This is a genomic window from Burkholderia cepacia complex sp. TUM26381 (assembly GCF_057439935.1).
Genome location: NZ_CM172006.1, coordinates 2,658,044 through 2,712,960 on the forward strand (window position 1 = coordinate 2,658,044; position 54,917 = coordinate 2,712,960).

The following is a 54,917-nucleotide window of genomic DNA, read 5'->3' on the forward strand; positions in this document are numbered from 1 at the left end:
GACCTGAACAAGGTCACGCGCATCGTGAAGCTGATGAGCCTCGTCAATTCGACGCTCGACTTCACCGAACAGCACGTCGTGACGAACGGCGCGTCGGAGCTGATCGCGGAAGTGTTCGGCGATGCAGGCAAGCACGCTCGCTCGGCCTTCGGCGTCGCACAGATCCCGCTCGGCGCGTGCGTCGAGATCGAACTGATCGCCGAAGTTGCCTGACACGCGCAGCGCGATGCCTGGCCGTCTCGTCCGCTTCAAGCAGGTCGACGTGTTCTCGTCGGTGCCGTTCAAGGGTAATCCGCTTGCCGTGGTGTTCGACGCCGATTCGCTCGGCGACGACGCCATGCTCGAGATCGCCCGCTGGACGAACCTGTCGGAAACGACCTTCCTTTGCACGCCGACCGATCCGGAAGCCGACTACCGCGTCCGGATCTTCACGACGGGCGGCGAACTGCCGTTCGCCGGCCACCCGACGCTCGGCACCGCGCATGCGTTCCTCGAAAGCGGCGCGCGGCCGCGCACGCCGGGCCGGCTGATCCAGCAGTGCGGGGTCGGCCGGGTCGCGCTGCGCGAGCAGGCCGACGGCTGGGCATTCGCCGCGCCGCCGGCACGCGTCACGCCGCTCGACCGCTCGGACTACGCGGCGCTGGCCGCCGCGCTGCGCAGCGACGCGCTCGACCTCGAGGCCGAGCCGTGCGCGGTCGACAACGGCGCACCGTGGCTGGTCGTGCGGCTGAAGTCGGCCGAAGCGTGCATCGGCCTGTCGCCCGATCCGGTCGCGCTGGAGGCGCTGACCCGGCGCTACGGCGTGGACGGCCTCGCCGCCTACGCGCCGCACGCCGAAGGCGGCCCCGCGACGTTCGAGATCCGCTGCCTGATGACGGGCGGCAAGTTCGGCACCCCGGGCGAGGATCCCGTCACCGGCAGCGCAAACGCCGCGCTGGCCGGGCTGCTGACGCGGCAGGAGCGCCGCCCCGGCCCGTCGTATACGGCCCGCCAGGGCACGGCGATCGGCCGCGACGGCCGCATCTTCGTCAGCTACGACGAAGACGGCACGACCTGGATCGGCGGCCATGTCGTGACGGTCGTCGACGGCACGTTCCGGTCACCTGATTGACATTCCGCGATGTGCGATGGCGCCGGCTCGTCCGGCGCCCCTACGCTTCGCCCAACTATCGCAAAAACGCTCCAGCCAGTAATATCGGGCCTAATCCGTTGTTTCGGACGTCTGTCCATGGTTGCGCATCCTGCGAACGAACAGACGCCGGGATAACCCCAACCCAAGCCCGCCATCCAGACGGATGGCGCACGCGAGCAGGACGCCACCCGCTTCGATGAGCTCTGCCCGGTCCAACCACACGCCGCCGACCCGGCCGCTACGCGCGCCGCGCAAATCGCGCCGGCGTGCGCTATTTGCGATCCCGTTGCTCGGGATGCTGGCGCTCGCGCTGCTGTGGGCCGTGATCATCGCGCGGCTGTCGGTGGAAAAGGACAGCGCCTACAAGGAAGCGGCGGCTTCCGCGGCCATCCTCTCTTCGGCGCTCGAGCAGCATACGGTCAAGGCGATCCACCAGGTCGACCAGATCACCCGCTTCGTCAAGTTCGAGTTCGAGAAGTCGCCCGGGCGCTTCAATCTCGCGAGCGCCGTCGAAAAAGGCGTCGTGCCGAGCGACACGCTGATCCAGGTGTCGCTGGTCAACGCGAAGGGCATCCTGTTCGCGAACACGGCCGAGCTTCATCCGCAGCCGATCAACCTGTCCGACCGCGAGCACTTCAAGGTCCACCTCGCGCACAACGACGACCGCCTCTTCATCAGCAAACCCGTGCTCGGCCGCGTGTCGAGCCACTGGACGCTGCAGATGACGCGGCGCCTGAACAACCCGGACGGCAGTTTCGCGGGCATCGTCGTGGTGTCGGAAGACCCGAGCTACTTCACGAACGACTTCTACAACAACGCGGCGATCGGCAAGGAAGGCGTGATCGCGGTGGTATCCGATACGGGCACGGTGCTCGCGCGGCGCACGGGCTCGCTGAACAACGCGCCGGGCGCGTTTTCGGCATCGGGCGTCTACCCGATCGCCGAGCGCGTGACGGGCACGATCATCGACCCGATCGACGGCGTGACGCGCATCGTGTCGTACCGCCACCTCGACGGCTACCCGCTCGCGGTGATGGTCGGGCTGTCGCAGACGGAAGAGTTCGCGGACTACTACCACACCCGCAACGTCTACCTGCTGATGACGAGCTTCATCACGCTCGCGATGCTCGCGTTCTTCGGCGTCGCGACGGGCCTGATCGGCAAGCTGCTCGGCCGCGAGCGCGAGATGACGCAGCTCGCCGAATACGACCTGCTCACCGGCCTCGCGAACCGCTATGCGACGCTGCGCGGGCTGCGCAACGACGTGTCGATGCCGACGAGCCTGTCGCGGCTCGGGCTGCTGTTCATCGACCTCGACAACTTCAAGACCGTCAACGACACCCTCGGCCACAATGCCGGCGACATCGTGCTGCAAATGACCGCGTCGCGTCTGGCCGATGCAGTCGGCGACGAAGGCTCGCTCGCGCGCATCGGCGGCGACGAGTTCGTCGTCGTGATGAAGGGCGACGACGTCGAGCGGCGCGCGGTGCGGCTCGCGGAAGCGATCATCCGGATGTTCGCCGAGCCGTTCGACGTGCGCGGCAGTTCGTTCGTGCTGCATGCGAGCATCGGCATCGCACTGCACACCGTCGCGAACGAAAGCGAGATCGACCTGCTGAAGAAGGCCGACCTCGCGATGTACAGCGCGAAGGACGCCGGCAAGAACTGCTACCAGTTCTATGCGCCGCACCTGTCGCACCGTGCCGATCACCTGATGCGCTGGGAACAGCAATTGCGCGTCGCGCTCGCCGAGGGGCAGCTGTTCCTCGCGTACCAGCCGAAGATCGACCTCACCCACCGTTACATCACCGGCTTCGAGGCGCTCGCACGCTGGGATCATCCCGAGCACGGGATCATCTCCGCGAACGAATTCATTTCGATTGCCGAATCGACCGGCCTGATCGTGCCGATCGGCGACTTCGTGATCCGCACCGCGTGCGAGCAGATCGCGCGCTGGCGCGACGAGGGCCACGACACGCTGACGCTCGCGGTCAACATCTCGCCCGTGCAGTTCTGGCGCGGCGACCTGATCGAGACGATCTCGCGCACGCTGCAGGAAACCGGCATCGACGCGAACCGGCTCGAACTCGAGATCACCGAGACCGCGATGATGGAATATCCGGAGCTCGTGTCCGAGAAAATCGTCGCGTTGAAGAAACTCGGCATCCGCATCGCGCTCGACGATTTCGGCACCGGCTACTCGTCGCTGTCGTACCTGCACCGCTTCTCCGTCGACACGCTGAAGGTCGACCGCTCGTTCGTGCAGGCCATCCCGAACGATCGCAGCGTGTGCGTGATGGTGTCGTCGATCGTGCATCTCGCACGCTCGCTCGGCCTGACCGTCGTCGTCGAAGGCACGGAAACCGAGGAGCAGATCACGTGGCTGTCCGCGCTCGGCGAGATCGAGGCGCAGGGCTTCCTGTTCTCGCGCCCGGTGCCGGCCGATGCGATCCCCGCGCTGATCGCGCGCTTCGGCGTGCGCAGCGACCATCCGAACGTCATCGCGCATCGCGCGACCGGCAGCACGGGCGCCTGAGCGGCGCTACCGCTGCAACTGCGGCGCACGTTGCGCACCGCCGCAATTGTTGCGTTTTCCGATCCGATCGTTTAGTTCATTAACTAGCGTTTTCGCGCATGGCAGTGTCATGATGCGCGGCGGACAATCGGGAGGGCCTACGTGTCGGCGGGCCGCCGGCATGGCCCTACGCGAGAGATCCGGCCCTGCGCCAACAACACAATCATGACCACCGTCGAAGTCGAAGCGACCGCCCGTGTCGAAGAGGCACAGGCATCCCTGTGGGCCTTGTTCAAGGTCATTGCCGGCATTTCTGCGGTCTCATGGGGCGGGCTTTCGATGATGGCGCAGCTCGAACGCCACTACGTGGAGCGGCTGCAACGCATCGAGCCGCACGTCTTCGGCGATCTCGTCGCGCTCGCCTGGCTCGTGCCGGGCCCGGTCGGCTGCAATGTTGCCGTGCAGGTCGGCCAGACGCTGCATGGCCGCGCCGGCGCGTGGGTTGCCGGCATCGCGAGCGTGCTGCCGTTCTCGATCCTGATGACGCTGTTCGCGGTCTTCTATCAGACACCGCTCGTGCGCTCGCTTGCCGCGCCGATGCTGATCAATCACTTCGGGATGGTGCTCGCCGCGCTGATCGGCGTCACGTGGGTCAAACAGTTGCGCTCGCTCGCACGGACGCGGCTTGAACAGACGATCGCCGCGCTGTCGACGATTCTGCTCGCTTTCGCACATAGTCCGGCCGCTTTCGTCGGGATTCTGTTCGCTGCGTTTGCAGCGGGCTGGCTGACGGGGCCGTCGCAACGCGATGCAGTCGATTTCACGCTGTCGAAGCGCGACCGCAACCTGCTCGTGTTGCTCGGCGTGCTCGTCGTGCTGTTCGCGGTGCCGCTGCCCGGCGATTACCAGGCGCAGTTGCTGTGGCCGCGCCTCGCGGGCGCCGGGATGACGCTGTTCGGCGGCGGCTTTTCCGCGCTGCCGGTGCTCAAGACGCTGTTCGTCTCGCCGGCGACGGGCATCTCCGATCACGACTTCACGCTGGCGTTCGCGCTGTCGCCCGTGGCACCGGGGCCGCTGCTGAACGTCGTGCCGTTTCTCGGTTACCTGACCGACGGCTGGGTCGGCGCCCTGCTCGCCACGGCCGCGCTGTTCATTCCGTCGGGATGTCTCGTCGTGTTTGCGCAGAACCACCTGTTCCGGCTCAAGCGCCATGCGCGCTTCGAGCACGGGATGCGCCTGCTGCGCGCGGCGACGACGGGCTTTCTCGTCGTCGCCGTCGTGAAGATCCTGCATCGCGAGCCGGCCGACCCCGTTTACTGGCTGACGGGCGCCTTCGCGACGCTGTGCTTCACGCGCTTCAAGGTGCCCGTCTATGCCGTCTACGGTGCGGTCGCCGTCGGGTGCAGCGTGTGGCTGTGGGCCGCCGCGCGCTGACGGGCGACGGCCTCGTCGCCCTGCCCGGCTCAACCCGCCCCGACCGCCCTCAACCGGCCTGCACCGCGACCCGGCGCGCCATCCAGCGGGCACGCAGCGCGTCGTAGGCGAGGTTGAAGCCGAACGTGTAAGGCAGGAAGAACAGCACGATGCCGAGGTCGAGCAGCAGCGCCTCGACGAGGCTCACGTTCAGCCACCACGCGGCAACCGGCACCACCATCGCGACGAGGCCAAGCTCGAACATCACTGCGTGCGCGATCCGCATGCCGAGCGTGCGCTTCAGTCCCGCCCGCCGCTCGAAGCGGTCGAACAGCGTGTTGAACGCCATGTTCCACGCCATCGCGATCAGCGACACCATCACCGTCAGCACGCCGACGTGCGACACCGGCATGTCGAGCAGCCACGCGCCGATCGGTGCGCACAGCGCGATTGCGACCAGCTCGAACGTCAGCGCATGCAGCAGCCGTTCCGTCACCGTTTTGTTCATCTGTTTCATGATGCTCTCCCATCCGTTGCTTGATTCATGTCGGCCATTTTGATCGGCGATACCGTATGAATCCAGTTTGTTATCATCGGTTTTACCGATATAACAGAATCTGGAGCGCCGCATGCACCACGCCCCCGAAGCCCTGCTCGCTTTCGCCGAAGCCGCGCTGCTCGGCTCGTTCACGGCTGCCGCACGCAAGCTCGGCAAGCGCCAGTCGACCGTGTCGGAGGCGATTGCGAACCTCGAAATCGATCTCGGTGTGCAGTTGTTCGATCGCGCCACGCGCACGCCGACGCTGACCGACGCCGGGCGCGCGCTGCTGCCGCAGGTGCAGCGCGCCCTCGAGGCCAGTGCGGCGATCGACCGCACCGCCGCGCGGCTCGCGCACGGCGAGGAAGCGCGACTGACGCTCGTCGTGTCCGATACGTACCAGTCAAAGCGTTACGAGGAGACGCTGATGGCGCTCGAAAGGCGCTTTCCGGCGCTCGAGCTCGAATGCCAGATCGCCGAGCACGAGGACGTGCTCGACCTGATCCAGCAAGGCCGCGCGCAGCTCGGGCTGATGGCCGCGCGAACGGCCTACCCGGCCGATATCGGCGCGGCGACGGTGGCGGAGGAGTCGGAGATCGGGCTGTTCGTCGGCCGCACCCACGCGCTCGCCGAATACGGCGACACCGAGGTGCCGCACGCGGCGCTGCGCGACGTGCGCGAACTGCGCCTCAATACCTATGTGAAAACGGAAGGTCGCGGCACCGACGACCGGATCGTCGTCGGCACGCAGCACTGGCTGGCGCCGAGCTACCTGATGTTGCTGGAAATGGCCGTGCTGGGGTTCGGCTGGGCGGAACTGCCGCGCTGGATGGTCGAGCACTTCGCACGCGACCGCCTGTGCGAGCTGCGCTCACGCGGCTGGCCCCGCCGCGTGCGGGTGGATGCGGTGTGGTCGCGCAACCGGCCGCTCGGCCCGGCCGGCGCGTGGCTGCTCGATGCAATGCTCGCCGCGTAGCGGCGCAGGCCGCCGGGCCGGCGGCCGATGCCGAACGATCAGAAACCGCGCGACAGCACGGCCGCCCCGACCGTGACGACGCCGAGCACCAGGTTCACGACGACGAGCAGGCGCACCGCGTTCACTGCGCGCGCGCCGTCCGGCCAGTTCTGCGCCTGCACCGCCCGACGGATGCGCGGAAACAGCGCGAAGCGGATATGCCCGAAGATCAGCATCATCACGACACCGAGCCCGGCCATCGCATGCAGCGACCACGTCGCGTGCGCGCCGCCGAATTCCATGAGCAGGAAGCCGCCGGACAGCAGGATCACGATGACGGCGCCCGCCACCCAGTTGAAGAAGCGACCGAACACGCCTTCGATCAGCGGCAGCCGGAGCTGCGGCGACAGGTCGGACAGCGCCGGGCGCAGGCAGAAGTTCGCGAAGACCATCCCGCCCACCCACACGGCAACGGCCAGCAGATGAAGAAACAGCGCGACGGCAACAGCGTGGGACATGGCGACAATCCTGTGATGAGTGGGGTGCGGCGAACGGCCGCGTCACACGCGGCATCAAGCGACGTTCGACCGGCCGGTCGCCTCTCGGTTCAGACCCTCGGCGCGATTTCACAATATTTTGCAAGTTTCGCGTGACAGCGCCACGCTTGCTTACCCCAACCCCCGCCCTCAAAGAAAAAGCCGCACACCCGCCGAAGCGGACGTGCGGCCTTCGATCGCGGCCGAACCGGACGATCCGGGCGATCCGCGCGCGGCGTCAGCCGAGCAGCGGACGCAGCTCGTTGACGACCTTGAGCTTCGTCTCCGGTGCGCGGCCCTTGCGTGCGCGCTTGCCGATGTGCGGCGCGAGCCCCGCATACGACAGCGTCTCGTCCTGCGCCTTGCCGCCGCGGCCCGTGCCGATCAGCACGACGCCGGCCGGATCGATCGCGAGCGCCTGCACGAGCGTTTCCTTGTCGTCGAGCGCCATCAGGATCACGCCGCGCCCGCCGCCGGACAGCGTCTTCATCTCGTCCATCCCGAACACGAGCAGGCGGCCGCCGCTCGACAGGCACGCGACCTGCGTCGCGTTCGGCAGCACCGGCATCGGTGCGAGCGGCGCCGCGCCCGCGTCGATCGTCATGAATGCCTTGCCGGCCTTCACGCGGCTCACCATGTCGCCGACCTTCGCGAGGAAGCCGAAGCCGTTGCTCGACGCGAGCAGCAGTTGCTGGTCGGCCGGCGCCGCGTAGTAGTGCATCAGGTGCGAGCCCGACTCGAGCTCGATCAGCGACGTGACGGGCACGCCGTCACCGCGCCCGCCCGGCAGCACCGACACGTCGACCGAATACACGCGGCCGCTGCTGCCCCACGCAATCAGCCGGTCCGGCGTGCGGCACTGGAACGCCGCGTACAGGCTGTCGCCGGCCTTGAACGAGAACGCGGCCGGGTCGAGCCCGTGGCCCTTCAGCGCACGCACCCAGCCCTTCTGCGACACGACGACCGTCACCGGCTCGTCGACCACCTTCGCCTCGAACGTCGCGCGCTTTTCCTGCTGGATCAGCGTGCGGCGATCGTCGCCGTACTGCTTCGCGTCGGCCTCGATCTCCTTGATCATCAGCCGCTTCATCGCGCTTTCGTTCGCGAGCAGTTCCTCGAGCTTCGCCTTCTCGTCGCGCAGCGTTTCGAGCTCCTTCTCGATCTTGATCTTCTCGAGCCGCGCGAGCTGGCGCAGGCGGATTTCGAGAATGTCTTCGGCCTGACGGTCGCTGAGGCCGAACGCGCTCATCAGCGCGGCCTTCGGCTCGTCCGACTCGCGGATGATGCGGATCACCTCGTCGATGTTCAGGAAGACGATCATCCGCCCTTCGAGGATGTGGATGCGGTCGTCGACCTTCGCGAGACGATGGCGGCAACGGCGCGTCATCGTCAGCTGGCGGAACTTCACCCACTCGTCGAGGATCGTCAGCAGGCCCTTCTGACCCGGGCGGCCGTCGGCGCCGATCATCACGAGGTTCAGCGTCGCGTTCGATTCGAGGCTCGTGTACGCGAGCAGCGTATTCACGAATTCCGTCTGGTCGATCGTGCGCGACTTCGGCTCGAACACGAGCCGCACCGCCGCTTCCTTGCCCGACTCGTCGCGCACCGCATCGAGCAGGTCGAGCATCGCCTTCTTCGTGTTGAGCTGCTCGGGCGTCAGCGTCTTCTTGCCGAGCTTGAGCTTCGGGTTGGTCAGTTCCTCGATTTCCTCGAGTACCTTCTGGCCCGACGTGCTCGGCGGCAGTTCGGTCACGACGAGTTGCCACTGGCCGCGCGCGAGATCCTCGATCTTCCAGCGCGCGCGCACCTTCAGGCTGCCGCGGCCGGTTTCATACGCCGCCGCGATCTCGGTGTCGCTCGAGATGATCTGGCCGCCGCCCGGGAAGTCCGGGCCGGGGATCAGGTTCATCAGCTCCGCGTGCGTGAGCTTCGGATTGCGGATCAAGGTGACCGCCGCCGCCGCGACTTCGCGCAGGTTGTGCGACGGGATTTCGGTGGCAAGACCGACCGCGATGCCCGACGCGCCGTTCAGCAGCACGAACGGCATGCGGCTCGGCAGCGTTTTCGGCTCCTCGAACGAGCCGTCGTAGTTCGGCATGAAGTCGACCGTGCCCTGGTCGATCTCGTCGAGCAGCAGCTTCGCGATCGGCGTGAGCCGCGCTTCGGTGTATCGCATCGCCGCCGCGCCGTCGCCGTCGCGCGAACCGAAGTTGCCCTGCCCGTCGATCAGCGGGTAGCGCAGCGAGAAATCCTGCGCGAGACGCACGAGCGCGTCATACGCCGACTGGTCGCCGTGCGGGTGGTATTTACCGAGCACGTCGCCGACCACGCGCGCCGACTTCACCGGCTTCGCGTCCGGGCCGAGGCCCATTTCGTTCATCGCGAACAGGATCCGGCGCTGCACCGGCTTCTGGCCGTCGCACACGTCGGGCAGCGCGCGGCTCTTCACGACGCTGACCGCGTAGCTGAGATACGCCTGCTCCGCGTAGTTGCCGAGCGTCAGCGCGTCACTCTCGGGCGCGTCGGGGCTGGCAAAGAGATCGGAAGTATTGTCGTCCATCTGAATTCCGTATTCGTAAGTAGCGAGAGGCCGGGCCGGGCGTCGTGCCCGGCCGTGCGGATTCCCTGCTTAGATATCCGCTTCGACGTCGTTGCCCTTTTCCTCGAGCCAGCCGCGCCGCGCGGCTGCCTCGCCCTTGCCCATCAGCATCGTCATGCGCGCGACGGTCGCCTCGTAGTCGAGCTCGCCGAGCTTCACGGGCATCAGGCGGCGCGTATCGGGGTTCATCGTCGTGTCCCACAGCTGCTCGGCGCTCATTTCGCCGAGGCCCTTGAAGCGGCTGATGCTCCACTGGGTCTCGCGCACGCCGTCCTTGCGAAGCTTGTCGAGAATCGCTTCGAGTTCGCCGTCGTCGAGCGCATAGAGCTTCTGCGCGGCCTTCTTGCCGCGCGCGGGCGCGTCGACGCGGAACAGCGGCGGCCGCGCGACGCACACGTGGCCGCGCTCGATCAGTTGCGGGAAATGCTTGAAGAACAGCGTGAGCAGCAGCACCTGGATGTGCGAGCCGTCGACGTCCGCATCCGACAGGATGCAGATCTTGCCGTAGCGCAGGTTCGACAGGTCGACGGTGTCGTCGGGGCTGTGCGGATCGACGCCGATCGCGACCGAGATGTCGTGCACCTCGTTGTTCGCGAACAGGCGGTCACGCTCGGTTTCCCACGTGTTCAGCACCTTGCCGCGCAGCGGCAGGATCGCCTGGTATTCCTTGTCGCGGCCCATCTTCGCGGAGCCGCCCGCCGAGTCGCCTTCGACGAGGAACAGTTCGTTGCGCGCAATATCCTCGGTCTCGCAGTCGGTCAGCTTGCCGGGCAGCACCGCGACGCCCGAGCTCTTGCGCTTCTCGACCTTCTGGCCCGCGCGCGTGCGCGCCTGCGCCTGCTTGATCACGAGTTCGGCGAGCTTCTTGCCGTGCTCGACGTGCTGGTTCAGCCACAGCTCGAGCGCCGGGCGCGAGAACGACGACACGAGTTTCACCGCGTCGCGGCTGTTCAGGCGCTCCTTGATCTGCCCCTGGAACTGCGGATCGAGCACCTTCGCGGACAGCACGAACGACACTCGTGCGAACACGTCTTCCGCGAGCAGCTTCACGCCCTTCGGCTGCAGGTTGTGCAGCTCGACGAAGCTCTTCACGGCCTGGTACAGGCCGTCGCGCAGGCCGGATTCATGCGTGCCGCCGGCCGGCGTCGGGATCAGGTTCACGTACGACTCGCGCACGAGCGAACCTTCCTCGCTCCACGCGACGACCCACGACGCGCCCTCGCCTTCGGCGAACGTATCGTCGCCCGAGCGCGAATCGGCGAACCGCTCGCCTTCGAACAGCGGGATCAGCAGTTCGCTGCCGTTCATTTCGTCGAGCAGGTAGCCGCGCAGGCCGTCTTCATATTTCCACGTCTGGCGCTCGCCGCTCTTCTCGTTGACGAGCACGACCTCGACGCCCGGCAGCAGCACGGCCTTCGAGCGCAGCAGACGCTGCAGCTCGCCGAGCGGCAGGTTCGGCGAATCGAAGTACTTCGGATTCGGCCACACCTGCACGCGCGTGCCGGATTTCTTTTCGCCGCGGCCCGCGCCCTGCGTCGCGAGCGGCTTGACGACGTCGCCTTCGGCGAAGCCAAGCTCGGCGATCTTGCCGTCGCGCCAGACCGTTACGTCGAGGCGCGTCGCGAGCGCGTTCGTCACCGACACGCCGACGCCGTGCAGGCCGCCCGAGAATGTATAGGCGCCGCCGGCGGCCTTGTCGAACTTGCCGCCTGCGTGCAGGCGCGTGAACACGATTTCGACGACCGGCACGCCTTCTTCGGGGTGCATGCCGAACGGGATCCCGCGACCGTCGTCCTCGACCGAGACCGACTGGTCGGCGTGCAGCGTCACCGTGATCTGCTTGCCGTAGCCGCCGAGCGCCTCGTCGGACGCGTTGTCGATGACTTCCTGGATGATGTGCAGCGGATTCTCGGTACGGGTGTACATGCCGGGCCGCTGCTTGACCGGCTCGAGACCCTTGAGCACCTTGATCGATGCTTCGCTATAGGCCGCGCTGGGTTTCTTCGTTGACATAGGCGCTGAATTTCGTCATTCATCGGGACGTTGTCCACACCTCGTGTGGATAACGTCGTGGACAAAACGTTGAGTTCCGTAAAAAAGCGAATCGAAACAACGGTGTGCTTGGACTGCTCCGAAAGCGGGCGCGCGGCGTGCGCTGCGCGACCCTGAACGCGCGGTATTCTACTGGTTCCGCGTGGCGCGCCAATGGCGGGATTGGCGCGCGCCGCACGCGTCACGCCGGCTTGCGCTTCGCCTCGAGCGTTTCCCACCGCTCGAGCGCGGCGAGCAATTCATCGTCGATCGCCGCGAAGCGCTCGGTCAGGCGCGTGCCTTCCTGCGGATCCTTCGCGAAAATCGAGCCGTCCTCGAGCTGCGCATTGATCGTCTTCTGCTCGTCCTCGAGCGAGGCGATCTTCTCCGGCAGCGAATCGAGCTCGCGCTGCTCGTTGAACGACAGCTTCACCGTGCGCTGCGCGTTGCGGCCCGCGGCGCTCTTCGCCGGGTCTTCCTTCACCGGCGCCGCTTCCTTGACCGCGCGCTTCGCGGCTTCCTGCTGCGCGAGCTGCTCCGAACGCTCGCTCTGGATCTGCCAGTCGCTGAAGCCGCCGACGTATTCGCGCCACTTGCCGTCGCCCTCGGCCGCGATCACCGACGTCACGACGTTGTCGAGGAATGCGCGATCGTGGCTGACCAGCAGCACCGTGCCGTCGTAGTCGGCCAGCAGTTCTTCGAGCAGTTCGAGCGTCGGGATGTCGAGATCGTTGGTCGGTTCGTCGAGCACCAGCACGTTAGCCGGACGCGCGAACAGGCGCGCGAGCAGCAGACGATTGCGCTCGCCGCCCGACAGCGACTTCACCGGCGACCGCGCGCGTTCCGGCGCGAACAGGAAATCGCCGAGATAGCTCATCACGTGCTTGCGCACGCCGCCGATCTCGACCCATTCGCTGCCGGGGCTGATCGTATCCGCGAGGCTCTTGTCCTGGTCGAGCTGCGCACGCATCTGGTCGAAATACGCGACCTGCAGGTTCGTGCCGGTGCGCACCGTGCCTTCGTCCGGCTTCAGCTCGCCGAGGATCAGCTTGAGCAGCGTGGTCTTGCCCGCACCGTTCGGGCCGACGAAGCCGATCTTGTCGCCGCGCATGACCGTCGTCGTGAAACGGTCGACGACCGTGCGGCCGCCATAGCGCTTCGTCACGTCGGTCAGCTCCGCGACGATCTTGCCGGACTTCTCGCCCTGCGCGACGTCGAGCCTCACGTTGCCCTGCGAATTGCGGCGCTCCGCGCGCTCGTTGCGCATCTGCACGAGCCGCGCGATGCGGCCGACGCTGCGCGTGCGGCGCGCCTCGACCCCCTTGCGGATCCATACTTCTTCCTGCGCGAGCAACTTGTCGAACTTGTCGTTTTCCACGCGCTCGACTTCGAGCTGCTGCGCCTTGCGCGTCTGGTACGCGGAGAAATTGCCCGGATACGACAGCAGCCGGCCGCGATCGAGCTCGACGATCCGCGTCGCGACGCGGTCGAGGAACGCGCGATCGTGGGTGATGAACAGCAGGCCCGCGCGCTGCGAGACGAGCAGCTCTTCCAGCCAGCGGATGCCGTCGAAGTCGAGGTGGTTGGTCGGTTCGTCGAGCAGCAGCACGTCGGGCTGCAGCACCAGCGCACGCGCCAGCGCGACGCGCTTCTGCATCCCGCCCGACAGTGCATCGACGCTAGCGTCGCCGTCGAGCAGGCCGATCTGCGCGAGCGTCATCGACACGCGCGTGCGCCAGCTCCACGCGTCGTGCGCATCGAGCGACGACTGCAGCGCGTTCATCCGCGCGAGCAGCGCATCGTGCTCGGCACCTTCCGGTATATCCGCAAGGCGGTGCGCAATCGCATCGTATTCTTCGAGCAGTTCGCGCGTATGCGCGAGCCCCGACGCAACCGCGTCGAACACCGTCGCGCCCGGTTCGAACTCGGGCTCCTGCGGCACGTAGACGGTCACGAGCTCCTGCTGGCGCGTGATCAGCCCGTCGTCAGGCTTGGCAAGATCGGCGACGATCTTCAGCAGCGACGACTTGCCCGCACCGTTGCGGCCGATCAGGCCGACGCGCTCGCCGGCTTCCAGCGAGAAATCCGCGTGATCGAGCAACGCGACGTGACCGAACGCGAGCTGCGCGCCGGTAATGGAATAGAGCGACATGGGGAGACGGCGGAGAGAGGAATCGGAAGCGCCCATTGTACCGGGCGCGGACGCCGCCACCGGCATGGCCGGACGGATAATGCCGCAAGATCGACCGCGACGGCCGGTGGGCGGCCGCCGCGCGCGGGTCGCAGGCACCCGGCAGCGGGCGGGCGCATCCCTGTTGCAGGGATGGCTGGGATGTCCGCGCGGGTGTGACCGCTTACTTGACGTTGACGCTGATGGTCTGGCTCAGTTCGGGGCCGTACGACCGATGTGCGCCGTCGCCGAACTGCAGCGTCAGCGTGTGCTGGCCCGGCGGCAACTTGATGTCGGTTTCGGTCTGTGCCTTGCCGAAGTGCAGCGAACGTTCGCTCGCGGGAATCACGTCGCCCTTCGGGATCGGCCGGCCGTCGATCAGCAAGTGGTGATGACCGGTGTTCGGCGTCATGTCGCCGGCCGGCCGAAGCTCCATGCCTTCCAGACCGAACTTCACGTGCACCGGGTTCGACACCGTCGCGCCGTCCGCCGGTTCAACGAAAAACACGCGCGCCTCGGCCCGCGCGACCGTCGATACGGCCATCGCCGCCACGCACATCGCACCCGCGATCCACTTTCTGTTCAGCATCGCATTCTCCTTATGATTGGACAGCCCGGGAAGGATACACCGCACACACGGCATGCGTGTTTCGATCGACTTGTTCGCGATGCGTACGTTTAAAACGACGTTGCGGAGGCGTTCGGCGAAATTCCGGTACCATTGCGCCTTTCGTCCGCCGGCCAGGCCGCAGACGGCATCATCGAATTTCCATTTTCCCGAGCGTCACATGAGCGAAGTAACCGAATACCAGAGCTGGGTCTGCCTGATTTGCGGGTGGGTCTACAACGAAGCGGAAGGGCTGCCCGACGAAGGCATCGCCGCCGGCACGCGTTTCGCCGACATTCCCGCCGACTGGCGCTGCCCGCTGTGCGACGTGGGCAAGGAAGATTTCGTCGTCGTCGATTTCTGATTTCCCGTTCCGATCGCGGCTGATCACGCGATACGCGCGTCGGTGCGCATTCCGCCCCGCCGACGCGCCGCGCCTTTGCTATACTCTGCGCGCTGTCCACACCGCCGTCCGGTTCGCGTTTTTTCGCGCGATTGCCCGGACATGGCTCTCCCCGTAGTTCAATGGATAGAACAAGCGCCTCCTAAGCGCTAGATACAGGTTCGATTCCTGTCGGGGGGACCACCTAAGTTCCCAACACTTCCCAAGTTTGCCCAGAAAGCCGCACACAGCCTTGTGTTGCCTAGGCTTTTGCTGCCATCATTGCCCAAGGTCGCCCAGTACAAGCAACCTAACTTGGGGGCATCTTTTGGGACATGCCTCCGTGCCCCCAAACTCGATGCCCCCACGCCATGCCAAAGCACGCTACACCGCTGACCGAGATGCAGATCCGCAAGGCCAAGCCGGCCGACAAGCCCTATCGCCTGGCTGACGGCAAGGGCTTGTATCTCGAGGTCATGCCGAACGGATCACGCTACTGGCGGATGAAGTATCGCTTCGACGGCAAAGAGAAGCGCGCCGCCTTCGGCGTCTATCCGGAGGTGACGCTCGCTGAGGCTCGGCAGGCCTGCCTCAATGCACGGAAGCAACTCGCCGCCGGCACCGATCCGACCGAGCAAAAACGGGAAGTCAAACGCACCCGGGCAATCGAAGCTGCGTCGACGTTTGAGGCTGTCGCACGCGAGTGGTTTGCGGCGCAGAAAGATGGATGGACCGAGGTGTATGCAGGCAAGGTGATCAATTCGCTGGAGATCGATGCTTTCCCACGAATCGGTCATCGCCCGATCCGAGACATCGAGGCGCCCGACATGCTCGAGATCCTGAGAGCCGTCGAATCCCGCGGTGTACGCGAGACGGCTAAACGCATCCTCCAGCGCTCGCGGGCAGTGTTCCAGTACGGAATCATGACCGGGCGATGCCCCCGCAACCCCGCTGCCGACATCGATGCCGAGACCGTCCTCAAGAAAGGTACGGGCGTCAAACACATGGCGCGGGTCAAACCCGTCGAAATTCCCCAACTCATGCGGGACATCGCAGCCTACCAAGGCGACCTCGTCACGCGCCTCGCGCTTCGCTTCATGGCGCTGACATTCACTCGGACGACCGAGATGATCAACGCTGAGTGGGATGAGTTCGACGAGCGCGCCGCCGAGTGGCGGATTCCGCCCGAGCGGATGAAGATGCGCGACCCGCACATCGTCCCGCTGTCGCGCCAGGCGCTCGACACATTGGCCGCGTTGCGCGAACTGAATGGTACCCACCGGCACGTCTTCTATAGCGTCCAGGGCCGAAGCCACATCTCGAACAACACGATGCTCTATGCGCTGTACCGTATGGGCTACAAGTCGCGAATGACCGGACACGGGTTCCGCGGTCTGGCCGCGACCGTGCTTCGCGAACTCGGTTATAGCCGCGACGTTGTCGATCGCCAGCTCGCCCACGCGGAACGCAATCAGGTAACCGCCGCATACGTGCATGCCGAATTCCTGCCCGAGCGCCGAAAGATGATGCAGCACTGGGCTGATCATCTTGATGCGCTCGAAGCAGGCGCACAAATTATCCGGATCGGATCGGTGGCAGGCTAATACCTCTGCGAGGCTATCAGTCAGCCCGATGGCGATCATGATAGCCAAGCGGGTCGCTCAAATATCGATGGATCTGTTCGTTGCTCCATACGGTACATCGGAGCGACAGTTGGATAGGCCTAGGTGCACGCCCTGCGAGGCACAACTTTCGCCATGTCTCCCGTGATACCCCAACGAACGGCTCGATCTGCTTCCACCTCGAGTGGCCGACGAGCGGCAATGCGCCACCGTGCCTATGCATGACGTGCCTCCGCTTCGGTCAACACCTCGCGCCCGTACACGCGCTTCACCCATGTTCCACGTCCGTCACCGTGGCCAAGCCATGTCGATACGCCGGCGGCCGCCTCCCGACGCGATACACCGGCAGCCTTCTGCCGCTCCAGGTGCTCGGTCGCGTACGCGTAGCGAAGGCTATGCGGTGCACGCTCGGCGGTCATACCGACCTTGCGCACGACATAGTGATAGCGCTCCATCGCCCGTTTCAGATCCGGCTTGCGGACCAGCTTCCCGCCGTACTCGTTCGACAGTCCGATCGCCCGCTCCACCAGGTCAGCAGCGCGCCGCCGATCCAACGGTGGGCTCCGACGCGTCTTGCCCCCCTTCGTCCCGTGGATGATGGTCACGAAGCCGTCTCCGATCGAACTCGACAGCGCGCGCCGCCAGTCAGCCAGCGATTTGATGCTTTGAACCGCCTCCCTCGCTCGCAGCCCAAGTTCAAGCTGCAGCTCGAGCACAACCGCGATGCCTGGATCGATCGCAGCAACAGCAGCACGATACGGTTCCAGTTCGTCGCGCATCATTGGCCGCTTCGTGCCCGCCCGACTAGCCCCCGACAGACCGAGCGCCGCATTGCTCATCTTGTCGGCAAACGGCCGGCGGCCGATCCCTTCGAGCGCCGTTCGGATGTGCGTCATGTTGTTGACGGCAGTCCGCTTCGAACGCCCTCGGCCCGTCATGTCGTTCGACCAGGCGATCAGATGCTTCTCTTTGAGCTGGCCGGTCGTGTGAACCTGAAAGCCCATGTCCCACAGAAACCGCGCGAAACGCGCGAGCGACTTCTCGCGACCTTTCGAGGTCGAGTTTGCCTGTTTGCCACGCGCCCCGCGCGCAGCACGGCACAGGTCGGCCGTGAGAGATTTGTGCGACATGCGTACCCCGCATCCATGACGTGAGGCTCGACCCCCAGTTGCCTCCCTGTCCGCTGGACGGTGCCGCGAAACCGCAGCTGGGAGACAACAAACGGGGGCACGAGCCTCGGCCTGGTGAGATTGGGAGCGTTCTACGCCAGCAAGCCGGCGCAGCCCGGCACGCATGAACCCGATGAGGTTCGACGCGTGGCGGGAAGACGCTTCCCCCGTTTGATCCGTGTTTTGGCTTTGCGACCGATCGGGGGCGCCAATGCCCCGACCGCGCGAATTGATGCGTGCCGAGCGAGTCGACACGAGATTTCAGACGCCGAGGCCGAGCACGCCACCAATCGTCACGAAGACGATTGAGACGGACGCAGCGAGGCACGGCGTTAGCGCTGGGGAGCGCACGTCACGGATTGATTGCCGCGGGAGCGGCATACGGGGATTGCACATCGCGCCTTTCGCAGGAAGCAAAAGGCGATGGAGGGCTTCACCTATCGGCGAAGCGGTCACGAGTCCATCAGGAAACGATGGACGGATTTTGGGCGCAGGCCCTACTCAGTTCATTCGGTGATCAAGCCACCGTGCCCGCAGAGCGGGCTTTCAAAATATTTGCCGATCAGTTTCGGCGCACTTCAGTCGATGCCTTACCCAGGCGGGGTGTGAAGCAAGATTAGCGATGCCGATCCGCCTTGGCAACATTTTTTCGAGGATCACCGTGGACTCTCGCTATCGAACAAAAAATGTCAGTCGCGGCTACAGAGTGACGCATTCGAATTTTCGCGATAGCCTTGGATCGCCACGCGGTTTTGCAAAGTGACGCCTTGTCACGGCGCGCACGACAATGTTGTGGCCATGCAACGGCAAACGGGGAAATAAAAATGGGCGCCATGGGAGAGGGATTGTGAGCGGCACGCACTACGATGTATTGCGCGTAACACGGGACGCACCGCCGGAGGTCATCCGCGCCGCGTACAAGGCACTCTCGCAAAAGTGGCACCCGGACAAGAATCCGAGTCCCGAAGCTGGCGCGCTCATGCAATCGATCAATGATGCATATGCCGTCCTATCTGATCCGTCCCGACGCGCCGGTTATGACAGAACGCTGCATCCCTCCAACACTGAGTGGCCAAGACCCGGAACCAGCCAACATGAGGCAAACCACGGCGCCGACGCTGCCGCCGCACAGCCGAGACGACGCGCCACGTTTCAAGTTGATTGGGAAGCAGTCTCTCGCGCGCAAGGCGATCAAAAGCGTAGATATCGAGTGTTCGGGCGCGATAGCGTGCTCGCCGCGGTGAAGACATTTGGGCTACTGTTCGGAGCAATCTTCCTTCTGGCATTCCTTTCGCGAAAGTAATTCCTCGCGCGGCCGAGCACGGCACATCATCCGGTGCGCTCCCTATCGGCGAGCGCCCGGCGATGGACGGGCGTGATTCTCAGTAGGTGCATCGCGAGGATCTCGACCCGTCTTGATAGACCACGCAATCAGAAGGCGCGAACCAACGGAATGCGACGGCTCGCTGCCACGCCGATATGAATCGAGGGTACTCCGCGGGACAGAAGCATCTCGCGCAAGGTCATACAACGAATACCCGTTACGGCAGATATCTGCGAGCATGCGAAACCAATCGAGGCGGAAAGCCTGACTAGACACCGCCCGATCTAACGGTAGTGGATTGTTTCTCATGAGCCGGCGACTGCCTTCGTGCTATATGGACTATCGGAACCCGTGATCTTGAGCATCCAAATTGGCCTGTGGCGAAGTTACGCGAGCAGGAACACCTACAACAGCACCAGTCAAGGCTGCGCCCCGTAAGGAAAAAGCGCATTCACGTTCGTATTGCGGACAGGCTGTTGGTTTGCTGGTACGGCCACCGCTCCAGCGACCCCAGGCACGAACGGAAGAAGCTGATTCAGCGAATCGAGCGAACGCCGTTGGACCGCCATTGGAAGCTCGCCGCCAAGCGCGGTCTGCGCCGCACGTTCATTGACGAACTGATTGATCGAGTTGCGGGCGATATTCAACCCCGGAATTTTCAAGCGGTCGGAAATTGCCGTCAGCGCATTCATTGCCATCGAAGCACCGGCGGCCGCGGTGTTTGAGTGATTCACCGCGGCACCGGCCGGCTCAGCCTGCACGTTTGCGGCGACGCGTCCGATCTGCCGAAGCTGCGCCGCCTGCTGCGTCCCGAAGAGCGCATTTAGCTTCACATTTCCCATCGAGTTGAGCGCCTTGTTGAAATTCGACTGCGAGAACGTCCCAATCTCGTCGCTCGCGCCGCCGAGCGCCTTCCCCTTCAGGTACTCGAGCGCCTGCGTCTGCAGCGCGCGCCCTTGATCCGGGACCATTCTCATGAGCGCGTTCACGTCGCCAACATTTCCGTTCAGCACATACTTGCTAAAGAAGTCGTCCGGAACGGCGCGACCGGCCGTAAGCGCTTGGAGCGCTGGCGTCGAATCGATAGTGCCGAATCGAGCTGCTGCGGCATCGCGCGCACGATTGAACGCCGCGATCGCCTCGGCGCCCTGCGCCGCTTCGCCACCGAGAAGCGGAGGCGTGTTGTCGAGCGCATCACGGACGATCCCCAGCGCGTGGACGATGTTACCGTTCTTGCCGTCGTTGTTGGCGATCGCCGTCGAGAGTTGCCTCTTGATCTGCTCCGCATCCGCGACGTTGAATGGCTGCGCCCCTGACTCGATATCGTCCAGAATGCCCCTGAATGCGCCCGGCAAGTGCCGATCTGCAACCCCTTGCCGAAGGTTTTGGCGCGCAGCCTGAACGAACTGAGTCGCGTCAAGCGGAATCTCGTTACCGTTAATCGCGTTGGCCTGGGCATACATGCCGGCGACACGTGCTTGTGATGCCGCATCCTCTCGCCCGAGCGCATCCATCAGCTGCCGGCCGGTCTGGTACTCGCCGAGCGCCTCGTTTGCACCCTGGCGGTTCAGGGAGTCGATCAGCGCGGTATTCTGGTCCGCGTACCGCTGCATCAGCGGCTCGCCAGCATTCTTGATGCCGCGCAGGTTGCGCTCGGTCGTGAACTGTCGCGGATCGCGCGTGGCTTGCCCGAGCGTCAGCCCGTTCTGCGGACCAAGCACAGCAGTTCCTTCCGCCTGCCGCAGTGCGGCCGCCGGATCGAGCGCCCGATTGGTCGCGAGGGCGTCCGTTACCCGCGAGCGCACGTTGTTCAGGATGCTGTCGGGAATCACCGAAATGTCGATGCCCTGGTCAGCCGCAGCTTGGCGAATCACCGCATCGGCGTTCTGCGACGCGGCGACCTGCGTCGACGGCAGCCGCGCGCCGACGCTCGACATGACCCTGTTGACGCCCGTTGCGAGGCGATCGGCGACGGCTCCGAGCGCGGAACCTGCCGCGCCACCGACGGCACCGCCCAGCGCGCCGACACCAGCGCGTTCGGCCATCGTGCCGAGGGTGTCTCCCTGGTGCATGGGCTGCGCAGCGCCGGTAACGGCGCCGGCAACCGCACCGCGACCGACCATGCTCGCCAGCCCGCGCGCACCGCCCACGATGGGGCCACCGATCAAATTGACCGGGTTTGCGATCGCGCCGCCGATCTCGCCTGCGATCTGCTCGGTGCTGTTCGCCGGCGCCGGCGTGATCGAATCGACGCCACGCTTGATCAGCGTGTCGACGTCCTGCAGGTGCGGATCATGCCCGAGCGCACCACCAACGGCGTTAATCGTCGCGTTCACGGGATTCGCGACCAGGCCGACCGCGTCGGCCACGCCGTGACCGACTGCGCGCGCCGCCAAACCCAACTGGTGCCCGAGATTGTCGACGGTCCACGGCGACGACTGCGATGCCACGGCCGGTGCAGAGGCGGGCGCGGGTGCCGTCCCGTTCAACCGTGCGAGAAGCTGGGGATCTGTCACATAGTTTGGCGTCGCGGCATTCGCGGTCCCAGATACTGCGCTCGCGACGGCATTCCCAACGCGAGCAAGCATGCCCGGCTGTGCGGCCGGCGCCTGAGCTCGCTGAACGGTCCGCAATGCGCCCTGCAGCTTCCCGACGTATTGCGGATCCTCGGCATAGCCGGCAGCCTTCAGCGCCGATGCATACCTATTCATGTCAGCGCCGGCGCCAACAGCGCCCGGATACTTCCGCGAGATCAGGCTGGCATAGTCCGACGCGAAATCGCTCGGGCTCGCATAAGCGCGATACGCATCGGTGCTGCCCGTCATGTTATCGCGCGCCGCCGCGCCGCCGCCCGAGAAGTCTTTGATATTCCCGAGGTTGTTCGTGCCCGGGATCACCGATTTGCCCCAGCCCGTTTCATGCCCCCACTGCGCGAGCAGCACATTGCGGTCGACACCGAGCTGCTTGCCGACGGAATCAGCAACTCCGCCGTACTGCTGTACGAAAGAAGCCGGGCCCACGTCGGCGGGCGCAGTTCCCTGCCCACCGTTCAGCCGCGCAAGAAGGAAAGGATCGGTAACGTAATTCGCCATCACTGCACCTCCAGCCAGCCGTGACCATCAAACTGATACGACTTTCCACCGTCCGCTTTGATAGTGCCGCTCGGAATTGCCGGCACTCCATTCGCACCCGACATAGCTTGTGGCTGCAGTCCGGACGCACCGGGCTGAGTATGGGTTGCGGTCTGCATCCCATTCGGTTCGTACCACGCATTGCCCGAGCCTCGACGCAATCCTTCGATGACGGTCTGACGGTTCGCTGCCTTTTGAGCGATGACCGCCTCGGAATCACCAGGTTGCGGGAAATATTGTCTCTGGGCGTTGCTGAATTCGCCCGGCGCGATCGATGCGCCGGACTCCCTACGCAGCACGGCGTTCACGAAGTCACGTTGAGCCTGCTCGACGCGCTGCGTGTTCTCGCTGCTGCGCTTATTGACCAGCGTCCCGAGCAGCGGAATATCGGAAGTAGCCGCCGCCAGGTTCACGGCCTGCGGCGAATACTTCCCCGCAAGATCGCTCATGACGCGATCGGCCGACAGCGCGCGTGCCCCGTAGACTGCGGATTGGGACTGGTATTCGGTCGGTTGCTGAGTCTTCGGACCGATCGGCTGTCCGTTCGCATTCATTGCAGGCATCGCCTGCCCGGTGGCCTTGTTGATGATCATGCCGCTGTTCGGATCGTACTCGTTGGCACGCATGTTCTGCGCACGCGTTTCGATTCCTTCGCTCGCGAGGTTGTGCCGCTGCGTCTCGCCGAACTGAGCCTGCGCGAGTTGCTGGTCGATCGCCTTATTGTGCTGGTCGAGCTGCTGCATCACAGTCAGCCCCTTCTGCTGAAGATTCGCAATCGCAGTCGGATCGTAAGTGCCAGGCATGTTGGCTGCGGCATCAGCCCCGACGTGCTGAGTAACCCATTGCCGGGCGAGATCCAGACTCGCTTGGTCGGATACGCCACCGAGCACTTGCCCAACGGCACCGACCTTCTGCAGCGCCCCCTCGACACTTGCCTTCTGCTGAGCAAGCTGCGCCGATTGTGTTTCGGCCAGTGACTTCGCGAGGCCCGGGACCGCAGCGCCGTAGCCGCTCGAAGCGACGTTGCCGACGATCCCGCTCGCATTCAGCGTGCCATCCGCATTGACGGCACCAGGCGCCTTAAATGCGTCGTTCAAGGCTTGCGCCTGCGCCGTCTCACGCTGCTTGTCCTGGATCGCGAGGTCGAGCAGTTGATTTTGACGTTGAGCGCCCTGCGCGCTGGCAAATTGCGCGTACTGGGTGAGCGGGTTCTGTACCTGAACCGGTTGCACCTGAAGAGAGATATTCGGATCGAGTGCCATGATCAGCCCGTGAAGTTGTATTGGTTATTGCCGACTCCATACGAGGCCGGATTTACGCCGCCGCCCAGCGCGCCGCCGGTCACGCCGTAGAGAGTCGAACCCGATGCGGCGACCGGCGCCGTTGCCGGCGCAAACAGCTTGTTCAGCATCAAGCCGCCAGTCATGCTGTTCGCCAGCCCAGACAGTCCACCAGTAATCGCATTCGCGCCGCCGACGGTGCCTGCAGCCGAGGCGGCCGCGCCAGAGGTGATCGCGTTCGCGACATTGCCGGCAGCCTGTGCGCCCATCGCACCAGTCATTGCCGAAGCGTTCTGACCGTTCCCGACAAGTCCGAGCAGCCGATTCACGGCGTCACTCGCAATCCCGTAGTTCGTGCCGAAGTTGCTCAGCGCATTGCCGCGGTTCGTGCTGTAGGTCGAGAGGCTTCGATTGAATGTGTCGCCATACGTCGAATCTGCGAGCCCCGTCGCATACGCTTCGGCTCCCTTCATCGCTGCGCCGGATGCACCGAGCCCGCGCGCCGACGCGCTGTTCTGCGCCGCCTTCAATCCCTGCTGCAGGGTGAACTGATATCCCGGCGTGGCGGCCGCCTCGGCCGCCGTCGGGGCCGTGAATGAGCCGTAGTTGAAGGTAGCCGAGAGCAAGGGGTTCTGTAGTGCATCCTTCAGCTGCGGGATGTAGCTCGACCCGAGATCGCGATATGGTGCGAGATCGTCGCGGGTCTGCTGATATTGCTTCCACTGCAGGTCGGCAGCACGATTCGCGGCATCTGCCTGAGTTTGCGCAGCATCCTCGGCAGCATTGCCGCCGATAACACCACCGATTACCGATCCAACACCGCCAACGACGGCAGCCGTGATTCCGAAGCTCATTTGGTCAACTCCTTTCGTTCGTTAAGCAACTGCAGGTTCTCGCTCCCCCCAAGCAATTGCCGACTGGTGGATTCCGTCAGCTCCTCGACAAGGTCATCGAGGTTCGTCGTGTCGGTCGCATGAATCGTGGTAAGAACGGCTTCTTCGATTGCATACGCCGCGCGCTTCGTACCCGGCATCGATTTGAAGATCGCCGGCGCCGAAAATTCACGCATGCCGTCGTCTGTCGTGATGCGCAAGCGCCCCTTCGATATGATCGTCAGATGCTCGGTCTTGTGAACCGCGCCAGTCGCGACGACGCCAGCCGGGATCGTCATCTGCCGCGCGTAGACGCCAGGTGCGAAGTGATGGTGCACCGGGCAATCGACTTGCGGCAGCTTCCGAACTTCGGCTTCAAGCGCGGCCACCTTCTCACGCATCTCCGATGGAGACAGATCCTCGAGGCCGCCAGCTGCAATTTCATCCATGTTGGTTTCCCCTCCCATTCCAGCTTCAATATCCACGGCCATCATGTGGCGTTCCCCACCAGTTGGCGCGAGACGCTACTGCGCCGGGCAATGTCGAGCAGCGCGGCGCGTGCGTCCGCTGGGATAGCCTGCTTCGCCGCCTCCGCGACAACAGCCGGTAATGTCGACAGTGACTGCTGCTGCGATGGCGGCACGGGCGGCACACCACCGTTATCGATCGCAGCACGGATGCGCGCGTGCCATGCGTCGCGTGATTCAGTCGGGTATGCCCTGCCGACGCCAACCTTGCTAGCCATCGCCAAAGCAGTCTCATCGGACAGCCACCACGCGCCACCGAGCTTCCGATCAGGGGAGTCCGATTCGACGACCCATTTCGCCTTGAAGCCGGCCCAGTTCGATTTGACGGCGTGCTCGACAGCCTGCGCGGGCGTCATACCGCACTTGCCAGCCTCGTCCCGGACGGCTTCCCATGCAGTCGGCGTGAGCGGTAGGCGCTTCGCCTTCCTGAGCGCAAGCCAATCGACTGCATGCTGACGCTCAACGCCTTCAGCGACGAGTGCCTTTGCGTTCAACGGTTTCTCGTCCGCCGGATCAGATACATCCGCACCGCGCTTGCGCGTGTGCGCTTGTTTTTTGTCTTTCTCTTCTTCTGTATCTGTATCTGTATCTGTATCTGTATCTGTATCTGTATCTGTATCTGTATCTGTACGCGTGACATGACCGTGACCTGTCGTGACCTGTCCGTGACCGTCACGCGTGACATGTCCGTGACCCTCTTCGCCGGTTCGTTCAACCGCGTTCGATCCCCCAGCGGCCCTCGCGCGCTCACGTTGGCGACGCTTGCGTTCGGCACCAGTCGGATCGCCATCGCCCTTGAACTGGCGCCCTTCCCAGCCCAATGGCTGCAGCGTCTCACGATCGATCAAAGCCACTTCTGCAAGACGCCGCGCGACCTCCTCGAGCTCGTCCACTTGCAGGCCCAGCTTGACGGCCACCTTGCGCTTGAGAAGCGCGCCGCCTTCGTCGAGAATCCCTTTGCCTTTGCAGCATAAGATCGCGAAGAAGTACCAGCGATCGCTAGGAGCGATCAGGCGCAGCTTCTCGTCGTCGACGGCGTCGGTGTACATACGGAACCACGGCATATTTTTCATGGTCATGCACCTCTCGCGCGCATCAGTGCGGACCTAGCATCGACCGCGACTTTCTGCGCGAGCTCCGCCAGCCCCTTGGGCGTCACCAGCACTTGAGCGACCGCCTTATCAGTGCCATCGTCACGATGGATAGTCGCGGTTCGGTGCTCGAGCACGCCACGCATGATCGCGACCTGGTACGCAGTCCAGCGGCCACCGCCGCGGCGATAGATCCATTGCTCGCGTGACAGCCAGCTAAACAGGAACGTCGGCTTGACCTTCAGGCTCTTCGCTGCAGCCGTGATATTCACCGAGCCATCAGCCGCCGACAGCCGGTCGAGCGCGGCAGCGTATTGCGTCTGCCGCTGACTCGCGCCCTCAAGACGCGCGCATCGATCGGCCAGGTCGGCAGCAAGCCGCAGCGCATCTGCCAGCGTCTGCGGGACGCTATCCGGCGAGCGTGGTCGCGCAAGCTGCTCCCGCAGCCGCATGAACGCGTCGACGAGACGTACCTGCCCTTCACGGGACCGCGCGCCGCCGATGAACGGCATTGCAATCAGCGCGCCGCGCTCAGTCAACTCGATTGCCCTCCGCAATTCGCCTTTGGCGTCGCGGTATTCGACCGGCTTGAAATCAAGCCCGTTGATCGTCCCGCCGCTGACCAAGGCATCGATCGACGCGAGCACGTTCTTGTGAGCGCGCCCGAACTCACGTGAAATCGTCAGCGAGTCCGTCACGGCCGCGCCGGCCCTCACGCGAACCAGATCGTGTGACAGCCCATTGGCCGACGCGGTATGATCAATGCGGGTTGTCGGGGTCGCGCACTTGCCAGAGTCGCGGCCCTTTTGCTTTTGGGTTGTCGCCATCAGCGTCAGGCCTCTGCGCGATAGCCGGCAGGATCTGCGAACCAGCGATGCAGTTCGCGATTCGGCCATGCCGCGCAGCGTTGGGACAGGCGCTGGCGACGAGGGAAGCGCCCCTCGAGCTCGCGTTTGCGCACGGTCTCGCGCGAGAACGGCACGAAGGCTTTCAGGTCATTCCAGGAAGTGAGGCCGTCAAGGGGCAGCGATCGCGGCTCGGGGAGTGCATCGCCGGCCGTCGCGTGGGTAGGGTTGGTTGCCATGTGCAAAACCTTGCGGGTCGGTGGACATGGCTGTGATTAGATGGTGAGGACCATCCCTCGGCGCAACCCTACCTCGCTACCTCAATTTGAGGTACGAATTCTGAGGTACGAATTCCGAGGTAGGAATCTGGTGCCGCTCTATGCCTGGTCGCAGATGTCCTGCCGCTGCCGCAAACGGTCCCACGCCAGATTGAACGTCTTTTCGGACGGGAACAGTTGCCTGTTACTCGTCAACACCTGCCGAACCGCCGATTTTGGCCCCGGGCGCCCCTTGGCTCCCTTCGGTAACGCAGTAGCGCGGTAACCCTGTCGCTCCAGTTCCTTGAGGATGGCGTCCTCTTGCGCGCTTTGCTTACCCTGCGACGGCCTGCGATCGGAAACGGGCGCCCCCTCGTTCGTTTCAGCATCGTTACCCGTCGCCTGCACGACCGGCTTAACCTCTCGCGCGGTCAACCTGGTAGCACGCATCGCCGCAATGACGTCTGCGGCGGCCCACTCCGCATGCATGGCAGAACTTGGGCGCAGCGCGATTTCAACCGGATAGCACTCAGGCGGCCACAGTGATTTTGGGCACGGTAGATCAGCCTGCTGGAGCACATATATAAAGCCCCCGCGCCACCAACCGACAAGGTCAGGATCGATATACGAATCCGCAAATTTTTCGCCTGCCATTCGCACCACCGGCCTCCCATCGGATTCCTTCGCAACGGTCAATCCAGTTGTCGCAAGTGACTTGGGAATTTTCGGAACCTTCACCCGATTCTTGATCTCACAAGAACGGACCGTGTCGTTGAGCAACAACTGGATGAGATTGCTATTCCCGTTGATCACTTGGGAGCTTGGAGCTAAGCAAGCGACGATATCGAAGGCGACCTTCCGCGATCTCAGATAATCCGCAATCACATGCAAAGGCTCGCCAGTGAACTCGGCCAGCTTGGTCAGCGCTTCTCGATAGCTAATAAACTTGGCGCGCTCAGCGGCCTTATGCGCCGAGAATGAGCGCGGTCCGTCGGTACTCATCGCATCCCTCTGCGAAACCCTTATGAGGAACCGCGCCGGCCGGGTAAGGGAGCCCGGTTTTCGCCCCGTCGAGCTAGGCGCGGTTGAAGCGATTATGCCAAATGGGCGCGCTGCCGTTTCGTGCCCACTTGGCCGTCGGCGCTAGACGAAACCTCGCTGACATCGCACGCGCCCGCGAACACCTGGCTGTCCGCCAAATCATCCGCCCTCTGCATCAGCAGATCCGACAAGGCCTGCGCGCCAACCATCAGGCCATAGGCGTCCGTCGAGTCTAGAGGCGTCCCGTCGTCAAAATCTTCCTGCACCGAGCTCTCGGCCAGGATCTTGGTGATTGTCGAGATCCCCTGGAGCGCGCGGAACATATCATTCAGAAAGAACGTGATGCCGTCCGGGACATTGGGTGACGTGCCGAATCGATTACGCGATTCGCTCAACACGCTAACAGCGCGCGCCGCCGATGCGGATTCCAACGTGGCCTTATCCATGTCGCACCTCCCGATCGTCAGCAGCGCTCGCGCATTCGCGCATCTTCTCTCCCACCTCGCCGAGATACCGCCCAATCAGTTCGGCTGCGCTCAAAAGACCAAGGTGGGCGCCCTGCCCCAATGGCTCGGCACCAGACATGCCTGGCTCGCAAATGCTGTTGTGAACGAGCCGGGCAATTACGCCGATCGCTTCAGCGGCGCGATGCACGTCACCGATCAGTGCCGTTGGCACTGTCGATAGTTCCGGCGCGCGGTCGTTGCTCCAGTGATCTCGCGTCAACACGGCAGAGAGCGCTTGATCCAGCTGTGCAGGCTTGACGTCAGACATTGCGCGCCTCCGCTTGGAGTTCGTCGCACAACGCAGCAAACAGGATGCGAATTTCCGTTTGCGCACCGTCTGTCAACAGTACGAAGGCATCGGCGCCGCCGCCCATCATCAAGTCACTCAACGCCTCCAACTGGTTGATCAGCCGGGCAACCGTGTGTCGCTTAGCCATGGCGCACCTCTTCGCGAGCAAGCTCGGCCAGTCGGCAAAGTGCGTCGCCGGTCACATCAAGTGCATCTTGATAGGTCGGCGCGAGCGCAGCGGAACGCAGCGCGGTACGAATAATTTCGAGTGGGGATTGCGGTTGCTCGGGACGAGCGATGGCTTGGCGCATGATGCGGCCTCCTGTAGGTGACATGGAGACCCGCCGCTCATTTCCACGTGAGGGTGGCGGGCCCGACGACAAGGGGTGGAAAACCGGCCTACAGGAAACCGGCCCAGCCGAAGCTGGCCCTCGCCCGGCCCGCCATAGAAAATTGGCGTGCAGAAGCGAACGGACGAAAAAATAGCCGCGTCTGCGGCGGCTCGTCCGCCTGTAGTCCACGGGTTTCCACGCCCGGCCACTGTTGTCTCAGCGACGACTGCAGGTTATCGCCGCCAATCGCGAGGCGTCAAGAGGGAATTTGTAAACTGGGACGGCCATGGCAAGATGCCGAGCAAACAGCATTCCAACTTCCACGTGTTAAAGCCCGGGGGAACCGTGTTCAACGTGCTGAAATCGATCTTCTCTAGAAACATATCTTCAAACGCGAATGCCGATCTAGGTAACACGCAATCCCTACGCTTCGCAGACAATGAAGCTGCGTTCGGATATGCCTGCGAGTACATTGACACCACGATCCGCGAAGAAGCTTTCATACCGGCAATCGTGACGCGAGTCGACAAGTCGCCCAAGGGCGACACATGGATTGCACTCAGGATCGCTTCGCCAGACAGGGGATTTGAATGGATCTCGGCGCCACGGGATCCGTCAATGCACATCCAAGCCGGCGACCTTGCGATATTCTGGGTCGGCCAAACGACACCGGTACTGACCGGCCTTGTCGTCGATACCGTCTATCCTGAGCTCCACCCTACCCGCGGCTGGAAAATCAAGCGGTAGACGCCAGCGACGACAGGACGCTGTTCGTGTGCCGCTGCGCCCCTTACGTCTTTCGGCGCCTACCTTCAGCCAGCAACGAATCCAAGGCAGAAAAATCGGGCTCGGCGGGAGATTCAACCTTGGTTGGCTTCGCGCCGGTCATACGCGCTACGAAATAATCCCGCGCAACCATTGGAAAACCAGCGATGTTCACCGCATGCGCCCAACCGTTGCGCTCCAACCAGCGTCGCATGCATGCGAGACTGCGCGGCTGGCATCCTACGAGTTCAGCCAGCTCATCGCGCGTAAGGTATCGGTTGCCGTGAGGAAGTTGTGACGTGTTGGTCATAGACATATGGCGCGGGACGCACTCTGATCGAAATGGCGGGCTCTCGCCCGCAATCCAGCGGTTTCATATGAAGCAGAGGAAAATGCCAGGTGAGCGATAGACTGTTGTCTCCCGACGACCTGATCCGCGTGACCGGAATGAAGCGGTACCGCAAACAGGCCGAGTGGTTCAAGGCGACGTTCGGTATCGACGTCGTCACGGCCGCGAACGGCGCCGTGATCATGACCTGGTCAACCTTCGAGTCGCTCCAGGCGAAGAAGGCCGGCCTCGCCGGCGACGCGCCCGGCACGCGCGAGCGGCCGGCTCTCCGGCCCGCCCTTCGCTCCGCTCATACCAAGAAATGATCGCAGGGCCACATGAATTGCTCCGAGATCACAACGCTACTTTCCATTTCGGCTCGGTGCGCCGCAGAACAGGCTGAGCGGAGCCGTTGATCTGCTCCCACGTGATCATTGGATGACCATCGACTTTGCGGGGTGGCTTGAACCCCAGTTGGCGCTCGATCCAGCGAATCTGCGCGGCCCCCTGTTTGAGGCCGCCCGTGAGTTGAATCAACTCGTCGTTGGTAAGGATGTGCAACTCGCCTCCATTAGATTCACCGCCCGTCCCGTTCCAAGGTTCCCGGCAACGCCCAAAACACGGCTCAACCGGCGTCCCGATACCGATTACGACCCGCACCTTAGCTTTTGACTACTTCTCATGGGGTTCGCTTCGATTTGGGCGTCAGTCCGTTCAGAGCGGCCCTCGCCTTCCCGCCGACGGTGCGGGGGCCGGTCGACAATCCCCCATGCAATTTGCACCGGCCGTTACTGTAGATCGCCGCGATCTTGCAGGGTGAGCCCGCCCGAGTCTTTGCTCCGCAAGCTAGACCGCGCAGTTCGTCAGGGAATGGTGGGAACAGTGGAACCAGTGGGGGATCCTGCGACCGCCGATACCTGCCCTGCTGCATCAACAGCTCAAACTCCGCGAGCTCGATCGCTTCGCGTTCGGTGCGTACACGGTCGCATTCGGCGTAATAGGCTCTCAGCCGATTTCGTCTGTCGGCATCGGTCACGGCGGCCCCCTACGCTTTAGGTGGCTCGATGAGCGCGGCAAGTTGCTTGATACGCTCGGCCATCTCGAGGAACCGCGCCGCCCATCCCGGGATTGGCGATTGACCGTTCACCCACCGACTCGGCGTGTTCTTGTCGACGTCCGCCATGCGGGCGAAGTCCGCTTGCTTCCACCCAAGGCGCGCGAGCGACGCGGTGAATTCGTCAGGGGTCATGTATGCGCCTCGCACGCGCGTGAGGATGATGCACCGATGATAGCGTGTCTCCCGATATGAGTACATAACGACGACAAACGTACTCAATTTAACATAACGCTGCTTATCAGTTTGTCGACGTGTGGACAATTTTTGTCCGCTTTACGGGAGACGCCCGTAAATAAAAGCACTCGCCGCGGCACCCTGTCTGCTCAATATTTAAGCACCGGTCCGCAGCAAAGTTATCCACAACCATCGTACCGGCCCAAATAATCGAGCAACCATAGGGCAGTGGGCGCCGATGATGTGAAAAGCCCCGCTCGGGGCGGGGCTTCGTTTCGGTTAGATCACACTTATTGCAGCTTGTCGCCGCTGTCGAGTTTCGACTTGTCGAGAGTGAACGGCTTGCTGCTATGCACTTTGTGCTTCTTCGCCTTGGCGCCAGTCTTCGCGGGTGCCGCGGCGGGCGCCGAAGCCTGAGCGAACGCAACCGTGACGAACATCGATGCAACGAGAGCAACTGCGAGTTTCTTCACGTCATTCTCCAAGCAAAAAGAAATGCCCCGTTCGGGAGAAAGCCCCGCTCGAGGCGGGGCTAGCCACACTTAGCCGGGCAAGTTACCGGCTAGGCCAAGAGCGGCAATGTTCGCAGACCGTTTCGAAGCGGCCTCGACGAACGCGCACGTACTGACGGACGTGCACGGCTTTCGGGTATGAGCATGAAATCATGCGAATCTCCAGAAATACTGCGGAAAGCAGTTTTGAAGACTTGCATGTCAGCTCCACCTAAGTGGTAAACTTCCATTTCACTATCCCAAGTGAACAAGTCGGCGTGAGGCCACTCTCGACCCCTCGTCGCACGCGGCCGGGCTGGAACCCGGCCGCTTCCATTTTCAGAGCAGGTCAGGGTCCTCCTGGTCGGGTGCGTCGATCAGATCAAGGAGCGAGCTCTGGTCACGCTGCTCGATCTGTTTGGTTGTGTAGACCCCTTTTTTGTCCGGATGCTGATAAATCAGCTCTTTGGCAGCCATCCGATACAGCCTCGACACCAGCTTCGTTCTCTTCTCAACTTCACCTGTTCGCTTGTACAGATTGACCAGAATCCGGTCCAGGGAGGCGGTCCCGCCGATGTCGTCGATGATTTCGATGATGAGAAAGTCCTTGCGATCGGAATCGTTCAGACTGAGCTCGTTCAGCAGTTCCTCCGGCAGACCGTCTAGGTCGTGCGGGGAGAGCCGAATAGGATCTTGCTGGTGAGGTGCCCCTGAATTTCCGAGGCTGTCGAGACTAGACAAGTCGGTGAGAAGCTGCCGAAACATCGCGGCACGCCCCTGAGCAGCCTTCGCCCTCGTCTCTTCGTTGCGATTGACGGCGCGAACTGCCTGCTTTTCTTGGTAATCGATTTGATCCTTTACGAAGGATCCGTACTTCTCTACAATAGATGCCACGTTACGCCCTTCGCAGGTGTGACCATGCAAGTAGCAGGGCTGGCCCTAGCCAGTTAAACGTCCCTGCCATCCATTTGAAACCCCGGCCGCGCCCGCAAAGCTCGCCGGGGTTTCGTTCGTTTACTCGGCTTTATCCGAGTGTTGGAAGGATTGTACCCCAGTCCTTTCCGGAACGCAATCATATGAGTGACCTACGCGAATTTGGAAAGTGAACGGTAGCGAATCGCTATCGAATTGATACCAGTTCGATACCAATGCGATATCGCATCAATATGCTGACCTCCCTGAGACCCTCTACATTTCGGCGCGCCGCGCCAGTGCTGCGGCGCGCCGCGCCCGTTTAAACGGCGCGCCGCGCTACGATCCGGGTGCACGGCCGCCGGCCGATCCCATGAGAAAGCGATGAGGAAACCATGAAAAATGAAAATTAGGCGCCTGAAATCACTTCTGAGACTCGCAAAGTAACTTTCAGAAAAGCATCTTTCTCCGACGTGCAATCGATTGCAAACCCCGGCTGCCAGGGCGAGCCCTGGGGAGATCGCCCGATCTGCGACACCGAGCCATCGGCAAAAGCGATTTCCACACGAAGTAACTTCGCGTTGACTTGCCGGCATGCCGCCCTAATTATCCGATCCTCGTAGCAAATAAGCTGGCAGCACGCGGTTGGGGCATTTTTGGGGGCATAACAAAAACAAATACTCTTGAAACACCCGACAGCAATGCCAACGTGAATTCTGTCGGGGGACCAGTCAAGCCCCAAACCTCCCCCAAGATCACCAAGAAACTCCCCGCCCAAGCCCGTCTGGCGGACCTCTAGCTCCTGTCGTTACCCAAGGTTGCTCAGTGACAGCCAGAGAAAGTGTTGATATTTTTGTTGGTATCAGCAGATACCAACAACACAGATACCAACAATGCCTCTCACTGACATACAGGTGCGCAACGCGAAGGCCAGCGCGGCACCATACAAACTGACGGACGGCAACGGGATGTTCTTGCTCGTCCAACCGAACGGCGCGAAGTACTGGCGCTTGTCCTACCGCTTCCTTGGCAAACAGAAGACGCTCGGAGCCACATTTCGAACAACACGATGCTCTATGCGCTCTATCGCATGGGCTACAAGTCCCGAATGACGGGGCACGGGTTTCGCGGGCTGGCGGCTACGGCTCTGCGTGTACTAGGCTACGGCCGGGACGTTGTAGAGCGTCAGATGGCACATGCCGAACGCAATCAAGTGACGGCCGCCTACGTCCACGCCGAATATCTGCCGGAGCGCAGGCGAATGATGCAGGCATGGGCCGACTACCTCGACAAACTCAAGGGCGGAGCCAAAATCATCGCGCTAGCCATAGGCCAATAGTAGATCGCCAAAAACTCTGTCCGCGCACACAAGCAATGAGCGTCGGTCACTATTCGCATCGAAAGCGGAGTGGCCGAAACAATGCTCGTAAGCAAGGCGTCCCGAGAAGTGCGCCGCCCTACATCAGACTCACTGATCAGGGTGCCTATAAGGTGCCACCCAGCCAGCCGCCTAAGATCTTTGAGACAAAAGACACGCCCTGCCCCGCGACATAAACAACAATCGAGAAGGCAAACGACCACACAGCGCCATGACAAACACGGCGCCCTCCAGAAAAAGTCACGAATCGATTGACTCCCCGCATCGACTCAAAGTACACTTCGCGCCGCGGGGTGGAGCAGTCTGGCAGCTCGTCGGGCTCATAACCCGAAGGTCGTAGGTTCAAATCCTACCCCCGCAACCAAATGCCGAAGCCCGCTCTGCGAAAGCAAGCGGGCTTTTTGCTGTTCGGCGTTTCGCGAACGTTGTGCGCGCGTGCAGCCACGCACACGGCCGGCGATGCAATCAAGTCTTCACCCTGACCTGCGACACGCGACCGCACCGCCCCCATTCGCCGCAGACCTACACCGCACATTGCGTAGAATTCCGAACCTTCTTCAGTTCAGCAAACGGACTTCTCCAATGATTCGAACGATCGCGGCGCTCGCCGCGCTTTCAGTGATGGCCGGCACGGCAAACGCCGCCGATACCGGCACGGCCCCCGCCAAACAGCGCTACGTCAGCCCAGGCATCGCCAACGTCACAGCCGCGGCAGCACCGCATCAGGCGCCCTCATCCTCCAACGCCCGCTGCCGTGAACTGGCCGCGGGCATCGACGCGGTAACGCACTCACCCGACCGTGGCCAGAAGATCGTGCGCGGAATGGGCCCGGACGGCAAACCGCGCAACGAACTGCGCGCCTACGACAAACGGGCCGACCTGGAAGCCGAGCATCAGCGCCTCGGCTGCCAGTAACGAATCACGAACAACGAACGCATCGCCACCCGGCCAGCTCACGCCGGCCATCGGCCTTTACGCGTTCGCACCGCCGTCGATCGTCAACCCGGTCCCGTTGATCGACCGCCCTTCCGGCCCGACGACGAACGCCACGAGCGCAGCCACGTCATCGGCCTTGCCGTACTGCGGAATCGCCATCCGCGAACGCTGCGCGCTCGCATGTTCGCCGTCCGCCGGATTCATGTCGGTATCCGTCGACCCCGGATGCACGATGTTGACCGTGATGCCGCGCGAGCCGAGGTCGCGCGCGAGCCCTTGCGTCCAGCCGATCAACGCGGCCTTGCTCGCCGCATAGAGGCTGATCCCCGCATCGGGCACGCGCGTCGCGAGGCAACTGCCGGTCGACACGATGCGCCCGCCCTCCCCGAGATGCCGCGCCGCCGCCTGCGACGCGACGATCACAGCGCGCACGTTCACGTTCAGCGTCGCGTCGATATCGTCGAGCGTGAGGTCATCCAGCGCACTCCCCCGGAAAATCCCCGCGTTGTTGACGAGAATGTCGAGCCCGCCGAACGTCTCCGCCGCGCGGTCGACCGCATTGCGCACGGCAACCGGATCTGCGCTGTCGGCCTGGATCGCGACGGCACGACGCCCCAGCGCCTCGATGCTCGCGACAACGGCCTGCGCCCGCTCGGCCGATTTTTCGTAGGTGATCGCAACGTCCGCACCATCGGCCGCCAGCCGTTTCGCGATCGCTGCGCCGATGCCGCGGCTGCCGCCCGTGATGAGTGCACGTTTGCCCTGAAGTCGGTTCATGTCGGTTCCTTTCCTCATTTATGTAACGACCAACACAGAATGTGGCAAGTTGCGCCGCACAGTCAATTGATTTATTTTATCGATCGATACAGATATCGACGATGGGACGGATGCAATGGCTGAACGAGGCCGACCGAGGAGCTTCGACAAGGAAGCGGCGCTGGATCGCGCGATGGAGGTGTTCTGGCGCCTCGGCTACGAGGGTGCGTCGATGACGGACCTAACGGCCGCGATGGGCATCGCGTCGCCAAGCCTGTATGCGGCATTCGGAAGCAAGGAGACATTGTTCCGGCAGGCGCTCGATCGCTACGGCGCCACGGAAGGACGGGAAATCTGGGAGGGTGTCGAACGCGCGGGCAACGCGCACGACGCGATGCAAAACTACCTGATGAATACCGCACGCGTATTCACGCGGCGCTCGAAACCGGCCGGCTGCCTGGTCGTGCTGTCGGCGCTGCATCCGGCCGAACGCTCCGATACGGTCCGGCAAACGCTGATCGCGATGCGCGAGGGTACGGTGGAGGCGCTGCGGGAGCGCCTCCGGCAAGGCGTCGCAATCGGCGAGATCTCGGTACACGCGAACCTCGACGCGATTGCCCGCTACTACGTGACGGTTCAGCAGGGCATGTCGATCCAGGCGCGCGACGGCGCGAGCCGCCGCGATCTGGAGGCCGTCGCACAGGCCGCGCTGGCCGCATGGCCGGCGCTCGTCGGTGCGAGCAGCACGGGCGGCGCGTAGCGGCAGGACCCCGCCGCGCGCGACCGCACCGGCGGGTTACTGCTTCGCCGCGTGCTGCACGTCCTTCGACGCATGCCACACGCGATAGCGCACCTCGAAGCCGTCCGGTACATAGACGACGAGCGGCAGGCGGCTGTTGTAGCGCAGCAGCTGGCCGTCACCGCGCACCTGCACGAAGCGTTGCTGCGGCGCCTGGCCCGGGCACGCCATCAGCGTCGAGGCCGGGCCCTTCACGTCGGTGAGCTGGTAGTACGTATAACCCCAGCCCTTCACGTCCTCTGCGCTCAGCTCGCCGCCGAACCACTGCTGGTTGCAGTCGGTCTGCAGCGTCTTGCCGATCATCAGCTCGACGCGGGCATCGCCCTCGTTCTCGAGCGCGGGCAGCCCGATCACGACGCGCTGCTGGCCGGCCGCTGCCTGCGGAAACATCTTGATCGACTCGGCCGGCACGGCGGGCGCCGATGCGGGGCCCGCCACGCACGCGGCGGCAGTCGTTACGCAGAAAGCGGCCAGTGCGGCCCGGATCGCGAATTTCATCGATGTGCTCCTGAAAAACAAATGAGCCCCGGATGCTAACACTTTCGCATCAGGACCTTACGGAGCTGTAATTTGCAGACACAATTGCAAACAGTCGCCGGTTCCCGTGCGCGGTACTTATACGGCAACCAACGGAGAACATCATGCTGAAGCTCATTGCTGCCGCCGGCGTCGCCACCCTGCTGGCCGGCTGCGTCGTCGCCCCGGACGCCGGATACGGCTACGGGCAGCCCTACTATTCCGATCCCGGCTACGCGTACGCGCCGTCCCCCGTGTACGGCACGGTCAACATCTGGGGCGGTGGCGGCGGACGCGACTGGGATCGCGGCCGGCGCGACTACCACCGCTGGGACGGCGATCGCGGCAACCGCGGCAATGGCTGGGGGCGCGGCGGACGCCGCGGCGACTGGAACGATGGCGGTGGGCGCGGTGACGGCGGTGGCGGCCATCGCCACTGACGCGCAATTGCAACCGTTTGTATCCGCGTGCGGCCCGCCGATGGCCGGTCGCGCGTCACGCAGCCGAACCGGTGGCCGCGCAAAAGCAAAGGCCCTCGCATGAAGCGAGGGCCTTTTGTCGTCCGGTCCGGCGAATGACCGTCGGCGGGTGCCGGCCTGCCGGCGCCCTGCCCGTCCAGGCGTCGTGTGCGCCGGCTTACCAGCCGGCCGGCTGCGCGTAGCCGCCCTGCACCGGCGCGCCGCACACGTATGCACGCTGGTAGCGGTCGTAGCAATAGTTCGGGCCGTCGTCCTGGTACTGCGCCTGCTGATACGTCGGATACGCAGGCTGCTGGTACGCAGGCGCCTGGTAATACGTCGGCGGCTGATAGGCCGGTGCCTGGTACACGGGCGCCTGATACGCGACGGGCGGATTCATCGCGGACGTCACGATCGCGCCCAGCACCGCGCCGCCGATCAATGCGCCGATGACGGCGCCGCCGTCGCGGCCATGCGCGGACGCCGGGCCCGCCACGGCGAGCGAACCGGCGAGGACACACACTGCGGCAATCTTTTTCATGATGGACTCCCACGCGAAGTGGTACTGGATGCGATGCATTGTGGCGGTGCGCGGCCGTAATAGATGCAGCAAGTGGTAACGCGCGATTACCGGTATCGCGCACACCGAAACGCGTCATCCCCGTGCTACGATTTTCGGCATACAGGAGACGCCTTCATGCAGCCCGAAACCGCCCGCCGTTTCGATACCGAATTCGCCCCGCGCATCGCGCAGGCGATCGCCGCCTACTTCGCCGAGCACGTGCTGACCGACGTCGTCCCGTACGGCGGTCACGGGCATCCGACGCGCGTGCAGATCCGCAGCGCGCCGCACGAGCATGTGAGCGGCTTCGAGCATCCGCTGAACCTCGAGCTGACCTGGGACACCGACGAGATCGAGCGGCTGATGGAACCGGACGGCCCGCAGCGCTTCGAGCACTACCTGGCCGCGCTGCCGAGAAAGCTCGGCGCATGGCAGGGCGCACGCGAGATCGATCTCGCGTCGCGCACGCAGGCCGACCCGCTCGTGCGGCTCGGCGGTCTCGACTTCGAAGGCTGATTGCGCACGCCGGCCTGCAGCCGCACGTGCCGGCGTCGCGTCACGCAGCCCGGTGATACACTCGACCGGCCCCGTCCCGGTGCCGCTGCACCGGCCGGGCCGTTCATCGCCGCCTCCACCCCTCCGCATGGCTGCGCACGCAACCGGCAACCGGGCGCGCGGACAACCACGCTCTCGCTCCCGTCATGAACGCCGATACCGGCCTGCCGCTTCCGCAACGTTACTGGGCGATCGTCTGCGTCGCCCTGGGCATCACGCTCGCCGTCCTCGACGGCGCCATCGCGAACGTCGCGCTGCCGACCATCGCGCGCGACCTGCATGCCTCCGACGCCTCATCGATCTGGATCGTCAACGCGTACCAGCTCGCGGTCACGATCACGCTGCTGCCGCTCGCGTCGCTCGGCGAGCGCATCGGCTATCGCCGCATCTACATCGCCGGGCTCGCGCTCTTCACCGCGGCCTCGCTCGGCTGCGCGCTCGCCGGCTCGCTGCCGATGCTGGCCGTGATGCGCGTGATCCAGGGGTTCGGTGCGGCCGGCATCATGAGCGTCAACGCGGCGCTCGTGCGGATGATCTACCCGTCGTCGATGCTCGGGCGCGGGCTGTCGATCAATGCGATGGTCGTTGCGTTGTCGTCGGCGATCGGGCCGACGGTCGCGTCCGCGATCCTGTCGTTCGCGTCGTGGCCGTGGCTGTTCGCGGTCAATGTCCCCATCGGCATCGCCGCGGTACTCGGCAGCCTGCGCGCGCTGCCGGCCAACCCGCTGCACGACGCGCCGTACGACTTCCTGAGCGCGCTGATGAACGCATGCGTGTTCGGCCTGCTGATCACGGCCGTCGACGGGCTCGGGCACGGCGAAGGTCACGCGTACGTCGCGGCCGAGCTGGCCGTTGCGTTCGTCGTCGGCTACTTCTTCGTGAAGCGCCAGCTGTCGCAACCGGCGCCGCTCCTGCCGGTCGACCTGATGCGCATCCCGATGTTCGCGCTGTCGATCTACACGTCGATGGCGTCGTTCACGTCGCAGATGCTCGCGTTCGTCGCCCTGCCGTTCTGGCTGCAGAACTCGCTCGGCTTCTCGCAGGTCGACACGGGTCTCTACATGACGCCGTGGCCGCTCGTGATCGTGTTCGCCGCACCGCTCGCGGGTGTGCTGTCGGATCGCTATTCGGCCGGTATCCTCGGCGGCATCGGGCTCGCGCTGTTCGCGGCCGGATTGCTGTCGCTCGCGACGATCGGTGCGCATCCGGGCACCGTCGACATCGTGTGGCGGATGGCGCTGTGCGGCGCGGGCTTCGGGCTGTTCCAGTCGCCGAACAATCGCGCAATGCTGTCGTCGGCGCCGCGCGAGCGAAGCGGCGGAGCGGGCGGCATGCTGAGCACCGCGCGTCTGTCGGGCCAGACGCTCGGCGCCGCGCTGGTCGCGCTGATTTTCGGGCTCTCGCCCGATCGCGGTCCGACGATCGCGCTCTATGTCGCCACGGCGTTCGCGGCAGTGGCGGCCGTCGTCAGCATGCTGCGCATCACGTCGCCACGGCCGGACACGGCGACCTGACACCGCCTCGCGCCGCTCGCGTCATGCGGCGTCGAGCGCGTCCGTCACGAAGCGCACGCGCGCCTTCACGCTCGCGCGCGGCAACTCGATCAGCCGGTAGCCGTACGACGTGTAGCAATCGACCATCGCGTCATAGGTACGCTCGGCTTCCGCGAAATCCTGCCGGCGCTCGGTGTCCTGCGCATAGATCTCGGGCCACGGCGGCGCGATGAACACGCGCCGGTGATAGCGGAAGCGGCGGGCCGCGGCCTCCGCATGCGCGGGTACCGCCAAGCCTGTCAGCCGCAGGTAGCCAACCACGTCCGGCACGCCACGATCGAAGAACACGGGCCCGCGCGCCTGCCGCGCGAGATGGTACGAGCGCATTTCCCAGCTCAGCATCAGCTCGGCGAACGCGGCCGGGTCGCGCCACGGCAGCGCAAGGCCGTCGACTGCCATCTGGTCGCGGATCACACCGCGCCCGGCCTCCTGCGAGCGCGCGAATCCGGCGCGCTCGAGCGCATCGAGCAACGTGCTCTTGCCCGAACCCGGGCCGCCCGTCACGACGAAGAAACGGCCGGTTGCGTCGTCGTCCGCTTCTTCGTCGGCACCCACGCCCGGCGTGACGTCACGCATGTGCAACCCGCCGGCCCGCGCGTTGCGTGACCGACGCAGCCGCCGCGACACTGCGCAAGTCGGCAACGAACGTGTCGCGCCACACCGAGAGGTCGTTCTCGCGCAGCCGCGCGAGGTTCTCCTCGTGACGTGCCTGCCGCTCCGCGAGCGGCATCGACAGTGCGCGTTCGAGCGCCTCGGCCATCTGCGACAGGTCGTACGGATTGACGAGCAGCGCACCCGTCAGCTCGGCCGCCGCGCCCGCGAACTCCGACAGCACGAGCACGCCCGGATCGGCCGGATCCTGCGACGCGACGTACTCCTTTGCGACGAGATTCATCCCGTCGCGCAGCGGCGTCACGTAGCCGACCTGCGACATCCGGAAGAACGCCATCAGCAGGTTGCGCTCGTACTTGCGGTTCAGGTACTGGATCGGCGTCCAGTCGAGCTGCGAGAAACGGCCGTTGATGCGGCCGGCTTCGCCTTCGAGCGTTTCGCGGATGTCCTGGTAAGTCTGCACGTCGGAACGCGTCGGCGGCGCGATCTGCAACAGCGACACGCGCCCCTGCCAGCCCGGCGCGTTCGCGAGCATCCGCTCGAACGACTGGAAGCGCTCGACGAGCCCCTTCGAGTAATCGAGGCGATCGACGCTCATCACCAGCTTGCGGCCGTCGAGCGCCTCGCGCAGCATCTTCACCGGCTTGCGCGTGCCGTACTGGACGGCCGCCTGCGCGATCGCGTCGGGATGCACGCCGATCGGATAGGCCGCGACCTTCACGACGCGGCCGTGCGCATGCAACATCCCGTCATCGCTCGCCGCCCCGATTCCGCGCCGCTCGATGTAGTCGGTGAATGCCCGCTTGTCGCTCTCGGTCTGGAAGCCCGCGACGTCGTACGCGCACATGAACTTCACGAGCTCCTCGTGCGGTGGCACGAGGCGCAGCATGTCGGGCGACGGAAACGGGATGTGCAGGAAGAAGCCGATCGGGTTCTTCACGCCGAGCTCGCGCAGGTAATGCGCGAACGGCAGCAGGTGGTAGTCGTGTACCCAGATCAGGTCGTCGGGCCGCAGCAGCGCGGCGAGCTGCTTCGCGAGCATCGCGTTCACGCGCAGATAACCCGCGTACTCCTGACGATCGAAGCGCGCGAGATCGCCGCGGTAGTGAAACACCGGCCACAACGTTGCGTTCGAGAAACCGCGGTAGTACTGGTCGTAGTCGCGCCGGGTCAGCCCGACCGTCGCATAGGTCACGTTGCCGTCCCGCTGGATCGCGGGTTCGACATCCGGCGCACCGACGATCTCGCCGTTCCAGCCAAACCAGACGCCGCCCGTTTCCTTCAGCGCGTCCATCACGCCGACGGCCAGGCCGCCCGCGCTCGGGCGCGTGTCCTCGCCGGCGGCGACACGGTTCGATACCACGATCAATCTGCTCATGCGGCTTCCCCTCCTCGATTCGATTGGCTGGCGCGCGACGCGCACCCGAGCGGACACGGCGGCCCGAAGGCGGCCGCGCGGCGATTCAGTTCCGAGAAATGCGATGAAATACGGCGGTGGAATGCAGCGACGACGAAATCAAGCGTCCTGCTCCTGGCCGAGGTCGCGTTGATAGTCGAGCCCTTCCGGGCGAGCGCCGCCCTGGTTGTGATCGCCGTCGGACGGCGTGTCGTCGGGCTTGCCAGCAGCCGGCGCCGGTGGTGCGTCGGGCTGCGGACGCGAGCGGCCTGCCCCGGCGTCGGGCGGCCGGTGGGACAACCGTTTCGAACGGCGCATGGCTGGGTGTCTCATATGTGGCGCGGCTCGAGGCCGTCGTAGAAACATTCCATAACAAAACAGTCTAGGTCGGTTCCTTGCATCCCGAGGTAACAATTACCTTCAATTTGTAACGTTTCGACCCCTCACCAATCAACTATCCGACAATAGCGCCGCGCGTTCGCGCGCGGTACGCCGGCCGGCGATTTGTCAAAGCTTTGCAGTTCTCCTATGACAATTGCGAAACAATGACGCGGCATCGGGGCGTGCATGCGTCGCCGCTCACCCAGACAGGACTTGCACTCAGGGATGAACAATCGTTTCGAATCGCCGCGCCGGGCCATGCCGGCGCGCGTCGTGCTGGCCGCGATCGCCACGGCCGCACTGCTGTCCGGCTGCAATTCGCTATACAGCGAAGGCGCGACAGCCGGCGCCGGTATCGCGGGCGCCGCAATCGCTTCCAAGGTCACCAACAACGCGGCCGTCGCGACAGGCATCGGTCTCGGCGCCGTCGCCGGCGCGCGGGCTGGCGTCCAGTACTCGCAGCGCGTCGCACACCGTTACACACAGGAACAGATCGCGAAGGCGGCCGGCCCGCTCGACGTCGGCGGCGTCGCACCGTGGTCGACCCACCACTCGTTCCCGATCGAGGACGACGAGCAGGGTCGCGTGACGGTCAGCCGGATGATCAGCGTCGGTCCGCTCGACTGCAAGGAAATCGTGTTCGCGGTCGACACGCCGGCGAAGGCCGACAAGGCCGCGCAATCGGCGTTCTACGTCGCCACGATCTGTCGCGACGGCCCCGCGTGGAAATGGGCGTCGGCCGAACCGGCGACCGAACGCTGGGGCGCGCTGCAATGAGCGTCGCGATCCGTATCGCGGCGATCGGCGCGCTGTGCGCGGCCACCGCCGCGCTGTCGGGCTGCGGGTCGGTCGGCGCGGCGAGCGGCGCACTTGCCGGCGCGGCGACGGGCCTCGTCACCGCGAACCCGGCGGTGGGCGTCGGCGTCGGGATCGCCGTGCAGGCCGCGACCGACGAGGCCGTCAACCGCACGATGAAGCAGCTCCATCAGAACCAGCAGGACGCGATCGCGAAGGTGGCCGGCAGTCTGGCCGTCGGCGAAGTGAAGCCGTGGAAGGTGAAGAACACGCTGCCGCTGGAAAACGGCGAAGGCGAAGTGCGCGTCGCGCGCGCTTACTCGACGCCGCTGGCGCTGTGCAAGGAATTCACGTTCTCGGTAAAGGACGGCGACAAGGCCGACTGGTATTTCGCGAATGCGTGCCAGCAAGGCACGCACTGGAAGTGGGCGTCGGCGGAACCGGCGGTCGACCGGTGGGGGAATCTGCAGTAGCGGTGCGATGCGCCGCGCGCCATGCACGGTGCCCTTGCCGTTCTGGTCAGCCGCGCAACCGGCAGTCGTTACATAGACGCGCGCAGCTGCGTCACGCTGCCGTTGATCCGCGCGGAACACGCATCCATCGTCCGGGTTGCAGGCCAGGCACCGCTCTGCTGCCAGCCAATCGGGAACCGCCGAGAATGCGACTTGCCAATCCGGGCACTTCGATCATCGGCACGCTCGTCAGCCGGGCAATCAGATCGATGCGCCTGTCCGTTGATTGAACGCAGCCCGCATCACTTCCGGGCCGATCATTTCCATTCGACCCAGCTCGGCGAGGACCGCCGCAAGTATGCCGTCGACCTCGGGATCCACCGCTCTCATCTGCGTCAGCAACGCAGGCCGGAAAGCTTCGTCTTCACTGATTCCCGATTCGCCCGTCTGGCGTCGCGCGCGATACAGCACGCCAACCCAATAGCGAGTGCGCTCGATTGCACTCCATCCCGCATAGGTGTCCGGGAACCTCGCTTGTTCGATTGCTTGCCGAACGACTGTCTCTGGATCGGCCAGAAACTGCATGAAGAACATCTGCTCTCCAACTGCAAGCCTCGACGAGGTCACCGGATCGTATGCGGTATAGGTTTCATAGCGAACGTCGGTAGCGGCCTCGAGCCGATTACCTACTTGCACCCGGATTCCATCTCGCAGAACTATCCGCCGCTCCAGCGGAAATCGTGCTTCGCGCTCGTTGCGTGACAGCAGACGCCCCAATTGCGGCGAAAACTCGACTTCATGTTGACGACCGATTTTCGCGTCGACGTACCAGACGATGATCGTTTGGGACTCGGCACTCTCGAGCGCCTTCAAGAAAACTGCCTCGGGAATCAACGCCGTCAACGATGCCGGCAGCGCGGAGTACGGCAACTTGTCACGCTTCAACATCCCGACGGCCCCGGAAGCAATTTGCCCGGACAGTTCCGGGCCAGATACCGCAAACTTCGCACCCGGCGGCGGCCGTTACGTACGCGCGCGAAGCTGCGCCACCCTTTCCTTGATCTTCGCGGACAACGCATCGTCCGGGTTGTAGGTCAGGCACCGCTCCAGATCGGCAATCGCAGCCTTGATATCGCCCAGCGTCTCGTAAACGCGGGCGCGGTTGAAATAGACGAAGGGCTGATCGGGATTGAGCTTCAGCGCCTTGTCGAAATACTCCAGCGACTTCTGGTAGCCACCGCCTTCGAGGAAAATCGTCGCGAGCGTGCAGTACGCCGACGGATCCGTGTACCCCAGCTCGATGGCGCGGTTCAGATCGTTCAACGCGAGATCCGTCTTCTTGATCATCGCGAAGGTCGTGCCGCGGTCGGCATACGTCGCCGCGTCTTCCGGCGCAACTTTCAGGATGTCGCCGTATAGCCCGAGCGCATCCTCGATGCGCCCCTGCGACACGAAACCGCGCGCGCGCATGCGAATCGGTGAAAAATCGGGATTCTTGTCGGTCATTCCATTCAGCTCCAAAAACTTCGTTTTCCCAATATCCGCTTCACCGTCTGAAAACCGATCCGGCTCAGCGTGCGGACCTCGCGATCAAGCCTTTCAGGTAGCTCTCCAGCACACTGAACTTGACGATCGACGCATTCCGCCACGTCGGATGCTGACTCGCCGCAGCCTTCACGGCCTCCGGGAAATCATCACGCAGCCACAACTCCGCAACATGTAACCTGGCACCCAATTCACCGTCCATGTCTTCCAGAACCATGTGCCCGCACCACGGATACTCGTTCAACCCGCTGGCCTGCACTCTCACGAACATGAGCGCACGCTCCCCGACTTGAAGCGCCACGTTACCCCAAGTCGGCGGACCACCGGTGAACGTGATCTCCGCTCCGAGAAGATCCGGCGTGATGCCTTTTCCGCTGGAATAGATGCGCTCGACCTTCGCCCGAAAAACTTGCGGACCCGGGGCGTCGACAACGGACGCGAGCACCAGATCGAACGACTCTGCGGCTACGGTATAGAAATCCTTTTTCTCACTCATCGATCCCGATCTCACGGCTTCCAGGGCTTCCAGGGCGTCCCGACCTTCTCGAGTTCGGGCATGTAGTTCTGCAATTTTCCGGTCGCCTCTGGAATGGGGATACCGAGACGGCCGGGGAATGTTGCGCAGTTATAGTTGTTTTCCGGCCATTCGCCGGACTTGGGCGGCCATTGATATCGAATGTCGTCCATGGGCCCACGCGCGACCAGCTCCTCATGCGCCGCCAGAATCGATTCATACTGCTCTTGCGTGACCGGTATCTTCTGCTCATATACCGTCTGCAGCGCGCCGCCCCCTCCACGGGCCGGCAGCGGATTCTCTGCAATCAGGGAGAATGGCGTCTGGTCCTGAGTCAGTTGCCCGGGGTAGCTGCCGGATGACTTCAGATTAGCAAATACATCCGCCGCGGTCGCATCCCCCACTGCCGGGCCAAAGCCCCATATCGTCTTGCCTCCGTCGAACGAATACCCGACGTGACCAGTGTACTGATACGGGTGCTGCACGCCTTCGGCGTTGGGCGTCCGCCCGCCACCGCGTACCCCGAACAACGAAATCGTCGGCTGCTCCGTCGCGCCTGCGGCACCTTCGGTGGCCTCCAGCGCCGACAGTTCGCCCGCCACGGAGCCTGCCCCCCTCGCCCCGCTGACGAGCCCGGCGCCCTTCGCCGCCCCGAACCCGCCCAGCAAGCTTCCTCCAAGCATCGACCACTTTTGCCCGTCGGAACCTTCGCCGAAAATCTTTCCGCCCAGCCATCCGCCGACTTCACCGCCGAAAAAACCGCCGGCCGCGCCGAGAATCGCCAGCGCCGGCCCGGCAAGGACGGCCGCGGCGGCAATGCCCACCGCGGCCATCGTCCAGTTGACCCACGCCGGGATCTCGGGATTGAACTCCCCGACCGCCGGGCCACCGATGAACACGTTCGGCGATCCGTCGTTGATCAACGCGCCGCACATCATCCGGTCTTCCTTGCGGCTCGCCGGCTGGCTGTTGATGTAGACCGTCGACGAACCCTGCGCGACCACCTGCGGCGGACCCGCGTGGTCGCTGCACAGACCCAGGCTCAGGATGGCCCGCATCGCCGCGCGACTGTTGATGAAGACGTTGGGTGAGCCCTTTATCAGACTTCCCGTGACATGCCGGGGCGCCCACGACATCGTGCCCAGCACTTCGCCGAGCCCGCCGCCCGCGGCAGCGCCCGCCGCGACTGCGGCAATCACCGTCAACGCGGCGCCGCCCGTTGCGACCACCGCCACGGCCCCGATTACCGCGCCGGCGATCAGCCCGGCGATCATCCATCCCTTGGACGCCGTATGCGCAATCGGATCGCCCAATCGCGCAGCAGCAAGCAATGTATCCACGCGCGCTCCCCGTTAGCCCGCGTTCGCAACCGCGGTCAGATAAGCACGCACGGCCTCGATGCTCTGCATGCCGGTCATGCCCTTCACCGCCGCCACACCGCCGAGCCGGTCGCCCAGCGGGGCATGCTCGCGCGCATCCGTCGTCCAGAGCGCGAACTGACGGCCGTCCAGTGCTCTCCACGCCGGTTGTCCGATCGGAGCAGGTTGCAACGCCAGCGGCTCACCGGACGGGCCGAAGAACGCGGTGTCGTCGAACATTTCCGTGACGTCGTGCCGGAACAGTTCGGCCAGGCCGGTGAGCGCGTACAACGTCGCGCTCGGCTCATGCAGCACGAAGACGATGCCCGCCTCGTCCTGGCCGAGCGCGGTCGGCACGAAAGCCGCACGGTCGGGCCGGGCCAGCACGACACTCTCGAGCAAGCTCTTGTACTCCTTGCTCTTGTCCTCCGTGAACGACTTCGGACAGGTACCGATGAAACTGATCGCCACGCGCTCGCGCCCGGCCTTCGGCGACATCACCACCGTCTGGCGCTGATGCAGCGGCGTGCCTTCCGACACCCACTGATAATCGACTTCGCGTGCGGTTTCGCCGTCGATTTCCCGATTGTCCAGATGCTTCAATTCGAAACGCGGAAGCGACTTGCGCATCTCCGATACGAGCCGCGTCACGAACGTATCGACCGTGTCGTCCGGCTCCATCGGCGCACGCGAAACCACGAACGTGAATTCGCTGCTCCCTGCTTCATCGACCGTGAACAGGTGAATCGTCTTGTCTTTGAAGTGCGCCGGCAACTGAATGACGGCGTCGTTCATCTGATATTCGGACATGCTCTTCTCGGTTCGGCCTGCCCGTCGGGGCAGGCGCCGGATTGAAACTGTTCGCCGGCGGCACAGGCGCAGCCGGCGCAGCCGTCATGCGGCTTGCGTTACTGCACGCCGGCCGTGACCAGACGCTTGTGAATGGCTTCGATGCGACTCAGCTGCGGCGAGCCTTTCGGCGTCTGCTGCAGTTCGTCGCCGAGGACTTTCGAATAGGCGAGGCCGTTGTCGTTCTTCACCGACGGATCGGCGCCATGCGCGAGCAGATAATCGACGACGTCCCACTGCCGCAGGCGCGTCGCTTCGTAGAGCGCGGTTTCCTTCATCGAGTCCCGCAGATTGACGTTGGCCTTGTGTTCGACCAGCGCGCGCATTTGCGGCAACAGCGTGTCCTTGCAGGTTGCGAAGAGCAGCGGCGTATCGCCGTCGTACCTGAGATCCGGGTTCATGCCGCCGGCCAGCAATGCTTTCAGCAGGTTGGGCGTGTCGGCCCGCGCAGCCAGATATGCGACGTTCGCGCCGTTCTCGCCGAACGGCTGTTCGGGCTTCGCGCCGTCCCGCACCAGTTCGCTGACGATCTGGAAGTGCACGTTCGTGGCGTCCGTCTTCACCGGAATCGCCTCCTGCACCGCGAACGACAACAGGGTGGCCTTCTTGTTGCCCGGCGCAGCCAGATCGGTATGCGTCGCAAGCGATTTGACCTGCTCGAGATTTCCGTCGCGAATGGCACGCGCCAGCTCGAGTTGCGATCCCGAGAAAAAGTCTTCGGGCGGGTAACGCTTGAAGTCTGCCATTTTTGTTTCCTGTGCTTGAGTCGGCCACCAGAACGGCGACGACAAACCGATTACCGCGACAACCGCGCCCGCGGCGATGACCTTGCTGTATTTCATCAATGTCCCTGAAGTTGGCTCAGCAACGACGCCTGCTGATCGGCAACGGTCGTTTCCAGCCCGCTCGTCACCTGCCCCATCATGTGGCGCTGAACGGTCGTCAAACTGGTACCCGGGATGGTGATCTGCTCACCGGCGGCCTTGGGCATCAATTGCGACGTCACGTCGCTGATCGGGCCCAGCCTGCCTTCCTGCACCCCGGTCAGGATGTCTCCGTCGACCCGGTAGTTCGTGATGGCCGACGCCCGCGGTGTTGCGCCGTACATCGGCAGCGTTTCTGAATTGAGGCCGGCCGCGTTGAACGTCGTCGCGCCCGCGCCGCTGGCCTGGGACGCCGCCGAAGCCAGCCCGCCGCCGAGCGAATGACCGGTGAGATCGAGGCCGCCAGCATTGCCGGAGCCGTAGATCTTCTTGCCGATGGTCACCGCGCGATCGTAGTACGGGGAGTTGTCGCCCAATCCCTGATTGAGGTTGTTCGACCAGTCTTCCTTGACCGTGGGCTGCGTTCCCTTGAAGGCCAGGGTAGGCTTCATGCTGTCGCCGAACACCGCGGGATCGGGCACGTATGCCTGCGCACCGAAGTTGCTGCCGGGAATCTGCAAGTCCTGCGGCCTCAGGCCGAACTTCTTGAGCGCTTCCGGATCGTTCGACACGTTCTTCCATCCCGGCGGCGCCGTACCCGGCGCATACACGGCTCCCGCGAGTTTGGCCAGCTGCTGCGCCTTGACCGTCGCCTGAAGCTTGCGTGCCGCTGCCTGCACCTTGGGATCGGCCGATGCGAGACCCGCCGCGATGATCGCCTGCTGATTGGCCCACTCGATCGCCATCGCCTGCTCGGGCGTCACGAACAGCCCCTGGTTCAGGTGGATCACCGGGCCGTCGAGAAAGATGCCGCTCTGATTGATCAGGATGCTCGATGCGCCGTGGGACAGCTTGATGCTGTCCGGCTTCAGCGTGACGATGCTCGCGCCCACGCGATGCTCGATCTCGTCCGTCGCCTGATAGCTCTGCTTGCCCGGCCCCGCATCGCCGGCCAGCGCCTGCACGCCGACACTGTTGGCCGTCGTGAAACGCGCTTTCGCGATCTTCTCCGACAGGTTGCCTTCCGCAACATGCTTGCTCTCGTCGCCTTTCAGCACCGACACGCTCCGCGCGCCGGATTCGACCGTGTGCGACTCGCTGTCCTTGACGATCGTTTTCATGTCCTTCTGCGCATGCAGAAAGACTTCCTGCGCCCCGTTCACGTCCGAGAAGCGCAGTTCGTTGAAGCCATCGCCCTTGTGCGTCTGGCTGCGCATCCCCATCGTCTGGCCGCCGCTGCCGTGGTACGGGTTGCCCGAATCGCCGTTGAACACGCGCCCGACGACGATGGGATTGTCCGGATCGCCCTGGTTGAACGAGACGAGCACCTCCTGGCCGATCCGCGGGATCGCCGATCCGCCCCAGCCCTTGCCGGCCCACGGCTGCGACACGCGCACCCACATCGAGTCCGAACCGTCGAGCTTGCCGCGCCGGTCCCACATGAAATGCAGCTTGACCCGGCTGCCGTCGGTGTGAATTTCCTCGCCCTTCGGCCCGACCACGATCGCGGACTGCGTGCCCTGCATGTGCGGCTTGGGCGTACGCCGCTCCGGCCTGAACGGGATATCGATCGGCAGGCACGTGAACGTGTTGTGATACGGCAGTTTCGACGTCTGCTGGGTATAGTCGTTCGCCACCTGATGACGAACGCGGAGGATCACGAAGTCCTTGTTGTTGTAAGTGGACGTGCCGTGATTGACCAGCGTGAATCGCCCGTTCGTCGTCATCCCGTGCGCATGCCCCGCGCCGTTGAAGCGATGCGCGAGCGCCTCTTCCGCTTCCATTGCGTAGCACGCGTAACGTTGCCCGTCGTCGCCGTGGTCATACAGCGAATGGAACTGGTAACGCTCGGTCGTCTGGATGTTCGGGTGCTTCAGGTTGACCGTCGGCACCTCGACGTGCATCAGTTGCGAGGACGGCTGGTTGTAGTTGAAATCCCGGTACGTGATCTTGCCGACCCGGAAGCTGAACGCCTCATCCCATCGATCGATGCCGTTCTGCTCGCTCGCGGCGCTGCTGGCTTCGTACGGAATGGTCTTCAGGTTCGGAATCGGCTGAAACACCGCGTTGGTGTCACCGATCACGAGGACGTGCTTGTCCTGTTCGTAGCGGAGCGTCCAGATCAGCCCTTCCTGCTCCATCAGGCGCGAGCAGAAACCGTAGTACGACTCGTCGTACATGACGATGTACTCGAGCTTCGGACGCTCGCCCTGCATCGCGAACTCGAAATCCGCAAAACCCATCTCGCGGAAAATGTCGGTCAGGATGTCCTGCGGCGTCTGGTTCTGGAAGATCCGGCAATCGGTCGAGCGTGTCAGAAACCAGAACCACGGCACGACCGACATTTCGTAACGGGTCACCGAGCCCGATTTTCCGACGCGGCCGAACGACGCGACGTACCCGTCGAAATATCGCTTCGTCTCGGTATCCGCTGCCGACGTCACGACGCGCGTCAGACTGAAATTGCGGCTCTGCGGCTCGAGCGTGATCTTGACCCGCTGCCCGACAATTTCCTGGGGTTCGATATTGTTGCGATGGGACAGCAGGTCGAGATGTGTTTCGGTCAGCTGATTGACGTGTTCGTCGATGACCGCCGCGCTGACCAGCAGCACGTCCGGACCGAGCGGCGTTTCGATCGTGATGAAACGATTGTCCTGGGTCAGACGCGGAAGCCCGCCCGTCAGGCTGTTGATGGCTTCGGCAATCGACTCCGGGGCCTTGCCCATCAACGACAAGCCGGTCTGCGCCAGTTGCACCGCGCTCGCGGCCCCGCCAAGCAGCCCCGCACCGGGCATACCGGTCAACGCCCCCAGTTGTCCCGCCATTCCGGCAATCGAACCCAGATTGCCCAGACCGCCGGCCAGGGTCGCACCGCTCCCTCCCGTCCCTTCGGGGTTTCCGTTTGCTGCGAAACTCATCATTAACCTCGTTCTTTTTGTCGGGCGAACCCGCCGCGACCTGGACGCTATCGCACCAACAAGGCGCTCTCAGCCACCTTGAAGGCGCCAAATATATCAAATCACAAGAGAATTCATAACCATTTGTCAGCATTTAATGTTGAGGCGCGTTGACGGCCGTGATAGATCCCCAATATCGATTGCCGACCGCCAGTCTCAGGCGCCCGACTGCCGGACGCATCGCACGATCGGCCTGCGATGCACGGCCGGAGCGCGGCGTACACCGAAAAACGAACGAGCCGATGCAGCAGGAAATCAACGTGTGGCGGGCCGGATGGCGCAGCCGGTCGTGAGCAAGGCGGTGCGCGCGACGATCGAACCGGGCGCGGCATGCTTGACGCATGCCATGCGCCCGTGCCCCCGGCAGGGGCACGATCCGGCGTTCAGGTAGGCGGGTAGTCAACGCGCGGCGCTCGTGGCGAACGCCGGGGACAGGCCCCGTACGGCCCTTTGCGGGGAGCGGCCGAATCGAACCGCGGCAGGCATCCGTGCGATGTCCGCCGAATGCTTTCGACCGACTCCGCGGGCGTCAGGACTCGACGTCCTCGAGGCTGAAGATCTCGGTCTGGTCGTTGTACGAGAAGATCTCGCCGTAGCGGCCCCAGTCGATCACCGCGTCGAGCGTTTCCTCGGCCGCGCCGTCCGACAGGAAATCCTCCAGCTCCTGCTCGAAACGCACGCGCGGCGCGCGGTGGCCCGGGCGCTCGTTCAGCACCTTCTTGATCCGGGCAGCCAGCGGCACGTGCTTCAGCAGATGATCGGCGAACATCAGCTTGCGCTCCTGCGTGCCGAATTCCGCGAACACGCGGCCCGGCGGCGTCAGGAACACGTCGCCTTCGCGCACGTCCGCGAAGCCGAGGTACTGCAGCACTTCGGCGATCGGGAACAGGTCGTCGACCTCCAGATGCAGCGTGCGCGCGATTTCCGGCATGTCGGCACGGCCGTGGTACGGCGCCATCGCGAGCGTCTCGATCAGGCCGGCCATCAGGTTGGTCGACACCTGCGGCAGCCAGCTGCCGAGTTCGAGGCCCTTCTTCGTCGCCTCGCCGGTCTGGCGGGCCGTCATCTTCGCGTAGATGTCGTCGACGAGCTTGCGGAACGCCGGGTCGAGCCGGTTGCGCGGATGCTTGAACGGCACCTTGATCTCGGCGATCACGCGGCCCGGGTTCGACGACAGCACGAGGATCCGGTCGCACATGAACACGGCTTCCTCGATGTTGTGCGTGACGATCAGCACCGACTTGATCGGCATGCGGCCCTGCGTCCACAGATCGAGCAGGTCGGTACGCAGCGTCTCGGCCGTCAGCACGTCGAGCGCCGAGAACGGCTCGTCCATCAGCAGGATCGTCGGATCGACGACGAGCGCACGCGCAAAGCCCACGCGCTGGCGCATGCCGCCCGACAGCTCGCGCGGGTACGCGTTCTCGAAGCCGTCGAGACCGATCAGGTCGATCGCGGCCAGCGCGCGTTCGCGCCGCTCGCGCGCGCCGACGCCGAGCGCTTCGAGGCCGGCTTCCACGTTCTGCAGCACCGTGAGCCACGGGAACAGCGCGAAGGTCTGGAACACCATCGCAACGCCTTCGGCCGGGCCATCCAGCGGCTTGCCGAGATAGGTCACTTCGCCGCCGGTCGGTTCGATCAGCCCGGCGATGATTCGCAGCAGCGTCGACTTGCCCGAGCCGGAACGGCCGAGCAGGCCGACGATTTCGCCCTCGCGCAGCGACAGGTTCGCGTCGTCGAGCACGAGCAGTTCGCCCTGCGTCTTGTTGAAGCCGCGGCAGACGTGATCGACACGCAGGATTTCCTCACCGAGGCGCGGCGGCTGGGACGTCTGGACGGGGGCGTTTACAGCATTCGGATTGTGCATCGCGTTTCGCTCTCAATCGGTCTCAGTCGAGCCGCAGCTTCGCTTCGGCGAAGGCATACAGCGGGCGCCACAGCAGGCGGTTGAACAGGGTGACGAACAGGGACATCACGGCGATGCCCAGGATGATCTTCGGGAAATCGCCGGCGGCGGTGGTCTGCGCGATGTATGCGCCGAGGCCGTGGGCCTCGATCTTGGTGTTGCCCCACTGCACGGCTTCCGACACGATGCTCGCGTTCCACGCGCCGCCCGAGGCGGTGATCGCACCGGTCACGTAGTACGGGAAGATGCCCGGCAGGATCGCCTGCCGCCACCACTGCCAGCCACGGATGCGGAAGTTCGTCGCCGCTTCGCGATAGTCGTTCGGGTAGGACGTTGCGCCGGCGATCACGTTGAAGAGGATATACCACTGCGTACCGAGCACGATCAGCGGCGACAGCCAGATATCGGCGTTCAGGTGAAAGCGCGCGATCACGATCACGAACACCGGGAACAGCAGGTTCGCCGGGAACGCGGCGAGGAACTGCGCAAGCGGCTGCAGCTTCTCGGCCAGCTTCGGGCGCAGCCCGATCCACACGCCGATCGGCACCCAGATCACGGAGGCGATCGCGATCAGCACGACCACGCGCAGCAGCGTGATGAGCCCGAGCACGAGCACGTGGCCGACCTCGCCCATCGTCACGCCGGTCGAGACGAAGCTGACGACGCGCCACACGATATACGCCGTGCCGATCAGCACCAGAACCGCCCACGCGATGTCGACCGTGCGCGACGCCTTCTTCTCGACGCGCGGCAGCGTGAAGCGCA

Annotated in this window: 58 protein-coding genes, 2 tRNA genes and 1 pseudogene (2 of these 61 running past the window's edge); 21 read left to right on the forward strand and 40 right to left on the reverse strand. The window is 64.2% G+C overall.

What is annotated here, in order from left to right; all coding sequences use genetic code 11:
* From ACWMMN_RS12450 to ACWMMN_RS12465, 4 genes are all read left to right on the forward strand, one after another.
* A protein-coding gene (locus ACWMMN_RS12450; RefSeq protein ID WP_006478174.1) for a RidA family protein crosses the window boundary here: on the forward strand, positions 1-213 show its end. It extends 246 nt beyond the left edge of the window; the window shows 213 of its 459 coding nt (coding positions 247-459); the start codon falls outside the window, past its left edge; the stop codon is at positions 211-213.
* 13 nt (positions 214-226) lie between these two features.
* Complete coding sequence (locus ACWMMN_RS12455; RefSeq protein ID WP_059233520.1) at positions 227-1,111, forward strand: PhzF family phenazine biosynthesis protein; 885 nt, start codon at positions 227-229, stop codon at positions 1,109-1,111.
* Between the two features lie 217 nt (positions 1,112-1,328).
* Positions 1,329-3,668 carry a bifunctional diguanylate cyclase/phosphodiesterase gene (locus tag ACWMMN_RS12460; RefSeq protein ID WP_486422700.1) on the forward strand — a complete coding sequence of 780 codons (2,340 nt, stop codon included), beginning with the start codon at positions 1,329-1,331 and terminating at the stop codon, positions 3,666-3,668.
* A 204-nt stretch (positions 3,669-3,872) separates the two neighbouring features.
* Positions 3,873-5,081, forward strand: coding sequence for a chromate transporter (locus ACWMMN_RS12465; protein ID WP_059233518.1), 1,209 nt, complete (start codon positions 3,873-3,875; stop codon positions 5,079-5,081).
* 49 nt (positions 5,082-5,130) lie between these two features.
* Here the strand turns inward: ACWMMN_RS12465 and ACWMMN_RS12470 are convergent, their stop codons facing one another.
* Positions 5,131-5,577, reverse strand: a complete 447-nt coding sequence (locus ACWMMN_RS12470) for a multidrug/biocide efflux PACE transporter (RefSeq protein WP_059233517.1) — start codon at positions 5,575-5,577, stop codon at positions 5,131-5,133.
* A gap of 112 nt (positions 5,578-5,689) precedes the next feature.
* Between ACWMMN_RS12470 and ACWMMN_RS12475 the strand changes: the two genes are divergently transcribed.
* A complete protein-coding gene (locus tag ACWMMN_RS12475) occupies positions 5,690-6,574 on the forward strand; it encodes a LysR family transcriptional regulator (RefSeq protein ID WP_256085120.1) in 885 nt (294 codons plus the stop codon).
* A gap of 38 nt (positions 6,575-6,612) precedes the next feature.
* Here the strand turns inward: ACWMMN_RS12475 and ACWMMN_RS12480 are convergent, their stop codons facing one another.
* The 5 genes from ACWMMN_RS12480 to ACWMMN_RS12500 form a co-directional block, all read right to left on the reverse strand.
* Positions 6,613-7,071 carry a CopD family protein gene (locus ACWMMN_RS12480; RefSeq protein WP_059233515.1) on the reverse strand — a complete coding sequence of 153 codons (459 nt, stop codon included), beginning with the start codon at positions 7,069-7,071 and terminating at the stop codon, positions 6,613-6,615.
* A 256-nt stretch (positions 7,072-7,327) separates the two neighbouring features.
* Positions 7,328-9,649, reverse strand: coding sequence for a DNA topoisomerase IV subunit A (gene parC / locus ACWMMN_RS12485; RefSeq protein WP_256085121.1), 2,322 nt, complete (start codon positions 9,647-9,649; stop codon positions 7,328-7,330).
* Positions 9,650-9,718: 69 nt separating this feature from the next.
* Positions 9,719-11,701, reverse strand: a complete 1,983-nt coding sequence (locus ACWMMN_RS12490) for a DNA topoisomerase IV subunit B (protein ID WP_059233513.1) — start codon at positions 11,699-11,701, stop codon at positions 9,719-9,721.
* A 220-nt stretch (positions 11,702-11,921) separates the two neighbouring features.
* Positions 11,922-13,871: an ATP-binding cassette domain-containing protein gene (locus ACWMMN_RS12495; RefSeq protein WP_059233512.1), complete on the reverse strand. Its 1,950-nt coding sequence runs from the start codon at positions 13,869-13,871 to the stop codon at positions 11,922-11,924.
* Between the two features lie 202 nt (positions 13,872-14,073).
* Complete coding sequence (locus ACWMMN_RS12500; protein ID WP_059233511.1) at positions 14,074-14,478, reverse strand: DUF4399 domain-containing protein; 405 nt, start codon at positions 14,476-14,478, stop codon at positions 14,074-14,076.
* A 199-nt stretch (positions 14,479-14,677) separates the two neighbouring features.
* Here ACWMMN_RS12500 and ACWMMN_RS12505 point away from each other — a divergent pair, with 199 nt between their 5' ends.
* The 3 genes from ACWMMN_RS12505 (at position 14,678) to ACWMMN_RS12515 (ending at position 16,482) form a co-directional block, all read left to right on the forward strand.
* Entirely contained in the window at positions 14,678-14,860 is a 183-nt protein-coding gene (locus ACWMMN_RS12505) for a rubredoxin (RefSeq protein WP_034190709.1), read from the forward strand.
* A 147-nt stretch (positions 14,861-15,007) separates the two neighbouring features.
* A tRNA-Arg gene (locus ACWMMN_RS12510) sits at positions 15,008-15,082 on the forward strand.
* Between the two features lie 167 nt (positions 15,083-15,249).
* A complete protein-coding gene (locus ACWMMN_RS12515) occupies positions 15,250-16,482 on the forward strand; it encodes a tyrosine-type recombinase/integrase (protein WP_322073536.1) in 1,233 nt (410 codons plus the stop codon).
* A 233-nt stretch (positions 16,483-16,715) separates the two neighbouring features.
* On the opposite strand, the gene ACWMMN_RS12520 is transcribed toward ACWMMN_RS12515, so the two are convergent.
* Entirely contained in the window at positions 16,716-17,630 is a 915-nt protein-coding gene (locus ACWMMN_RS12520; RefSeq protein ID WP_322073537.1) for an integrase domain-containing protein, read from the reverse strand.
* An 826-nt stretch (positions 17,631-18,456) separates the two neighbouring features.
* Here ACWMMN_RS12520 and ACWMMN_RS12525 point away from each other — a divergent pair.
* Entirely contained in the window at positions 18,457-18,972 is a 516-nt protein-coding gene (locus ACWMMN_RS12525) for a J domain-containing protein (protein WP_322073538.1), read from the forward strand.
* 440 nt (positions 18,973-19,412) lie between these two features.
* Here the strand turns inward: ACWMMN_RS12525 and ACWMMN_RS12530 are convergent, their stop codons facing one another.
* The 12 genes from ACWMMN_RS12530 to ACWMMN_RS12585 all read right to left on the reverse strand — a co-directional run bounded on the left by ACWMMN_RS12530 (position 19,413) and on the right by ACWMMN_RS12585 (position 29,143).
* Complete coding sequence (locus ACWMMN_RS12530; protein WP_486422701.1) at positions 19,413-22,085, reverse strand: glycoside hydrolase family 73 protein; 2,673 nt, start codon at positions 22,083-22,085, stop codon at positions 19,413-19,415.
* Entirely contained in the window at positions 22,085-23,386 is a 1,302-nt protein-coding gene (locus ACWMMN_RS12535; RefSeq protein ID WP_486422702.1) for a hypothetical protein, read from the reverse strand. Before ACWMMN_RS12535 ends, ACWMMN_RS12530 begins: the two co-directional genes overlap by 1 nt.
* Before the next feature lie 2 nt (positions 23,387-23,388).
* Positions 23,389-24,258: a hypothetical protein gene (locus ACWMMN_RS12540; RefSeq protein ID WP_486422703.1), complete on the reverse strand. Its 870-nt coding sequence runs from the start codon at positions 24,256-24,258 to the stop codon at positions 23,389-23,391.
* The gene (locus ACWMMN_RS12545) at positions 24,255-24,770 is read right to left on the reverse strand and encodes a hypothetical protein (protein WP_486422704.1); all 516 of its coding nucleotides are present in this window, start codon (positions 24,768-24,770) and stop codon (positions 24,255-24,257) included. Before ACWMMN_RS12545 ends, ACWMMN_RS12540 begins: the two co-directional genes overlap by 4 nt.
* Positions 24,767-25,882 (reverse strand): hypothetical protein, encoded by a 1,116-nt coding sequence (locus tag ACWMMN_RS12550; protein WP_486422705.1) that lies wholly within the window; start codon positions 25,880-25,882, stop codon positions 24,767-24,769. The genes ACWMMN_RS12545 and ACWMMN_RS12550 overlap by 4 nt, the downstream gene beginning before the upstream one ends.
* Positions 25,879-26,721, reverse strand: a complete 843-nt coding sequence (locus tag ACWMMN_RS12555; protein WP_486422706.1) for a Rha family transcriptional regulator — start codon at positions 26,719-26,721, stop codon at positions 25,879-25,881. The genes ACWMMN_RS12550 and ACWMMN_RS12555 overlap by 4 nt, the downstream gene beginning before the upstream one ends.
* Positions 26,722-26,726: 5 nt before the next feature.
* Positions 26,727-26,978: a helix-turn-helix transcriptional regulator gene (locus ACWMMN_RS12560; protein WP_486422707.1), complete on the reverse strand. Its 252-nt coding sequence runs from the start codon at positions 26,976-26,978 to the stop codon at positions 26,727-26,729.
* A 138-nt stretch (positions 26,979-27,116) separates the two neighbouring features.
* A complete protein-coding gene (locus tag ACWMMN_RS12565) occupies positions 27,117-27,998 on the reverse strand; it encodes a hypothetical protein (RefSeq protein WP_486422708.1) in 882 nt (293 codons plus the stop codon).
* A gap of 92 nt (positions 27,999-28,090) precedes the next feature.
* Positions 28,091-28,483 (reverse strand): hypothetical protein, encoded by a 393-nt coding sequence (locus ACWMMN_RS12570; protein WP_486422709.1) that lies wholly within the window; start codon positions 28,481-28,483, stop codon positions 28,091-28,093.
* Positions 28,476-28,811: a hypothetical protein gene (locus ACWMMN_RS12575; RefSeq protein WP_486422710.1), complete on the reverse strand. Its 336-nt coding sequence runs from the start codon at positions 28,809-28,811 to the stop codon at positions 28,476-28,478. Before ACWMMN_RS12575 ends, ACWMMN_RS12570 begins: the two co-directional genes overlap by 8 nt.
* A complete protein-coding gene (locus tag ACWMMN_RS12580; protein WP_486422711.1) occupies positions 28,804-28,980 on the reverse strand; it encodes a hypothetical protein in 177 nt (58 codons plus the stop codon). The genes ACWMMN_RS12575 and ACWMMN_RS12580 overlap by 8 nt, the downstream gene beginning before the upstream one ends.
* Positions 28,973-29,143, reverse strand: coding sequence for a hypothetical protein (locus ACWMMN_RS12585; protein WP_486422712.1), 171 nt, complete (start codon positions 29,141-29,143; stop codon positions 28,973-28,975). Before ACWMMN_RS12585 ends, ACWMMN_RS12580 begins: the two co-directional genes overlap by 8 nt.
* Positions 29,144-29,290: 147 nt before the next feature.
* Here ACWMMN_RS12585 and ACWMMN_RS12590 point away from each other — a divergent pair, with 147 nt between their 5' ends.
* Entirely contained in the window at positions 29,291-29,911 is a 621-nt protein-coding gene (locus tag ACWMMN_RS12590) for a hypothetical protein (RefSeq protein WP_486422713.1), read from the forward strand.
* Between the two features lie 43 nt (positions 29,912-29,954).
* Here the strand turns inward: ACWMMN_RS12590 and ACWMMN_RS12595 are convergent, their stop codons facing one another.
* Entirely contained in the window at positions 29,955-30,245 is a 291-nt protein-coding gene (locus ACWMMN_RS12595; protein WP_486422714.1) for a DUF4224 domain-containing protein, read from the reverse strand.
* Positions 30,246-30,328: 83 nt separating this feature from the next.
* On the opposite strand from ACWMMN_RS12595, the gene ACWMMN_RS12600 reads away from it, so the two are divergent.
* Positions 30,329-30,583, forward strand: coding sequence for a DUF4224 domain-containing protein (locus tag ACWMMN_RS12600; protein ID WP_486422715.1), 255 nt, complete (start codon positions 30,329-30,331; stop codon positions 30,581-30,583).
* Between the two features lie 28 nt (positions 30,584-30,611).
* On the opposite strand, the gene ACWMMN_RS12605 is transcribed toward ACWMMN_RS12600, so the two are convergent.
* The 5 genes from ACWMMN_RS12605 to ACWMMN_RS12625 form a co-directional block, all read right to left on the reverse strand.
* Positions 30,612-30,818, reverse strand: a complete 207-nt coding sequence (locus ACWMMN_RS12605) for a hypothetical protein (protein WP_486422716.1) — start codon at positions 30,816-30,818, stop codon at positions 30,612-30,614.
* Between the two features lie 118 nt (positions 30,819-30,936).
* Positions 30,937-31,188, reverse strand: coding sequence for an HGGxSTG domain-containing protein (locus tag ACWMMN_RS12610; RefSeq protein ID WP_486423229.1), 252 nt, complete (start codon positions 31,186-31,188; stop codon positions 30,937-30,939).
* 114 nt (positions 31,189-31,302) lie between these two features.
* Positions 31,303-31,506 carry a helix-turn-helix domain-containing protein gene (locus tag ACWMMN_RS12615; protein ID WP_174998455.1) on the reverse strand — a complete coding sequence of 68 codons (204 nt, stop codon included), beginning with the start codon at positions 31,504-31,506 and terminating at the stop codon, positions 31,303-31,305.
* A gap of 332 nt (positions 31,507-31,838) precedes the next feature.
* A complete protein-coding gene (locus tag ACWMMN_RS12620; protein WP_322073556.1) occupies positions 31,839-32,021 on the reverse strand; it encodes a hypothetical protein in 183 nt (60 codons plus the stop codon).
* Positions 32,022-32,378: 357 nt separating this feature from the next.
* On the reverse strand, positions 32,379-32,933 hold the full coding sequence (locus tag ACWMMN_RS12625; protein ID WP_486422717.1) for a hypothetical protein: 555 nt from the start codon (positions 32,931-32,933) through the stop codon (positions 32,379-32,381).
* 911 nt (positions 32,934-33,844) lie between these two features.
* Between ACWMMN_RS12625 and ACWMMN_RS12630 the strand changes: the two genes are divergently transcribed.
* From ACWMMN_RS12630 to ACWMMN_RS12645, 4 genes and pseudogenes are all read left to right on the forward strand, one after another.
* Positions 33,845-34,063, forward strand: coding sequence for an Arm DNA-binding domain-containing protein (locus tag ACWMMN_RS12630; protein ID WP_486422718.1), 219 nt, complete (start codon positions 33,845-33,847; stop codon positions 34,061-34,063).
* A pseudogene (locus ACWMMN_RS12635) lies at positions 33,997-34,290 on the forward strand (tyrosine-type recombinase/integrase); the annotation flags it as partial. The gene ACWMMN_RS12630 and the pseudogene ACWMMN_RS12635, both read left to right, overlap by 67 nt.
* 326 nt (positions 34,291-34,616) lie before the next feature.
* A tRNA-Met gene (locus ACWMMN_RS12640) sits at positions 34,617-34,693 on the forward strand.
* Positions 34,694-34,911: 218 nt separating this feature from the next.
* Complete coding sequence (locus ACWMMN_RS12645) at positions 34,912-35,244, forward strand: hypothetical protein (protein ID WP_059233508.1); 333 nt, start codon at positions 34,912-34,914, stop codon at positions 35,242-35,244.
* Positions 35,245-35,301: 57 nt separating this feature from the next.
* Here the strand turns inward: ACWMMN_RS12645 and ACWMMN_RS12650 are convergent, their stop codons facing one another.
* Positions 35,302-36,042: an SDR family NAD(P)-dependent oxidoreductase gene (locus ACWMMN_RS12650; RefSeq protein WP_059233507.1), complete on the reverse strand. Its 741-nt coding sequence runs from the start codon at positions 36,040-36,042 to the stop codon at positions 35,302-35,304.
* A 115-nt stretch (positions 36,043-36,157) separates the two neighbouring features.
* Here ACWMMN_RS12650 and ACWMMN_RS12655 point away from each other — a divergent pair, with 115 nt between their 5' ends.
* Complete coding sequence (locus ACWMMN_RS12655) at positions 36,158-36,781, forward strand: TetR/AcrR family transcriptional regulator (protein WP_342702700.1); 624 nt, start codon at positions 36,158-36,160, stop codon at positions 36,779-36,781.
* 36 nt (positions 36,782-36,817) lie between these two features.
* On the opposite strand, the gene eco is transcribed toward ACWMMN_RS12655, so the two are convergent.
* Positions 36,818-37,318, reverse strand: coding sequence for a serine protease inhibitor ecotin (eco, locus tag ACWMMN_RS12660; protein WP_059233505.1), 501 nt, complete (start codon positions 37,316-37,318; stop codon positions 36,818-36,820).
* A 143-nt stretch (positions 37,319-37,461) separates the two neighbouring features.
* Between eco and ACWMMN_RS12665 the strand changes: the two genes are divergently transcribed.
* Positions 37,462-37,776 carry a hypothetical protein gene (locus ACWMMN_RS12665; protein ID WP_034190701.1) on the forward strand — a complete coding sequence of 105 codons (315 nt, stop codon included), beginning with the start codon at positions 37,462-37,464 and terminating at the stop codon, positions 37,774-37,776.
* A 196-nt stretch (positions 37,777-37,972) separates the two neighbouring features.
* Here the strand turns inward: ACWMMN_RS12665 and ACWMMN_RS12670 are convergent, their stop codons facing one another.
* Positions 37,973-38,374, reverse strand: coding sequence for a hypothetical protein (locus ACWMMN_RS12670; protein WP_059233504.1), 402 nt, complete (start codon positions 38,372-38,374; stop codon positions 37,973-37,975).
* A 117-nt stretch (positions 38,375-38,491) separates the two neighbouring features.
* Here ACWMMN_RS12670 and ACWMMN_RS12675 point away from each other — a divergent pair, with 117 nt between their 5' ends.
* Both ACWMMN_RS12675 and ACWMMN_RS12680 read left to right on the forward strand, forming a co-directional pair.
* Complete coding sequence (locus tag ACWMMN_RS12675; protein ID WP_059233503.1) at positions 38,492-38,872, forward strand: DUF5594 family protein; 381 nt, start codon at positions 38,492-38,494, stop codon at positions 38,870-38,872.
* 185 nt (positions 38,873-39,057) lie between these two features.
* The gene (locus ACWMMN_RS12680; protein ID WP_059233502.1) at positions 39,058-40,425 is read left to right on the forward strand and encodes an MFS transporter; all 1,368 of its coding nucleotides are present in this window, start codon (positions 39,058-39,060) and stop codon (positions 40,423-40,425) included.
* A gap of 21 nt (positions 40,426-40,446) precedes the next feature.
* On the opposite strand, the gene ACWMMN_RS12685 is transcribed toward ACWMMN_RS12680, so the two are convergent.
* From ACWMMN_RS12685 to ACWMMN_RS12695, 3 genes are all read right to left on the reverse strand, one after another.
* Positions 40,447-41,040, reverse strand: a complete 594-nt coding sequence (locus ACWMMN_RS12685) for an AAA family ATPase (RefSeq protein ID WP_486422719.1) — start codon at positions 41,038-41,040, stop codon at positions 40,447-40,449.
* Positions 41,033-42,454, reverse strand: coding sequence for an alpha,alpha-trehalose-phosphate synthase (UDP-forming) (gene otsA, locus ACWMMN_RS12690; protein ID WP_486422720.1), 1,422 nt, complete (start codon positions 42,452-42,454; stop codon positions 41,033-41,035). The genes ACWMMN_RS12685 and otsA overlap by 8 nt, the downstream gene beginning before the upstream one ends.
* A gap of 138 nt (positions 42,455-42,592) precedes the next feature.
* On the reverse strand, positions 42,593-42,790 hold the full coding sequence (locus ACWMMN_RS12695) for a hypothetical protein (protein ID WP_174992933.1): 198 nt from the start codon (positions 42,788-42,790) through the stop codon (positions 42,593-42,595).
* A gap of 288 nt (positions 42,791-43,078) precedes the next feature.
* Between ACWMMN_RS12695 and ACWMMN_RS12700 the strand changes: the two genes are divergently transcribed.
* Positions 43,079-43,630: a hypothetical protein gene (locus ACWMMN_RS12700; RefSeq protein ID WP_059233499.1), complete on the forward strand. Its 552-nt coding sequence runs from the start codon at positions 43,079-43,081 to the stop codon at positions 43,628-43,630.
* On the forward strand, positions 43,627-44,121 hold the full coding sequence (locus tag ACWMMN_RS12705) for a hypothetical protein (RefSeq protein ID WP_059233498.1): 495 nt from the start codon (positions 43,627-43,629) through the stop codon (positions 44,119-44,121). The genes ACWMMN_RS12700 and ACWMMN_RS12705 overlap by 4 nt, the downstream gene beginning before the upstream one ends.
* A gap of 240 nt (positions 44,122-44,361) precedes the next feature.
* Here the strand turns inward: ACWMMN_RS12705 and ACWMMN_RS12710 are convergent, their stop codons facing one another.
* From ACWMMN_RS12710 to ACWMMN_RS12750, 9 genes are all read right to left on the reverse strand, one after another.
* The gene (locus tag ACWMMN_RS12710; RefSeq protein ID WP_342702709.1) at positions 44,362-45,048 is read right to left on the reverse strand and encodes a hypothetical protein; all 687 of its coding nucleotides are present in this window, start codon (positions 45,046-45,048) and stop codon (positions 44,362-44,364) included.
* Positions 45,049-45,123: 75 nt separating this feature from the next.
* The gene (locus ACWMMN_RS12715; protein ID WP_059233496.1) at positions 45,124-45,606 is read right to left on the reverse strand and encodes a tetratricopeptide repeat protein; all 483 of its coding nucleotides are present in this window, start codon (positions 45,604-45,606) and stop codon (positions 45,124-45,126) included.
* Between the two features lie 64 nt (positions 45,607-45,670).
* Positions 45,671-46,141 carry a hypothetical protein gene (locus ACWMMN_RS12720; RefSeq protein WP_342702710.1) on the reverse strand — a complete coding sequence of 157 codons (471 nt, stop codon included), beginning with the start codon at positions 46,139-46,141 and terminating at the stop codon, positions 45,671-45,673.
* 11 nt (positions 46,142-46,152) lie between these two features.
* The gene (locus ACWMMN_RS12725; protein ID WP_196486591.1) at positions 46,153-47,499 is read right to left on the reverse strand and encodes a PAAR domain-containing protein; all 1,347 of its coding nucleotides are present in this window, start codon (positions 47,497-47,499) and stop codon (positions 46,153-46,155) included.
* 12 nt (positions 47,500-47,511) lie between these two features.
* The gene (locus ACWMMN_RS12730; RefSeq protein WP_059233494.1) at positions 47,512-48,327 is read right to left on the reverse strand and encodes a DcrB-related protein; all 816 of its coding nucleotides are present in this window, start codon (positions 48,325-48,327) and stop codon (positions 47,512-47,514) included.
* 98 nt (positions 48,328-48,425) lie between these two features.
* Positions 48,426-49,112 carry an ankyrin repeat domain-containing protein gene (locus ACWMMN_RS12735; protein WP_226196671.1) on the reverse strand — a complete coding sequence of 229 codons (687 nt, stop codon included), beginning with the start codon at positions 49,110-49,112 and terminating at the stop codon, positions 48,426-48,428.
* A 95-nt stretch (positions 49,113-49,207) separates the two neighbouring features.
* Entirely contained in the window at positions 49,208-52,207 is a 3,000-nt protein-coding gene (locus ACWMMN_RS12740) for a type VI secretion system tip protein TssI/VgrG (RefSeq protein ID WP_059236657.1), read from the reverse strand.
* A gap of 568 nt (positions 52,208-52,775) precedes the next feature.
* Positions 52,776-54,113, reverse strand: coding sequence for an ABC transporter ATP-binding protein (locus tag ACWMMN_RS12745; RefSeq protein WP_059233492.1), 1,338 nt, complete (start codon positions 54,111-54,113; stop codon positions 52,776-52,778).
* 22 nt (positions 54,114-54,135) lie between these two features.
* Positions 54,136-54,917: the final stretch of an ABC transporter permease gene (locus ACWMMN_RS12750; RefSeq protein ID WP_059233491.1), read on the reverse strand. Its footprint extends 976 nt past the window's final position; 782 of the gene's 1,758 nt are visible here — the last part of the coding sequence; the start codon falls outside the window, past its right edge — the gene reads right to left on this strand; it ends in the stop codon at positions 54,136-54,138.

Excerpts from the sequence above, each read along its gene's own strand:
- ACWMMN_RS12675 (WP_059233503.1), top strand. The coding sequence starts at position 38,492 with ATGCAGCCCGAAACCGCCCGCCGTTTCGATACCGAATTCGCCCCGCGC.
- ACWMMN_RS12740 (WP_059236657.1), bottom strand. The coding sequence starts at position 52,207 with ATGAGTTTCGCAGCAAACGGAAACCCCGAAGGGACGGGAGGGAGCGGT.
- ACWMMN_RS12490 (WP_059233513.1), bottom strand. The coding sequence starts at position 11,701 with ATGTCAACGAAGAAACCCAGCGCGGCCTATAGCGAAGCATCGATCAAG.
- ACWMMN_RS12695 (WP_174992933.1), bottom strand. The coding sequence starts at position 42,790 with ATGCGCCGTTCGAAACGGTTGTCCCACCGGCCGCCCGACGCCGGGGCA.
- ACWMMN_RS12705 (WP_059233498.1), top strand. The coding sequence starts at position 43,627 with ATGAGCGTCGCGATCCGTATCGCGGCGATCGGCGCGCTGTGCGCGGCC.
- ACWMMN_RS12630 (WP_486422718.1), top strand. The coding sequence starts at position 33,845 with ATGCCTCTCACTGACATACAGGTGCGCAACGCGAAGGCCAGCGCGGCA.
- ACWMMN_RS12470 (WP_059233517.1), bottom strand. The coding sequence starts at position 5,577 with ATGAAACAGATGAACAAAACGGTGACGGAACGGCTGCTGCATGCGCTG.
- ACWMMN_RS12685 (WP_486422719.1), bottom strand. The coding sequence starts at position 41,040 with ATGCGTGACGTCACGCCGGGCGTGGGTGCCGACGAAGAAGCGGACGAC.
- ACWMMN_RS12730 (WP_059233494.1), bottom strand. The coding sequence starts at position 48,327 with ATGTCCGAATATCAGATGAACGACGCCGTCATTCAGTTGCCGGCGCAC.
- ACWMMN_RS12540 (WP_486422703.1), bottom strand. The coding sequence starts at position 24,258 with ATGAGCTTCGGAATCACGGCTGCCGTCGTTGGCGGTGTTGGATCGGTA.
- ACWMMN_RS12650 (WP_059233507.1), bottom strand. The coding sequence starts at position 36,042 with ATGAACCGACTTCAGGGCAAACGTGCACTCATCACGGGCGGCAGCCGC.
- ACWMMN_RS12565 (WP_486422708.1), bottom strand. The coding sequence starts at position 27,998 with ATGAGTACCGACGGACCGCGCTCATTCTCGGCGCATAAGGCCGCTGAG.
- ACWMMN_RS12570 (WP_486422709.1), bottom strand. The coding sequence starts at position 28,483 with ATGGATAAGGCCACGTTGGAATCCGCATCGGCGGCGCGCGCTGTTAGC.
- ACWMMN_RS12455 (WP_059233520.1), top strand. The coding sequence starts at position 227 with ATGCCTGGCCGTCTCGTCCGCTTCAAGCAGGTCGACGTGTTCTCGTCG.
- ACWMMN_RS12495 (WP_059233512.1), bottom strand. The coding sequence starts at position 13,871 with ATGTCGCTCTATTCCATTACCGGCGCGCAGCTCGCGTTCGGTCACGTC.
- ACWMMN_RS12615 (WP_174998455.1), bottom strand. The coding sequence starts at position 31,506 with ATGACCCCTGACGAATTCACCGCGTCGCTCGCGCGCCTTGGGTGGAAG.
- ACWMMN_RS12555 (WP_486422706.1), bottom strand. The coding sequence starts at position 26,721 with ATGGCGACAACCCAAAAGCAAAAGGGCCGCGACTCTGGCAAGTGCGCG.
- ACWMMN_RS12580 (WP_486422711.1), bottom strand. The coding sequence starts at position 28,980 with ATGGCTAAGCGACACACGGTTGCCCGGCTGATCAACCAGTTGGAGGCG.
- ACWMMN_RS12665 (WP_034190701.1), top strand. The coding sequence starts at position 37,462 with ATGCTGAAGCTCATTGCTGCCGCCGGCGTCGCCACCCTGCTGGCCGGC.
- ACWMMN_RS12545 (WP_486422704.1), bottom strand. The coding sequence starts at position 24,770 with ATGATGGCCGTGGATATTGAAGCTGGAATGGGAGGGGAAACCAACATG.
- ACWMMN_RS12575 (WP_486422710.1), bottom strand. The coding sequence starts at position 28,811 with ATGTCTGACGTCAAGCCTGCACAGCTGGATCAAGCGCTCTCTGCCGTG.
- ACWMMN_RS12505 (WP_034190709.1), top strand. The coding sequence starts at position 14,678 with ATGAGCGAAGTAACCGAATACCAGAGCTGGGTCTGCCTGATTTGCGGG.
- ACWMMN_RS12655 (WP_342702700.1), top strand. The coding sequence starts at position 36,158 with ATGGCTGAACGAGGCCGACCGAGGAGCTTCGACAAGGAAGCGGCGCTG.
- ACWMMN_RS12595 (WP_486422714.1), bottom strand. The coding sequence starts at position 30,245 with ATGTCTATGACCAACACGTCACAACTTCCTCACGGCAACCGATACCTT.
- ACWMMN_RS12645 (WP_059233508.1), top strand. The coding sequence starts at position 34,912 with ATGATTCGAACGATCGCGGCGCTCGCCGCGCTTTCAGTGATGGCCGGC.
- ACWMMN_RS12515 (WP_322073536.1), top strand. The coding sequence starts at position 15,250 with ATGCCAAAGCACGCTACACCGCTGACCGAGATGCAGATCCGCAAGGCC.
- ACWMMN_RS12735 (WP_226196671.1), bottom strand. The coding sequence starts at position 49,112 with ATGGCAGACTTCAAGCGTTACCCGCCCGAAGACTTTTTCTCGGGATCG.
- ACWMMN_RS12550 (WP_486422705.1), bottom strand. The coding sequence starts at position 25,882 with ATGACCATGAAAAATATGCCGTGGTTCCGTATGTACACCGACGCCGTC.
- ACWMMN_RS12465 (WP_059233518.1), top strand. The coding sequence starts at position 3,873 with ATGACCACCGTCGAAGTCGAAGCGACCGCCCGTGTCGAAGAGGCACAG.
- ACWMMN_RS12530 (WP_486422701.1), bottom strand. The coding sequence starts at position 22,085 with ATGGCGAATTACGTTACCGATCCTTTCCTTCTTGCGCGGCTGAACGGT.
- ACWMMN_RS12560 (WP_486422707.1), bottom strand. The coding sequence starts at position 26,978 with ATGGCAACCAACCCTACCCACGCGACGGCCGGCGATGCACTCCCCGAG.
- ACWMMN_RS12520 (WP_322073537.1), bottom strand. The coding sequence starts at position 17,630 with ATGTCGCACAAATCTCTCACGGCCGACCTGTGCCGTGCTGCGCGCGGG.
- ACWMMN_RS12680 (WP_059233502.1), top strand. The coding sequence starts at position 39,058 with ATGAACGCCGATACCGGCCTGCCGCTTCCGCAACGTTACTGGGCGATC.
- ACWMMN_RS12535 (WP_486422702.1), bottom strand. The coding sequence starts at position 23,386 with ATGGCACTCGATCCGAATATCTCTCTTCAGGTGCAACCGGTTCAGGTA.
- ACWMMN_RS12670 (WP_059233504.1), bottom strand. The coding sequence starts at position 38,374 with ATGCATCGCATCCAGTACCACTTCGCGTGGGAGTCCATCATGAAAAAG.
- ACWMMN_RS12700 (WP_059233499.1), top strand. The coding sequence starts at position 43,079 with ATGAACAATCGTTTCGAATCGCCGCGCCGGGCCATGCCGGCGCGCGTC.
- ACWMMN_RS12720 (WP_342702710.1), bottom strand. The coding sequence starts at position 46,141 with ATGAGTGAGAAAAAGGATTTCTATACCGTAGCCGCAGAGTCGTTCGAT.
- ACWMMN_RS12610 (WP_486423229.1), bottom strand. The coding sequence starts at position 31,188 with ATGCAGCAGGGCAGGTATCGGCGGTCGCAGGATCCCCCACTGGTTCCA.
- ACWMMN_RS12585 (WP_486422712.1), bottom strand. The coding sequence starts at position 29,143 with ATGCGCCAAGCCATCGCTCGTCCCGAGCAACCGCAATCCCCACTCGAA.
- ACWMMN_RS12480 (WP_059233515.1), bottom strand. The coding sequence starts at position 7,071 with ATGTCCCACGCTGTTGCCGTCGCGCTGTTTCTTCATCTGCTGGCCGTT.
- parC (WP_256085121.1), bottom strand. The coding sequence starts at position 9,649 with ATGGACGACAATACTTCCGATCTCTTTGCCAGCCCCGACGCGCCCGAG.
- ACWMMN_RS12500 (WP_059233511.1), bottom strand. The coding sequence starts at position 14,478 with ATGCTGAACAGAAAGTGGATCGCGGGTGCGATGTGCGTGGCGGCGATG.
- eco (WP_059233505.1), bottom strand. The coding sequence starts at position 37,318 with ATGAAATTCGCGATCCGGGCCGCACTGGCCGCTTTCTGCGTAACGACT.
- otsA (WP_486422720.1), bottom strand. The coding sequence starts at position 42,454 with ATGAGCAGATTGATCGTGGTATCGAACCGTGTCGCCGCCGGCGAGGAC.
- ACWMMN_RS12710 (WP_342702709.1), bottom strand. The coding sequence starts at position 45,048 with ATGTTGAAGCGTGACAAGTTGCCGTACTCCGCGCTGCCGGCATCGTTG.
- ACWMMN_RS12745 (WP_059233492.1), bottom strand. The coding sequence starts at position 54,113 with ATGCACAATCCGAATGCTGTAAACGCCCCCGTCCAGACGTCCCAGCCG.
- ACWMMN_RS12525 (WP_322073538.1), top strand. The coding sequence starts at position 18,457 with ATGTTGTGGCCATGCAACGGCAAACGGGGAAATAAAAATGGGCGCCAT.
- ACWMMN_RS12715 (WP_059233496.1), bottom strand. The coding sequence starts at position 45,606 with ATGACCGACAAGAATCCCGATTTTTCACCGATTCGCATGCGCGCGCGC.
- ACWMMN_RS12475 (WP_256085120.1), top strand. The coding sequence starts at position 5,690 with ATGCACCACGCCCCCGAAGCCCTGCTCGCTTTCGCCGAAGCCGCGCTG.
- ACWMMN_RS12460 (WP_486422700.1), top strand. The coding sequence starts at position 1,329 with ATGAGCTCTGCCCGGTCCAACCACACGCCGCCGACCCGGCCGCTACGC.